Genomic DNA, 55911 nt, shown 5'->3' with positions numbered 1-55911 from the left:
CTACAACGCCGCGACCGAGTCGCAGCGCGGGGACGTCGTCCCGGTCGAGATCTCCGTGTACGAAGACCGCACGTTCGACTTCAAGCTCAAGACGCCGCCGGCCGCGAAGCTGCTGCTGAAGGCCGCGGGCGTGGAGAAGGGTTCCGGCGAGCCGCACAAGACCAAGGTCGCCAAGGTCACCTGGGACCAGGTCCGCGACATCGCGAAGACCAAGGAATCCGACCTGAACGCGCACGACATCGACCAGGCCGCGAAGATCATCGCCGGCACCGCCCGCTCGATGGGCATCACGGTCGTCGACTGAGTTCCACCCAGCACCACCGTGGGAGAGCCAGTGCTGGCTCCAACACCACACTGATCCGTTGAAGAGTTAAGGACAGAAGCAATGCCCAAGCACAGCAAGGCCTACCGTCAGGCTCTTGAGCTGGTGGACCGCGAGCGGCTCTACGCCCCGCTCGAGGCCGCGAAGCTGGCCAAGGAGACCTCTTCCAAGAAGATGGACGCCACCGTTGAGGTCGCCATGCGCCTCGGTGTCGACCCTCGGAAGGCCGACCAGATGGTCCGCGGCACCGTGAACCTGCCGCACGGCACCGGTAAGACCGCCCGCGTCATTGTTTTCGCCGTTGGTGACAAGGCCGCCGAGGCCGAGGCCGCCGGCGCGGACGTGGTCGGCACCGACGAACTGATCGAGCGCATCCAGGGTGGCTGGCTCGAGTTCGACGCCGCGATCGCGACGCCGGACCAGATGGCGAAGGTCGGCCGTATCGCCCGCATCCTCGGCCCGCGTGGCCTGATGCCGAACCCGAAGACCGGCACCGTGACCCCCGCGGTCGCGAAGGCCGTCTCGGACATCAAGGGCGGTAAGATCAACTTCCGCGTGGACAAGCAGGCCAACCTGCACTTCGTCATCGGCAAGGCCTCGTTCGACACCGAGAAGCTGGTGGAGAACTACGCGGCCGCGCTGGACGAGATCCTGCGTGCCAAGCCGTCGTCGGCGAAGGGTCGCTACCTGAAGAAGGTCACGATCTCCACGACGATGGGCCCGGGTGTCCCGGTCGACCCGGCCCGCACCCGCAACCTCCTCGCCGAGGACGCGTGAGTCTGAGTTAGACATCACTGAGAAGTGGGCGGTCCCGCTACGGCGGGGCCGCCCCTTTTTCGTGTTTGCTGGAGGGCATGCCTACCTTCGCGTCGTTCGACGGGCTTCAGCTGAGCTACACCGTCTGGGAAGGCGGTGGGCGCCCGGTACTGCTGCAGCACGGTTTCGCCGCGGACACGAACGCCAACTGGATCGCACCCGGCGTCGTCGACACCCTCCAGGACGCCGGGCTGACCGTGATCAGCCTGGACGCGCGCGGCCACGGACGGTCGGCGAAACCGCACGACGAGGCGAGCTACGGCGACGACGCGATGGTTCGCGACGTTTCGGCGCTGCTGGACACGTTGAACCTCGACGAGGTGTCGATGGTCGGCTACTCGATGGGCGCGATGATCGCGCTCGGCGCGGTGGCCGCCGACCCGCGGATCCGGTGCCTCGCGATCGGCGGGGTCGGGTCGGGGATCGTCGACTTCGGCGGCGTCGACACCCGCGTCGTCACGCCGGAGGCGATCAGTGAGGCGCTGCTCGCTTCGGACCCTTCGACGCTTCCGCCGTCTTCGGCGCCCTTCCGGGCGCTGGCCGACGCGTTGCGGGCGGACCGGATCGCGCTGGCGGCCGTCGCCCGCGGCACGGCGAATCCGAAACTGGACCTGACGGCGATCGCGGTGCCGACCCTGATCCTCGCCGGGGACACCGACCCGCTGGCCGCGGAACCCGAACGCCTGGCCGCCGCCATCGCCGGCGCCCGCCTCGTCCGCGTCCCCGGCGATCACATGGCCGCCGTCATGCACCCCGCCTTCGGCTCCGCCCTTACCGGCTTCCTGACCGCGCACGACCTCTGACGCGCGACCTGCGTTTCGCGGGCTAATCGCGACCTGGCGTGCGGACCTGCGTTTCGCGGGCTAAACGCGATCCGCGGACGACCTGCGTTTAGCCCCCTAATCGCGATCCGGGGGTGAAGACGTGCAGGTCAGTTGCCGGTGGGCGGGGCAGGGCAGGGGGCTGGAGAGTTCGCGTGCCCGGTGATCAGCCACTGGCCCATCTCGACTTCCTGCAGGGTGAAGCTGCCCAGCAGAGGGCCACCGCGGATGTTGTACCAGCACGAGTGGATCGTCAGGTTCTGCCGCGGGACCACACTCGACATCGGGCGAACCGCGTAGATGTACGGAGTGATGTCGGTGACCTTGGCGTTCAGCGCCGGGACGGCGGTCGCACAGTCCGGGTAGCCGAGGTCGCGGGCGAACTGGGCCTGCGCCTGTTCGCTCATCGACAGGCAGACCTTTTCGACGCGGGTGGCGGGCGGGTACGGCTTGCCGATCGTGTCGTAGATGGCCCGCACGGCTTCCCACGGGTTGGTCGAGAGCACCTGGTTGGTGCGGTGCTTGCCGCCGCCACCCTGGACGAACGTCGCCGTGTCTTCCCCGGCGTCGCTGGGGAAGATCTGCCGGTAGGCGATGGTCGCGCCGATGCAGATCAGCAAGATCACGATGATCCAGGCGAGGAGCTTCCCGCCCAGGCGCCGCAGCCAACGCGGCATGCGGGGGCGAGGGGCAGGCACGAGCTCGCCGGGCGGCGGTCCCGGGGGCGCCGGCGGCTGTCCTCCGTAGTACTGGGTCGCGGGCTGCGTGGTCTGTGCCGGCACGAGGCCCTGCTGCTGCGCCTCGGTGAACTTCAGATAGTCCTGGAACTGCTGAAACTGCTGGAACTGGCGCAGTTGCTCCTCATCCAGCCGGGGCGCGGGCTGACCTCCCGCCTTGGGCTCGATGTCCGTGCCGGGCTCGTTGCCCGGCTTTCCGTCATCACGCTGCTCCGCCACGTCACCATGATGCCCCGCGAGACCCCCGGCGCACTCCGCCGGTCGCGTTTAGCCCGCTAAACGCGATCTGACAGGGGGTCCGTGCGGAGGGCGAAACAGGGTCACGTACCCTTGTCAAGGTTCTACCGAAGACCGCTGGTCTTCTCCTGGTCATACGGCCTGGAGAACGAAGGCCCCGCTAGGGTGGGCGACCCGCGCAGGAGGAACGAGGCTCGCCCACGACGCACGTCGTCGTGTGCCCTGACGCCCCGCGCCTGTCTGCGCTGGGGCGTTTCGTCGTTTCAGGGCTCTCAAGGCCAGTGGACCACTAGCCAAGAGAGGAGGCGACCATGGCGAAGCCCGACAAGGAGGCGGCCGTCGCCGAGATCGCGGAGAGCTTCCGCAGCAGCTCGGCCACAGTCGTTACCCAGTACACCGGCCTCTCCGTGTCCCAGCTGTCCCAGCTGCGCCGCGCTCTCGGCACCAATGCCAAGTACCGGGTCGCGAAGAACACCCTCGTCAAGCGTGCCGCCACGGACGCCGGCATCGAGGGTCTCGAGGACCTGTTCGTCGGCCCGACCGCGATCGCCTTCGTCGAAGGTGAGCCGGTTGACGCCGCGAAGGCGCTTCGCGATTTCGCGAAGGACAACAACGCGCTTGTGATCAAGGGCGGCTACATGGACGGCAAGTCGCTGTCCGTGGACGAGATCTCCAAGATCGCCGATCTCGACAGCCGTGAGGTCCTGCTCGCCAAGGCGGCGGGCGCGTTCAAGGCGAAGCTGTCCCAGGCCGCCGCGCTGTTCCAGGCGCCGGCGTCCCAGGTCGCCCGCCTGGCTGCCGCGCTGGAGGAGAAGCAGCGCAACGCCGGTACCGAAGCAGCCGAAGCACCCGCCGAGAGCTGAACACCCCCACCCCCGAACTTTTAGTTCGTTTCAGAGAGGAAAGCCACCATGGCGAAGCTGAGCACCGCCGAGCTGATCGACGCCTTCAAGGAGCTCACCCTTCTTGAGCTGTCCGAGTTCGTGAAGGAATTCGAGGAGACCTTCGACGTCACCGCCGCCGCCCCGGCCGCCGTCGTCGCCGCGGCCCCGGCCGCCGGTGGCGCTGCCGCCGACGCGGGTGCCGAGCAGGACGAGTTCGACGTCGTCCTCGAGTCCGCCGGTGACAAGAAGATCCAGGTCATCAAGGTCGTCCGTGAGGTCGTCTCGGGTCTGGGCCTGAAGGAGGCCAAGGAGCTGGTCGAGGCCGCTCCCAAGGCCCTCCTGGAGAAGGTCGACAAGGAGGCCGCCGAGGCCGCCAAGGAGAAGCTCGAGGCCGCGGGCGCCAAGATCGCCATCAAGTGATCTCGGGCGCGTCAGCGCCTACCGCAGCACCGTCGAAGGGGCGGGCATCCACACGGGTGCCCGCCCCTTCGCTGTCTCCAGACCTCGGACCCGACCTGCGTTTAGCCCCCTAATCGCGACGCGTAGCAAGGCTAAGCATTCGGGCGCGTCCAGGGCGCCGGATCGCGTTTAGCCCGCGAAACGCGATCCGGTGCGGGAGGAGGGCGGCGTGGGGGCTGACCTGCGTTTAGCGGGCTAAACGCGATCCGGCCTGGGGCGGGGCTGGTCGTGGATCTGCGCACGGGAGTGACGTGCACTACGGTGCTGCAAGCGGTGCACGGGCAGGCGGCGGGCTGCGCGAAAAGTTACCCGCGGGTCTGGCCAGAAAAGAAAACTGGTGAGTAACCTGTTCGCACTCAGCTCGTTGCACCTGGTTGACGCGGGTATCGCTGCGCGAACGCATGCGTCCTCTCGGGCCAGTGGCACGGGAAGGCAGTGCGCGACGACGCGGAACAGCTCCTGGAGGTGCGATGGGTGCCGAGGTGGTCATCGAAGGTCTTTCCAAGTCCTTCGGTAAGCAGGCCATCTGGCGGGACGTCACGCTGACCCTGCCTCCGGGCGAGGTCTCGGCGATGCTCGGTCCGTCCGGAACCGGTAAGTCCGTCTTCTTGAAGTCGATGATCGGTCTGCTCAAGCCGGACCGCGGCCGGTGCATGATCAACGGCGTCGACATCGTGACGTGCTCCGAACACCAGCTCTACGAGGTGCGCAAGCTCTTCGGCGTCCTTTTCCAGGATGGCGCCCTCTTCGGCTCGATGAACCTCTACGACAACGTGGCCTTCCCGCTGCGGGAGCACACGAAGAAGTCGGAGACCGAGGTCCGCCGGATCGTGCTCGAGAAGCTCGAGATGACCGGTCTCAACGGCGCCGACAAGAAGCTGCCCGGCGAGATCTCCGGCGGTATGCGCAAACGCGCCGGTCTCGCCCGCGCCCTCGTGCTGGACCCCCAGATCATCCTGGTCGACGAGCCGGACTCCGGTCTCGACCCGGTCCGCACCACCTACATCTCCCAGCTCTTCCTCGACGTCAACGCGCAGATCGACGCGACGTTCCTGATCGTCACGCACAACATCAACCTCGCCCGCACCGTCCCGGACAACCTGGGCATGCTCTTCCGCAAGGAACTGGTCATGTTCGGCCCGCGCGAGGTGCTGCTGACCAGCGAGGAGCCGGTCGTCAAGCAGTTCCTCAACGGCAAGATGGACGGCCCCATCGGCATGAGCGAGGAGAAGGACTCGGCCCAGCTCGCCGCGGAGCGCGCGATGTTCGAGGCCGGTCACCACGCGGGCGGGGTCGAGGACGTCAGCGGGGTGCCGCCGCAGATGCAGCCGACGCCCGGCGTGCCGACCCGGATGGGCGCGGTCCGCCGCAAGGACCGCGTCATGCAGATCCTGCACGGCCTGCCGCCCGAGGCGCAGCAGAGCATCATCGAGTCGCTTTCCCCGGAGGAGCAGCAGCGCTACGGCGTCCGCCCGCAGCGCCTCGCGACCGCCGGTCACCGGTCGGTGCCCGCCGAGAGCTCGATCCCGAACCACCACCAGGGCCAGCTGCCCGACGACCAGGTCGCCCACATCCCGCACCCCGGGAGAGCGGGCAACCACCGCTTGCGGCCACAAGATCCGGGGTCAGGTGGCGCGTGAGCTCTTCCGCTTCATCGGCGAAGATTCCCGGGATCGGCATGTTGCGCGAGACCGGGAACCTGTTCGCTCTCGGCCTCGACATCGTTCGTGGCATTTTCCAGCGCCCGTTCCAGCTGCGGGAGTTCATCCAGCAGGCCTGGTTCATCGCGAGCGTCACGATCCTGCCGACGGCGCTCGTCGCGATCCCGTTCGGCGCGGTCATCTCGCTGCAGTTCGGTTCACTCGCCCGCCAGCTCGGCGCCCAGTCCTACACGGGCGCCGGGTCGGTGCTCGCCACCGTGCAGCAGGCCAGCCCGCTGGTCACGGCGCTCCTGGTCGCGGGCGCCGGCGGTAGCGCGGTCTGCGCGGACATCGGCGCGCGGACCATCCGCGAGGAGATCGACGCCATGGAGGTGCTCGGCGTCTCCGCGGTGCAGCGGCTGATCGTGCCGCGGGTGCTCGCGATGATGCTGGTGGCGCTCCTGCTGAACGGCATGGTCAGCGTCATCGGCGTGCTCGGCGGGTACTTCTTCAACGTCGTCCTCCAGGGCGGGACGCCGGGCGCGTACCTGGCGAGCTTCTCCGCGCTGGCCCAGCTGCCGGACCTCTGGGTCGGCGAGCTGAAGGCGCTGATCTTCGGCTTCATCGCCGCGGTCGTCGCCTCCTACCGGGGACTGAACCCGTCCGGCGGCCCGAAGGGCGTCGGCGACGCGGTGAACCAGTCGGTCGTCATCACGTTCCTCATGCTGTTCGTGGTGAACTTCGTGATCACGCTGATCTACCTGCAGATCGTGCCCGGAAAGCTGGACTGACGCATGACCTTCCTGACACGCGCCAAGGGGGTTGCCAACCGTCCTTTGCAGACTCTGGACAACCTCGGTGACCAGATGTCGTTCTACGGCCGCGCGTTGCTGTGGACGCCGAGGACGCTTCGCCGCTACATGAAAGAAGTCCTGCGGCTGCTCGCCGAAGTGAGCTTCGGTTCCGGCTCGCTCGCCGTCATCGGCGGCACGGTCGGCGTGATGGTCGGCCTGACCCTGTTCACCGGTGTCCTCGTCGGTCTCCAGGGCTACTCGGCGCTGAACTCGATCGGCACCTCGGCGTTCACCGGCTTCCTGACCGCGTTCTTCAACACCCGCGAGATCGCCCCGCTGGTCGCCGGCCTCGCGCTTTCGGCGACCGTCGGCGCGGGCTTCACCGCCCAGCTGGGCGCCATGCGGATCTCGGAGGAGATCGACGCGCTCGAGGTCATGGGCGTGCCGAGCCTGCCGTACCTGGTGACCACCCGGATCATCGCCGGTTTCGTCGCGGTCATCCCGCTGTACGTCATCGGCCTGCTGAGTTCGTATCTCGCGTCGCGGTTGGTCGTTATCTACATCTACAACCAGTCAGCGGGTACCTACGACCATTATTTCGACCTGTTCCTACCACCACAGGATGTGTTGTATTCGTTCATCAAGGTGCTGTTGTTCAGCGTCTTGATCATCCTGTCCCATTGCTATTTCGGATACCGGGCCTCCGGTGGCCCCGCCGGTGTCGGCGTGGCCGTCGGTAAAGCGGTCCGGCTGAGCATCGTCACGGTGTCCATCATGAACTTCTTCATCGGTTTCGCGATCTGGGGAACCGACGTCACGGTGAGGATCGCAGGATGATCGCGACAATCCGGCGCAGGCTGCTGGGCCTGCTTCTGGTCGCCGTGCTCATCGGCGGGGTGGCGCTGAGCATCGCGCTGTACCAAAAGGCGTTCACGCCCGTCGTCAGCGTGAAGCTCCAGTCGGGCAACATCGGGAACCAGCTGCTGAAGCAGTCCGATGTGAAGGTCCGCGGGCTCATCGTCGGCTCGGTCAAGGAGATCACCGCGACCCCGGACGGTGCCGAGCTCACGCTCGCCCTGAATCCGGAGTCGGCGAAACTGATCCCCCAGAACGTTTCGGCGCGATTCCTGCCGAAGACGTTGTTCGGTGAGCGGTTCGTTTCCCTCGAGATCCCGGACGCACCGTCGGAGAAGGCGATCGCGGAAGGCGACGTGATCACCCAGGACCGCACGTCCGGTGCGGTCGAGCTGGAGCAGGCCTTCGCCCATCTGATGCCGGTCTTGCAGGCCGTCCAGCCGCAGAAGCTGTCGAGCACGCTTTCGGCGATCTCCACCGCCCTCAACGGCCGCGGTGACCAGCTCGGCGACACCCTCGCGCAGCTCGGCACCTACGTCGGTGAACTGAACCCGCACGAGCCGAAGCTCCAGCAGAACCTCAAAGAGCTCGCGAAGTTCTCGGACAACCTCGACGCCGTCGCCCCGGACCTGGTGCAGACCTTGGACAACCTGAGCACCACCACCCGCACCGTGGTGGACCAGAAGATGAACCTGGCGAACCTCTACGGCAGCGTCACCCAGGCTTCGGTCGATCTGCAGACGTTCCTCCAGAACAACGCCGACAACCTGATCCGGCTCGCCGACACGGCCCGCCCGACGGCGGAGCTGTTGGCGAAGTACGCGCCGTCGTACCCCTGCGTGATCGGGCAGATGGCGGACAACCTGCCGAAGATCGACAAGGCGCTCGGCAAGGGCACCGACCGGCCCGGTCTGCACGCGACCATCGAGGTCACCGTCAACCGCGGACCGTACCTGCCCGGCAAGGACGAGCCGCGGTTCGAGGACAAACGCGGACCGCGCTGCTACGACCTGAAGCAGTTCCCGGACCCGTTCCCGCAGTACCCGCCGGACGGCCCGATCAAGGACGGCAGCACGGTCAAGCCGCCGGCACGCTCGGCGAACGACGGCCTCTCGCCTTCGAACGGCTTCGCGAACGTCGGCGGTTACAACGGCGGGGGAGCGCCCGGCGGGAGCCCGTCCTACAGCGCGTCCGAATCGGACTTCCTCGCGCAGCTGGTCGCCCCGCAGGTCGGCATGTCCGCCTCGGACGTGCCCGGCTGGGGCTCGCTGCTCGTCGGTCCGCTCTACCGGGGAGCGGAGGTGCACGTCCAGTGAGGGGATTGCTCGCTCCGCTGATCAAGCTCTGCGCCTTCATCGTGGTCACCGTGCTGTTCACGACCATCCTCGGGATCAGCATCGCCAACGTGAACACCACCAGCACCAACGCCTACAAGGCACGGTTCAGCGACGCCACCCTGCTGCTGCCCAACGACGACGTCCGCATCGCCGGGGTCCGGGTCGGGCAGGTCAAGGACGTCCGCATCGTCGACCGGCGCCAGGCCGAGGTCGAGTTCGAGGTGGACGCCGGTCGCAAGCTGCCCGCCGGGGTCACCGCGCAGATCAAGTTCCGGAACCTGGTCGGCCAGCGCTACGTCTCGCTCGGGCAGGGCACCGATTCCTCCGGCAAGACCCTGGAGCCGGGCGGGAACATCCCGCTGGAGCGCACCACGCCCGCGCTCGACCTGACGCAGCTGTTCAATGGGTTCAAGCCGCTGTTCACCGCGCTCAACCCGGACGACATCAACAAGCTGTCCTACGAGGTCATCCAGGTCCTGCAGGGCGAGGGCGGCACGGTCGAAAGCCTGTTGAAGCACACCGCGTCGCTGGCCACCACGATCTCCGACAAGGACAAGGTGATCGGCGAGGTCATCGACAACCTGAACTCGGTGCTCACCACGGTCAACGCGCACACGCCGCAGCTGAACGACCTGATCGTCAGGCTGCAGCAGCTGGTCTCCGGGCTGGCGGCGGACCGCGAGCCGATCGGCGACGCCATCGACTCGCTCGGCACCCTGGCCAAGACGACCTCCGGTCTGCTCGGCGAGGCCCGCGAGCCGCTCAAGCAGGACATCGCCGCGCTCGGCACGCTGTCGAAGAACCTCAACGACAACCAGCCGCTCGTCGAGCATTTCATCCAGTTCCTGCCGCAGAAGGTGACGGCGCTGACCCGCACCGCCGACTATGGCTCCTGGTTCAACTTCTTCGCCTGTGAGATGACGGGAGCCGTCGCCCTGCCTCCGCTGATCAACGAGCCGATCAACCTGCCGCTGCTGCCGGTGAACCGGGCGAGGTGCACGGCATGAAGTCGTTCCAGAAACGCAATCCGATCCCGATCGCGCTGGTCGGCATCTCGGTGCTGCTGCTCGGTTTCATCGCCGCGCTCAACTCCGACGACCTGCCGGTCATCGGCGGCGGCACGACGTACTCCGCCGATTTCAGCGAGGCATCGGGCCTGCAGGAGGACAACGACGTCCGGGTCGCCGGCGTGAAGGTCGGCAAGGTCTCCGAGATCAAGCTCGACGGCGACAAGGTCCGGATCTCGTTCAAGGTCAAGGACGCCTGGCTGGGCGACAAGACCAGCGCGGCGATCAAGATCAAGACCGTGCTCGGCCAGAAGTACCTGGCGCTCGACCCGCAGGGGCAGCGCACGCTCGACCCGAGCGCGACGATCCCGCGTGAGCGCACGATGTCGCCGTTCGACGTCCTCGACGCCTTCCGCGGTCTCTCGCAGACCGTCGACGACATCGACACGACTCAGCTGGCGAAGAGCTTCGACGTCATCACCGAGACCTTCGCGGACACCCCGGCCGACGTGAAGGGCGCGCTGACCGGCCTTTCCCGCCTCTCGGACACCATCGCCAAACGAGACTCGCAGCTGGCGAGCCTGCTCGCGAACACGCGACAGGTCTCGCAGACGCTCGTCGACCGTGACGCCGAGTTCCAGAAGCTGCTGGCCGACGGCAACAAGCTGCTCGGCGAGGTGGCCAAGCGCAAGGAGGCGATCTCCGCGCTGCTGGACGGCTCGCGCAACCTCGCCACCCAGCTCAAGGGCCTGGTCGACGACAACGACGCGCAGCTCGACCCGGTGCTCACCCAGCTCGACCAGCTGACCTCGATGCTGCAGCGCAACCAGGACGCCCTCGGCCAGGGCATCGCGCGGTTCGCGCCGTTCATCCGGGTGTTCACGAACACGATCGGCAACGGCCGCTGGTTCGACAACTACATCTGCGGACTGGTCCTGCCGTCGTTCGGCCCGATCAACGACAAGGGGTGCTACGAGAAATGAGTACCCGTCTCGGAGCCGGCCTCGCGCGTGGCTTCACCATCGCGATCGTGCTCGCGCTGGTCGTCGCCGGTGCGCTGTGGTGGACGCTCAAGGACGCGGGCCGCAACCACGTGACCGCGTACTTCGCGGGCACCGTCGGCCTCTACGAAGGCAACAGTGTCCGCATGCTCGGCGTGGACATGGGCACGGTCACCAAGATCCAGCCGATGGGCAACCAGGTCCGCGTCGAACTCGAATACGACCGTTCGGTGGCGGTGCCCGCGGACGCGAAGGCGATCATCGTGTCGCCGTCGCTGGTCAGCGACCGCTACGTGCAGCTCGCCCCGGCCTACATGGGCGGCCCGCGGATCGCCGACGGCGCCGTCATCGGGCTCGACCGCACCGAGGTGCCGCTGGAGGTCGACGAGCTCGCCGCCAGCCTGTCCCGGGTCAGCAAGTCGCTCGGGCCCAACGGTGCCAACAAGAACGGTTCGCTGTCGAACCTGCTCGACACCGCCGCGAAGAACTTCGACGGCAACGGGCAGGCGCTGCACGACACGATCACGAAACTCGGCCAGGCCGCGGGCACGTTGTCGGGCAACAAGGACGATCTGTTCAAGACAGTCGAGAACCTCGGCTCCTTCTCGCAGACGCTGGTGAACAGCGACAAGCAGGTCCGCGACTTCGAACGGCAGCTCGCCGACGTGAGCGGATTCCTCGCGGGGGAGCGGGAGAACCTCTCGGCGACGGTGAAGCAGCTGTCGGACACGCTCACCGCGGTGCAGGCGTTCATCGAGAAGAACCGCGACCGGCTCAAGTCCAATGTGGACAAGCTGGCCAGCGTGACCAAGGTGCTCGTCGACCAGCGCGGCGCGCTCGCCGAGATCCTCGACGTCGCCCCGGTCGGCCTCGGGAACCTGGTCAACACCTACAACGCCTCGTCGGGCACGCTCGACGCGCGGGCCAACCTCAACGAGCTCACCCAGCCGCCGCTGGTGATGGTGTGCAACCTGCTCAAACAGACCCCGGACGCGCTCGACGCGCTGGGCGACGCGTGCAAGGGCGTCGCCGGGCTGGTCGACGGGCTGGTGCCGTTGCCGTCCATCGCGCAGGTGATCCAGTCGTCGCAGGCGGGCCAGCTGCCGCCGCTGCCGCTCCCGATCGCGGGGCAGCTCTACGGAACGGCGGCCAAGTGATGAGGAAGTCTTTGGTTCTGGCGGCCGTCGGCACGGTCACGGCGTTGACGTTGAGCGGCTGCGGCTTCAGCGGGATCTACGACGTCCCGCTGCCCGGTGGTGCCGAACTCGGTGACCACCCGTACACGGTCAAGGTGCAGTTCCGCGACGTGCTCGACCTGACCCCGCAGGCCGGGGTGAAGGTCAACGAGGTCGCCATCGGCCGCGTCGAAGCGATCGGCCTGACCCAGGACGGCTGGAACGCCGAAGTCACCCTCCGGGTCAACGGCGACGTGAAGCTGCCGGCGAACGCGCTCGCCAACGTCAAGCAGTCGAGCCTCCTCGGCGAGAAGTACGTCGAGCTGGCCGCCCCTCCCGACGGACAGGGCAAGCTCGCCGACAACGCGGTGATCCCGCTGGCCCGCACGAACCGCAGCGTCGAGGTCGAAGAACTGCTCGGCGCGCTTTCGCTGCTGCTCAACGGTGGCGGGGTGGAACAGCTCAACACCATCACCAAGGAGCTCAACAACGCCACCACCGGCCGCTCGCCGGAGCTCAAGGCGCTGCTGAACAACACCAACGAGCTGGTCACGAACCTCGACAAGCAGTCCGCGAACATCACGCGGGCGCTCGACGGGCTGAATCGGCTCTCGCTCACGCTGAACGGCCAGAAGGACAAGCTGGTCGGCGCGGTCGACAACCTCGGCCCCGGTCTCGGCGTGCTGGAGCAGCAGCGTGGCCAGCTGGTGACCATGCTGAACGCGCTCAACCGCCTTTCCGGTGTCGCCGTCGACACGGTGAACAAGAGCAAGGAAGACCTCGTCGCCGACCTCAAGGCACTGCAGCCGACGCTGCAGAAGCTCGGCGAGGCGGGTGCGGATCTGCCGAAGGCGCTGGAGATCCTGTTGACCTTCCCGTTCAGTGACGCCGCCTACGACGGCGTCAAGGGCGACTACTTCAACCTGTTCGCGAAGATCGACCTGAACCTGAACGAGATCCTCAAGAACCTCGGCCGCAGCCGGGAGAACCCGCTCAAGGACGTCGTGCCGGTGCCGGGTCTGACCGGCGGGACCGAGGGGCCGGGGGAGAATCCGCCGCTGCCGATCCCGGACAGCGTCGGCGGTGTCGCCGGTAGCCAGGCCGGCGCGCCGCAGGGCGGCGGGCAGCCGCGACAGACCGGACCCGCCGGTATCTTCGGCGTGCTTTCGGGAGGTGCCGGCTGATGCTGGTCCGTAGGACGAAGATCCAGCTGGTCGCGTTCGCGATCATCTCCGTGGTCGCCATCGTGTACGCGCTGATCCGGTTCGCCGGGCTCGGCCAGGTCTTCGGCGACGAGGGCTACACGGTGAAGTTGCAGCTCAAGCAGTCCGGCGGCATCTTCACCAACGCCGAGGTCACGTACCGCGGCTTCAACATCGGGCGGGTCGGCGAGCTGCGCCTGACCAAGACCGGGCTGGAAGCCGACCTCAACATCTCGCCGGACGCCCCGCAGGTGCCCGCCGATCTCGACGCCGTCGTCGCGAACCGGTCGGCGGTCGGCGAACAGTTCGTCGACCTGAAGCCCAAGAGCGACAAGGGACCGTTCCTGAACGCGGGTTCGGTCATCCCGGCCGACAAGGTCAAGACGCCCGTGCCGACCGAACAGCTCATCGGCGACCTCGACAGCCTCGCCGCCTCGGTGCCGACCGACTCGCTGCGCAAGGTCGTCGACGAGTCGTACAACGCCTTCAACGGCACCGGCCCCGACCTGCAGCGGCTGCTCGACACCGCGCGGAGCTTCACCACCACCGCGCAGGAGTACCTGCCGCAGACGATCCAGCTGCTGGAAAAGGGCGGGCAGGTCCTCGAAACACAGAACGAGATGTCGAGCTCCATGAAGTCGTTCAGCGCGGACCTCAACAAGCTTTCGGGCACGCTGAAGAACTCCGACGCCGACATCCGGAAGCTGATCGGGATCACCCCGCAGGTGGCGAACCAGATCAGCTCGGTGCTCGCCGAATCCGGACCGGGGCTCGGTGCGCTGACGGCGAACCTGCTCACGACGTCGAACCTGCTGGTGACCCGGCTCGACGGGCTCGAACAGGGCCTGGTGACGTACCCGATGCTGGCCGCCGGCGCCAACACCGTCGCCAACGACGGCACCGCGCATCTGGGGCTCGCGCTCAACCTGTTCAACCCGCCGTCGTGCACCAAGGGCTACATGGGCCTGGACAAGTACCGCGAAGGCACCGACACGACGCCTCGCGCGCCGAAGGACGACGCGTACTGCGCCGAGCCGAAGGGCAGCCCGATCAACGTGCGTGGTGCGCAGAACGCGCCGTACAACGGGGTCCCGCAGATCCCGTCGGAAGGCGACGTCGCGGCGAACGCCGGCCGCTCGGCCGAGGAACTGGCCAGCCTGCGCGCGGCGCAGGGCATGCCGAGCGTCCTGCAGAGCCCCGGGGTCAGCCTGCCCACCCTCGGCACGCTGCTGGGCCTGCCCGGCTGAGCCCGAGACCGTATACCTACTCTGGAGTGTCATGAGTTCTTCTCGATCGCGGACCCTGGTGCTGGGGGCGGCGGCGTTCGCGCTGGCCGCCTTCCTCGCCGCGGCGATCTTCGGTGTCATGTGGGCCGTGGCCGCGTCGGACGACAACGCCGACCTGGCGCGCTCGCGGGACGAGGTGGTCAAGGCGGGCGGCACCGCGATCAAGGCGTACACCGAGGTCGACTTCGAGAACCTCGACGAGTTCTTCAACAGGCAGAAGGCCGTCTCCGACGAGAAGATGAGCCAGCAGCTGGCCCAGCTGGAGCCGACCTACCGCAAGGCGCTCGGTGACGCGAAGACCAAGGTCGTGACCACCATCCAGGACATCGCGGTCGAGGAACTCGACGACCACGAGGGCAAGGCGAGCTTCCTCGCCGCCATCTCCACGCAGGTCACCCAGGGCGACAAGGCGAGCTCGAAGGCGTTGCGCCTGGAGGTCTCGATGACCCGGGTCGGCGATGAGTGGAAGCTGTCCGGGATCGACAACGTGCCCCTCGTCGCGGCCGGTCAGTAAGAGCGTCACCTAGAACGGAGCCACGTAGTGCCCCCCTCCCGTCGCCAGCCCCCTCGCAGCACTCCGCCGGTGCGCCGCCCCCGGGTGGCCGGCCTGCGACGGCCCGGTGCGTCTCCTGCTCCCGCTCCCGATGCCCCTGTCTCGGAGGTCGAGGTCGAGGAGACGCCGGTGGCGAAGCCGGCGCCGGTCCGTCGTCCGTCGCCGCGGCCCGCTCCGGTTCCTGAGCCGGAGCCTGAGGTCGTCGAGTCTGCGGAGGACACTGAGGTCGCTGAAGAGCCCGACGCTCCCGAAGTCGCGAAGCCGAGCCCGCGCGCGAAGACCCGCGCGGTCGCCGAGGAGAAGCCGGACGACCTCGAAGAGGCCGAAGCCGAGGTCGACGAGTCGTCGAAGGACGAGAAGAAGCCGGGCTCGAAGCAGCTGATCTTGGCGGGCGCGCTGGTGGTCGTCGGGCTGCTGCTGGCCGCGACCGCGGTGCTCTTCAAGATCCAGGCCGACGAGGTGTCCGGCTCGACGAACAACACGGCGTTGCTGGACGTCGCGAAGACCGCGCAGGTCAAGGACCAGGTCGCGAAGGCGACCGAGGCGCTGTTCTCGTACGACTACAACAACATCGCGAAGACCGAGACCGCGGCGGCGGATCTGCTGGTCAACGACGACGTGCGGGCGAAGTACAACCTGCTGATGGGCGAGGTCAAGCGGCTGGCCCCGCAGCAGAAGATGGTCGTGACCTGCAAGGTCACCCGGAGCGCCGTCATCCGGCTGGAAGGCGACCGGGCCGACGTGATGGTGTTCGTCGACCAGAGCTCGACGCGGGCCGACACGAACAAGACCACCGCCGGGAGCGCGCAGCTGCACTTGAACGCGGAGCTGCAGGGCGACAAGTGGAAGATCACGGCGATGAACACCTACGCCGCTCCGCCGAACCCCACCGCCTCCTCGGCCCCCGCTTCGCCCCCGGCCTCCCCGGCCCCCTCGAAGTGACCCACCCCGGATCGCGTTTAGCCCGCTAAACGCGATCCGGCACTGCGGCCTGGCCTTCATTACCTACCGACGCGGCCTGGCGCGACCCCAACTGGCTTCGAGATGAGGGATCCGGACGCTCCCCGTCGCAGCACCCCGTGCCCCCAATGTGGCATCGGAGACGCTCGGTGTCCCCAATGCCACATTGGGGACACCGAGCCCCTTGCCCACGGCCGCCGCGCGAAACCGGCCTCGACTACCGACACACACCGGTGGGTAAACAAAGACGATCCCTCAAGGAGGCCTTCACGGCTTCCGGCTGCCCACCCCCGCTGACCTGCGTTTAGCGGGCTAATCGTCACGCGTCGCCGCGCTGACCAGGGCTTCGGGCGCCGCCCGACCGGAGCTTGAAGCTCGCCGTACGCGCCTTCTTGGCCATCTTCCGGTCCGGATGGCTCGCGCCGACGACGTTCAGGAGTTCGAGCCGGTCCGGATGGCCGGAGGACGTCAGCAGTTCCACGACGTCGAAGCCGTCGTCCATGTCGGCGAGCTGATGGACGAACGCGCCGAGCGCGTGCATCGCCGCGTAATGGTCGGCCATCCCGAGGACGACCTCGTCGCGAGTGATCGTTTCCCGGTCGACCGCGCCACGTTCGGACAACCACATCGCGGCGGCCGCGCCGGCCAGACCGCCTTCGGCTCGGACTCCCGTCGCGGTCTCGAGGCCGATCTCGCCGGTTTCCCCGAGCGCGATCAAGGCGAACAGTCGTTCTTCGGGAAGCCGTGCGGTACGGAGGAACTCACTCGCCTCCGCTGCCGCGTCGGAAGGCGGCCGGTGCCGCACCCAGGCCTTCAGTTCCGCGTCGATGATCCCCGGCCCGGACTCGGCGAGGCGTGGGCTCAGCTCGCCGAGACTCTTCTCCGCCGCCTCACCGATGACCGGTGCGTCCATTCCGGCCTCGCGGAGCGCCCTGTTGATCGCCCAGACGGCGATCGGGGTGAGGCTGAGGACGTACGGGGAGGGATCGGGTTTTCCGGCGATCTCGGCGATCAGCGCGAGCCCGGCCGGGTCCGCGGTGCCCTTCTCGATCGCGCCGAGCCGTTCCAGCAGATCCAGCGCGACGCTGGTCGCGTACCGCGTCGATTCGTCCGGCGCCTGCGCGAGCTCGATGGCTTCGTAAAGGAGCTCGACCGGCACAGCGACCGGACCCGACCGGTAGAGCGTGAGTGTGATCGTCGTGACCAGTCCGAGGGGCAGAGGCTCGGCCTCGCCGATCGTCGAATACAGCCGCTCCCAGAGCCGGAGAGCGTCATCGACGAGCGTCGCGTTCTCCTCGACGGGGACGTGCTTGCCGTCGACGGCGTGGACCAGCCCGGACACCTCCGCCCACCGAGGGATCAGTGGATCGCCGGCGTCCGACCCGGCGACGTAGCCTCGGACCTCGCCGAGGAGGGGGCTCCGCTCCGCGGCCTGCCGCAGCTCGGCCTCCGGCCGCAAGAGGACCGGGCGCATCTCGGTACTGACGTCCTTCTCCCACGTTTCGCGCACGCCCCCAGTCTGGCAGCGCCCGCCCGATGCGCGTCGCGTTTAGCCCGCTAAACGCAGGTGCGTCGCCATGCCTGTGCGCCGCACCAGGCGGCCCATCTGCTACAACGGTCACATCGGACAAGTCGGTCCGGGGCGTCCCGCCGGTCGCCGGGCCCGACCCGGTGACCGTTCGGGAAGCCCCGGCGGCCGGATCGCGTTTAGCCCGCTAAACGCAGGTCGGCGCGCCGGCGCCGTCACCTGCGGGTACCGGGCGGTAACCAGGATGATCGTCCTGTGAAGCGCCGGGCGCGGGGCTACTTCCACGCTGCGCCAACCGGCGGGACCACCGCGCGGCATCTTGACTCAGAGCCCCTGTGGGGTCACGCTTACTGGCAACGGTGAGAACCGGCGGTGCCCTTGCGGGAGGGACGGCCCGGGGAGGCCGAGGAGAGGCATACCTGAAGACGTTGCGATGCAGGCTGGGCCCCATCGGGAGCGCCCCCTGGACAGACCGCGACGTTCGGGCTAGACTGCTTCTTTGCGCTGCCCTCTTTCAGGCTGCCCGGAGCCGGTAGTTAGGATAGTGGGCACACGGCACCCTTGACAGACCGCATCAGCTGTTGCTGACGCGGCTGCTCACCGCTCATTGTCCCCGGAAGGACGCATCTTGGCAGTCTCTCCCGCGAACCAGGCCACTGCTGCGACCACCTCGGCTGTATCTCGCTCGGAGTCCACGGGAATCCCGGGAGCCCCCAAGCGGGTCTCCTTCGCAAAGATTCGCGAGCCGCTCAGCACCCCGAACCTGCTCGACGTGCAGATCAGGTCCTTTGAATGGTTCACCGGCGACGAGGCGTGGTTCGAACGCCGCGTCGAAGAAGGTGAAGAAAACCCGGTCGGCGGCCTGGAAGAGGTCCTCAACGAGATCTCGCCGATCGAAGACTTCTCCGGATCCATGTCGCTGTCCTTCTCCGACCCGCGCTTCGACGAGGTCAAGGCCTCCGTCGAGGAGTGCAAGGACAAGGACATGACGTACGCGGCCCCGCTGTTCGTGACCGCCGAGTTCGTGAACAACAACACCGGCGAGATCAAGAGCCAGACGGTCTTCATGGGTGACTTCCCGGTGATGACCGACAAGGGCACCTTCGTCATCAACGGCACCGAGCGTGTCGTCGTGTCCCAGCTGGTCCGTTCGCCGGGTGTGTACTTCGACACCAGCGTCGACAAGACCACCGACAAGGACGTCTTCAACGTCCGCGTCATCCCGAGCCGGGGTGCCTGGCTGGAGTTCGACGTCGACAAGCGCGACACCGTCGGCGTCCGCATCGACCGCAAGCGCCGCCAGCCGGTCACCGTGCTGCTGAAGGCGCTCGGCTGGACCACCGAGGCGATCCGCGAGCGTTTCTCCTTCTCCGAGACGCTGCTCGCCACCCTCGAGAAGGACCACACCGCCGGCACCGACGAGGCGCTGCTCGACATCTACCGCAAGCTGCGCCCGGGCGAACCGCCGACCAAGGAGAGCGCGCAGACGCTGCTGGAGAACCTGTTCTTCAAGCCGAAGCGCTACGACCTGGCCAAGGTCGGCCGGTACAAGCTGAACAAGAAGCTCGGCCTGACCACGCCGTACGACACCGGGACGCTGACCGAAGAGGACATCGTCTCGACGATCGAGTACCTGGTCCGCCTGCACGCGGGCGAGGACAAGGCGACCGTCGGCGACCAGGTCATCCCGGTCGAGACCGACGACATCGACCACTTCGGCAACCGTCGTCTCCGCACCGTCGGCGAGCTCATCCAGAACCAGATCCGCGTGGGTCTGTCCCGGATGGAGCGCGTCGTCCGCGAGCGGATGACCACCCAGGACGTCGAGGCGATCACGCCGCAGACCCTGATCAACATCCGTCCCGTCGTGGCGGCGATCAAGGAGTTCTTCGGTACTTCGCAGCTGTCGCAGTTCATGGACCAGAACAACCCGCTGTCGGGGCTGACGCACAAGCGTCGTCTGTCCGCCCTCGGCCCGGGTGGTCTGTCGCGTGAGCGCGCCGGCATGGAGGTCCGAGACGTCCACCCGTCGCACTACGGCCGCATGTGCCCGATCGAGACGCCGGAAGGCCCGAACATCGGCCTGATCGGCTCGCTCTGCTCGTACGCGCGGGTCAACCCGTTCGGTTTCATCGAGACCCCGTACCGCAAGGTCGTCGAGGGTCGCGTCACCGACCAGGTCGACTACCTCACCGCGGACGAGGAAGACCGCTACGTGAAGGCGCAGGCGAACGCGCCGATCTCGGAAGACGGCACCTTCGTCGAAGATCGCGTCCTGGTCCGTAAGAAGGGCGGCGAGGTCGAGCTGATCGACCCGCTGGACGTGGACTACATGGACGTCTCGCCGCGGCAGATGGTCTCGGTCGCGACGGCGATGATCCCGTTCCTCGAGCACGACGACGCGAACCGCGCGCTCATGGGCGCGAACATGCAGCGTCAGGCCGTTCCGCTGCTGCGCAACTCGGCCCCGCTGGTCGGCACCGGCGTGGAGCTGCGTGCCGCGGTGGACGCCGGTGACGTGCTCGTCGCCGAGCAGGCCGGTGTGGTCGAGGAGCTCTCGGCCGACCTGATCACGATCATGCACGACGACGGCACGCGGAAGAGCTACGGACTGTACAAGTTCCGTCGCTCGAACCACGGCACCTGCTTCAACCACCGCCCGATCGTCAACGAGGGCGACCGGGTCGAGCAGGGTCAGGTCATCGCCGACGGCCCGTCCACCGAGAACGGTGAGATGGCGCTCGGCAAGAACCTGCTCGTCGCGGTCATGCCGTGGGAGGGCCACAACTACGAGGACGCGATCATCCTCTCCGAGCGCCTGGTGCAGGACGACGTGCTCACGTCGATCCACATCGAGGAGCACGAGATCGACGCCCGCGACACCAAGCTGGGCGCCGAGGAGATCACCCGGGACATCCCGAACGTCTCCGAGGAGGTCCTCGCCGACCTCGACGAGCGCGGCATCATCCGCATCGGTGCCGAGGTCCGCGACGGCGACATCCTGGTCGGCAAGGTCACGCCCAAGGGTGAGACCGAGCTGACCCCGGAGGAGCGCCTGCTCCGCGCGATCTTCGGCGAGAAGGCCCGCGAGGTCCGCGACACCTCGCTGAAGGTGCCGCACGGTGAGACCGGCAAGGTCATCGGCATCCGCGTGTTCTCGCGCGAGGACGACGACGAGCTGCCCCCGGGCGTCAACGAACTGGTCCGCGTCTACGTGGCCCAGAAGCGGAAGATCCAGCCGGGCGACAAGCTCGCCGGCCGCCACGGGAACAAGGGCGTCATCGGCAAGATCCTCCCCGCCGAGGACATGCCGTTCATGGAGGACGGCACGCCCGTCGACATCATCCTGAACACCCACGGTGTCCCGCGTCGTATGAACATCGGCCAGGTCCTGGAGCTTCACCTGGGCTGGCTGGCGTCGCAGGGGTGGAAGATCGAGGGCAACCCGGAGTGGGCGAAGAACCTCAACGAGGAGCTCTACGACGTCGACCCCGGCACGAACACCGCGACCCCGGTGTTCGACGGCGCCAAGGAAGAGGAGCTCACCGGGCTGCTCGGCGCGACCAAGCCGAACCGCGACGGCGAGCGCATGGTCAAGCAGAACGGCAAGGCCACGCTGCTGGACGGCCGCTCCGGCGAGCCGTACCCGTACCCGGTCTCCGTCGGCTACATGTACATCCTGAAGCTGCACCACCTGGTCGACGACAAGATCCACGCCCGGTCCACCGGTCCGTACTCGATGATCACGCAGCAGCCGCTGGGTGGTAAGGCGCAGTTCGGTGGCCAGCGGTTCGGCGAGATGGAGTGCTGGGCGATGCAGGCGTACGGCGCCGCATACACCCTGCAGGAGCTCCTGACGATCAAGTCGGACGACGTGGTCGGCCGCGTCAAGGTGTACGAGGCCATCGTCAAGGGGGAGAACATCCCCGAGCCGGGTATCCCCGAGTCGTTCAAGGTGCTCCTGAAGGAGCTCCAGTCGCTCTGCCTCAACGTCGAGGTGCTGTCCAGCGACGGCGCCGCGATCGAGATGCGCGACTCCGACGACGAGGACCTCGAGCGTGCCGCGGCCAACCTCGGCATCAACCTGTCCCGCAACGAGTCGCCCTCGGTGGACGACGTCGTGCACTGACCCGCGATGAGGCGGGAGCCTGCCTCCCGTGGGCTCCCGCCTCCGCTCGCCAACTCCTCTAGTCGCATCAACCCCAAGGGGATGTAAAGACGTGCTGGACGTCAACTTCTTCGATGAGCTCCGCATCGGCCTCGCCACCGCCGACGACATTCGTCAGTGGTCCTTCGGCGAGGTGAAGAAGCCGGAGACCATCAACTACCGGACGCTCAAGCCCGAGAAGGACGGCCTCTTCTGCGAGAAGATCTTCGGCCCGACCCGGGACTGGGAGTGCTACTGCGGTAAGTACAAGCGGGTCCGCTTCAAGGGCATCATCTGCGAGCGCTGTGGCGTCGAGGTCACCCGCGCCAAGGTGCGCCGTGAGCGGATGGGCCACATCGAGCTGGCCGCTCCCGTCACCCACATCTGGTACTTCAAGGGTGTTCCCTCCCGCCTGGGTTACCTGCTCGACCTGGCGCCGAAGGACCTCGAGAAGATCATCTACTTCGCGGCCTACGTGATCACCGGTGTGAACACCGAGCTGCGGCACAACGACCTGCCGACCCTCGAGAACGAGATCGGCGTCGAGCGCAAGAACCTCGAGACCAAGCGTGACGCGGACATCGAGGCACGGGCGCAGAAGCTGGAAGCCGACCTGGCCGAGCTGGAGGCGGAGGGCGCCAAGTCCGACGTCCGCCGCAAGGTCAAGGAAGGCGGCGAGCGCGAGATGCGTCAGCTGCGTGACCGCGCCGGTCGCGAGCTGGACCGTCTCGAGGAGGTCTGGACGACCTTCACCAAGCTCGACACCCGCCAGCTGATCGCCGACGAGCTGCTCTACCGCGAGCTCGTCGACCGGTACGGCGAGTACTTCACCGGCGGCATGGGCGCGGAGGCCATCCAGAAGCTGGCCACCGAGTTCGACGTCGCCGCGGAGGCCGAGAGCCTGCGCGACACCATCCGCAACGGCAAGGGGCAGAAGAAGCTCCGCGCGCTGAAGCGGCTCAAGGTCGTCGCGGCCTTCCAGGCCACCGGCAACGACCCGCGCGGCATGGTGCTCGACGCCGTCCCGGTGATCCCGCCGGACCTGCGCCCGATGGTCCAGCTCGACGGTGGCCGTTTCGCCACCTCCGACCTGAACGACCTCTACCGCCGGGTCATCAACCGGAACAACCGGTTGAAGCGGCTGATCGACCTCGGCGCGCCCGAGATCATCGTGAACAACGAGAAGCGGATGCTGCAGGAGGCCGTCGACGCGCTGTTCGACAACGGCCGCCGCGGCCGCCCGGTCACCGGTCCCGGTAACCGCCCGCTGAAGTCGCTGTCCGACCTGCTCAAGGGCAAGCAGGGCCGGTTCCGTCAGAACCTGCTCGGCAAGCGTGTCGACTACTCGGGCCGTTCGGTCATCATCGTCGGTCCGCAGCTGAAGCTGCACCAGTGCGGTCTGCCGAAGGACATGGCACTCGAGCTGTTCAAGCCGTTCGTCATGAAGCGGCTGGTCGACCTGAACCACGCGCAGAACATCAAGTCCGCCAAGCGGATGGTGGAGCGGTCGCGGCCGCAGGTGTGGGACGTGCTCGAAGAGGTCATCACCGGCCACCCGGTGATGCTGAACCGTGCGCCGACCCTGCACCGCCTCGGTATCCAGGCCTTCGAGCCGCAGCTGGTCGAAGGCAAGGCCATCCAGCTGCACCCGCTGGTCTGTGAAGCCTTCAACGCGGACTTCGACGGTGACCAGATGGCCGTGCACCTCCCGCTTTCCGCGGAGGCGCAGGCCGAGGCCCGCATCCTGATGCTGTCGGCGAACAACATCCTTTCGCCGGCGTCGGGCCGTCCGCTCGCCATGCCGCGTCTGGACATGGTGACCGGTCTGTTCCACCTGACCCGGTTGAACGAGAACGCCGACGGTGCGGGCAACGCCTACTCGTCGCCCGCCGAGGCGATCATGGCGTACGACCGCAAGGCGCTGAGCCTGCACGCCCCGATCAAGATCCGCGTCACCGACCGTCAGCCCGCCAAGGCCGACGAGGCGAGGCTCGCGGAGAACGGCTGGGAGCCGGGCAAGGCGTGGCTGGCCGAGACCACCCTGGGCCGCGTGCTGTTCAACGAGCTGCTGCCGGCGGACTACCCGTTCATCAACGAGCCGATGCCGAAGAAGCGTCAGGCCGCGATCGTGAACGACCTCGCCGAGCGTTACTCGATGACCCAGGTCGCGCAGACCCTGGACCGCCTGAAGGACGCCGGTTTCTACTGGGCGACCCGTTCGGGTGTCACGGTCGCGATCTCCGACGTGCTCGTCCCGGCAGGCAAGAAGGCCATTCTGGACGAGTACGAAGGCAAGGCCGACCAGGTCGAGAAGCGGTACCAGCGTGGTCAGCTGTCGCACGCCGAGCGCAACAACGAGCTCGTCAAGGTGTGGACGCAGGCCACCGAAGAGGTCCACAAGATCATGGAGACGGCGCTGCCGGACGACAACCCGATCGCGATGATCGTGAAGTCGGGCGCGGCGGGCAACATGACGCAGGTCCGGTCGCTGGCCGGTATGCGTGGTCTGGTGTCGAACCCGAAGGGTGAGTACATCCCGCGTCCGATCAAGGCCAACTTCCGTGAAGGCCTGTCGGTGGCGGAGTACTTCATCGCGACGCACGGTGCCCGCAAGGGTCTGGCGGACACGGCGCTCCGTACCGCCGACTCGGGTTACCTGACCCGTCGTCTGGTGGACGTGTCGCAGGACGTCATCGTCCGCGAGATCGACTGTGGCACCACCCGCGGTATCAACATGCCGATCGGCGAGGACATCGGCGACGGCAAGGTCCTGCGCGACCAGCACGTCGAGACCAGCGTGTACGCGCGGAACCTGGCGACCGACGCGGTCGACGCCAAGGGCAACGTCGTGCTCAACGCCGGTGACGACATCGGTGACCCGGCGATCGACAAGCTCATCTCGAGCGGGATCTCCAAGGTCAAGGTGCGTTCGGTGCTGACCTGTGAGTCGGCCGTCGGTATCTGCGCCACCTGCTACGGCCGGTCCATGGCGACCGGTCAGCTCGTCGACGTCGGCGAGGCCGTGGGTATCGTCGCGGCCCAGTCGATCGGTGAGCCGGGTACGCAGCTGACGATGCGTACGTTCCACCAGGGTGGTGTGGCCGGTGACGACATCACGACCGGTCTGCCCCGTGTCCAGGAGCTGTTCGAGGCCCGGGTCCCGAAGGGCAAGGCGCCGATCGCCGACGTCGATGGCCGCGTGCGCATCGAGGAGAGCGAGCGGTTCTGGAAGATCACGCTGATCCCGGACGACGGCAGCGAAGAGATCGTCTTCGACAAGCTGTCCAAGCGTCAGCGGCTCGCGAACACCCCGAACGGCCCGCTGGGCGACGGTGACCGCGTCGCGGTCGGCCAGCAGCTGCTCGAAGGCACGCCGGACCCGCACGAGGTCCTGCGGGTCATGGGGCCGCGCGAGGCGCAGATGCACCTGGTGGACGAGGTCCAGAAGGTGTACCGGGCGCAGGGTGTGTCGATCCACGACAAGCACATCGAGGTCATCGTGCGGCAGATGCTGCGCCGCGTGACGATCATCGACTCCGGTGCCACGGACTTCCTGCCGGGCGAGCTGCCCGAGCGGACCAAGTTCGAGGCGAAGAACCGCGCGTCGGTCGCCGAGGGCGGCGAGCCGGCCTCGGGGCGTCCGGTGCTGATGGGGATCACGAAGGCCTCGCTGACCACGGACTCGTGGCTGTCGGCGGCCTCGTTCCAGGAGACCACGCGTGTCCTGACCGACGCGGCCATCAACGGCCGCTCGGACAAGCTCGTGGGCCTCAAGGAGAACGTGATCATCGGTAAGCTGATCCCGGCCGGTACCGGGATCAACAAGTACCGCAACATCCAGGTGCAGCCGACCGAGGAGGCGCGGGTCGCCGCTTACGCGATCCCGTCCTACGACGACGGCTACTACACCCCGGACGTGTTCGGCTCGACGCCGGGCGCCGCGGTGCCGCTGGACGACTACGACTTCGGCCGCGACTTCCGCTGACCGAAGCGAAATCCACGAGAAGGGCCCTCGCCGATCCGGCGGGGGCCCTTCCCGTTTCAGTCGCCCGAAGAGCGCACGGGCAGCGGCGGCGGGCAGGCGGCTCGGGCTGGCCAGCACCTGTGCCGACGTCATCTGACTCTGCAGCCACTACCCCAACGGAGGCCCCCGGTCCATCCCAGACCGGGGGCTTTCCCTTTGCCCGGCCCGACCTGCGTTTAGCCCCCTAATCGCGATCCGGCCGGGTGCCGCCGACGATCGGCGCGGTATCCGCCTGGATGCGCGACGGATGGCGGGCGATCGCGGGACCGCCGGTCGAAAGGATGGTCGATATGGAATCCCTTGTGACGGAAGAGAACCCGGCCACGAAGAACCTGCGGTCCGCCTTGGACGACGTCCATCGGGCGGGGGTGCCGGGGGTGTTCGCCGAGGTGCGGGCGGGTGAGCGGATCCGGCGCGGCGCCGCCGGGGTCGCCGACCTCGAAACCGGCCGTCCCGTCGAGGCCGGGATGCGGCAGCGCGTCGGCAGTATCACCAAGACCTTCGTCTCGGCCGCGGTGCTGCGGCAGGTCGAGGCGGGGCGGCTCGAGCTCGACGCGCCGATCGGCGACTTCCTGCCGCTGCTGGTCCCCGGCGAACGGGGCCGGGCGATCACGATCCGCATGCTGCTCAACCACACCAGTGGCCTCGCCGAGTACCTGCCCTACGCGTTCCCGTCGCTTCAGAAGCTCGCCCCCGAGAGCCTCGACGACAACCGGTTTCAGGAGTTCCGCCCGGCCGAGCTGATCGCGATCGGTGTCGGCGCGCCGGCCACCGGCGAGCCGGGCAGCACTCCCGGGGTCTACTCCAACACGAACTACCTGCTCCTGGGCGAACTGCTGGAGCACCTGACCGGTGTCCCGATGGAGGAGCACATCTCCCGCGCCATCATCGAACCCTCGGGCCTCACGAACACCGGCTTTCCCGCCGGCCCGCATATCGAGGAGCCGCACTCGCGGATGTACGAGGCGTTGTTCGGGGCGATCGATCCGCCGCGCGACTACAGCGTCTACGACATGTCCTGGGTGATGGCGGGCGCCGGACTGGCCTCGACCGTCGAGGATCTCAACCGCTTCTACCGCAAGCTGATGGACGGGGAGATCGTCAGCCCGTCCTCGCTGGCGGAGATGCGGCGTCTCGTCCCGGTCATCGCGCAGGACGGGCGGCTGATCGACTACGGGCTCGGCCTCTACAAGACCGAGATCCCGGGGCACGGCGTCTTCTGGGGTCACGACGGCACCGTCTGGGGAGCGATGACGATGGCGTGGGCCAGCCCCGATGGCGAACGGCAGTTCTCCGCCGCGATGAACCTGGTGCGGTGGCGCAAGCCGGACGCCGAAGGAACGCACCCCATCGACGACGCCCTGGCCGCCCTCAAGCACCAGGCCCTCTGCGGCCCCGCCTGACCACGGCGCCGACCTGCGTTTAGCCCCCTAATCGCGATCCGACGCGGGCGGGCGCAGGTCGGTGCGTGGCGAAGTTCCCCGAGATTGATAACGAAATCATAACGTCACCACGAGTGGGCGCAGGCGGGTTACTGGTCCGTTGTGACCTGCGGTAGTGCCGCCAAGTGGTCTAATTCCCACTGCTCGGAAAACCGCCACCCGTTCGGCCCAATGGCCCATCCGCATCGTGGGAAATTCACCCTGCCGTGGCATGTCTCATTCTTTGATCACGAGATTGACACCCTGGCGGGTTCACACGAGTATTTCGCCCATGCAATCCCCAGTCGCCTTGGTGTGGCGCCGGCACGTTGACTTGCGGCAGCAAGCAAGCGCGCTGTGTATGGATTCCTGACCTATTCCGGGTTTGTCGCGACGCAGGCTGATTCGCGTATCCGAAACGGATGCGCTCGTTCCCGCGCGCTGACGCTTTCCACTGTGCCGCAACGGTTTCCTGTGCGAACCGGCGGTTGATTGCTTTCCTCTTCGATTCGCGCGGTGACGTCTGCGCGAAATAGGGGAGAGGTGTGCCGATTGTCCGGCGCTTCGGTAGCGAAAACAGGGAGAAAGAATGCTATCCAGCTCGCCCAAGTGGCGAAAAGTGGTGATAGGCGCCTTGGCGGCGGCGCTCGCCGCGGGCACGGTGACCTATACCGGCTCCTCGACGAGTGCCTACGCCGATGTCCAGGTCGTCAAGGACGCGAAGAAGGCGGCCGACGGCAAGGAGTACTGGGTCCAGAACCATCTGGTGTCCAAGGACGTCGGGGCGTCCCGGAGCGCGGACGGCAAGCGCAAGAAATGGCTGCTGGTCTGGGCCGGTGACGAGAACATCGCCGACACCCTGGTCAAGGACATCAAGAACCTGCCGGGTTCGCTCGGCGGCGGGTTGAACAAGATCAAGAACGCGTTGCCCGGTCCGGACTTCCTCGCCGTGATCGACGCGACGCAGGGCTCGCCGACGTACGGCAAGGTCGTCAACACCGCCACCGTCGGCCCGCTCGTCGAGAACGAGCCGCACCACATGCAGTACGTGTGGCACAAGGGCGACACGATCTACGCCGGCGCGCTGTTCGCCGCCGCGACGTACGCCTTCGACGTCTCCGCGTTGCCGCAGCTGAAGCTCAAGGGCGTCAGCCTCCCGACCCAGACCCTCGGCGGTTCCGTGCCGGACGCGTACTGGGTGCTCAAGGACGGCACGGCGTACGGCACGTACATGGGCGGGCCGGTCGTGCCCGGCCCGCACACCTACGCCAACGGTTCCACCGTGGTGGGCAACGGTTTCGCCGGCAGCCCCGGTGAGGTCGTCCGCTTCGACCAGAACGCGCAGGTGCTTTCCGAGTCGCCGGCCGCCACACCGCAGGGCGACAACAAGAAGCTGTGCGACAACCTCCCGCAGCTGGACAAACCCACCTGCGCCAACCCGCACGGCATCCAGGCGCGCGAGGACCTCAACACTCTGGTCACCAGCGATTACGCCGAGCCGCGCAACATCATCCTCGACCCGGTGAAGCAGCCGTCGCCGTATCTGCGGCGGCCGACCGTCCGCGCGTGGGACATCTCAGACCGCAACAAGCCGAAGCTCAAGGCGGTCTCGTACCTGCCGGACGGCCCGAGGGTCGATCCCGCGGACCCGCTGCACGCGGAAAGCCGCGCGGTCATGGAGACCACGGTGACCAACCTGCCCGGCCACAAGGGCGCGTTCGCCCAGACCATGCAGGGCGGCGCGGTGTTCTACACGCCGGACATCACCGCCAAGGAGCCGCACTGGATCCAGGTGTTCGACGACGGCGCGGCGAACAAGGCGATCCACCCGAACAACGATTCCAACGGCGGCGGCTCGAACGGTGGCTGGATCCAGACCAGCCCCGACGACAAGTACCTCTACCGCGCGATCACCGGACGCTCCAAGGGCGCGCTCGGCCCGGACGACCCCGGCACCACCGGTGGCGTGTACGTCCTCGACATCCAGAAGCTGGTCGCCGCCGGCGACAAGGTCGAGAACATCAAGGGCCGGATCGACACCAAGGAGAAGTCCCAGCAGGGCGGTGGCGGCGATCTGCCGACCGTCGTCGGCGCGGCGCCGATCAACCCGGGCACGCCCGGCGGTGGCCCGCACTGGGGGGCGTACGACAACTTCGTGCTCGGTGACGACGGGTATTACCACGAAACCGACAAGCCGCAGCACCTCGCGGTGTCGAACTACTTCGTCGCACGGTCCGGTTTGGACGGTGACCACAAGGTCAACCTGCTGAACCTCGGCGAGGACGGGAAGGTCGCGGTCGACCGGAACTTCCGGGACGAGTTCACTGGACAGGTCGGGATCAACTTCAACCGGAAGACCTGGCCGCACGGGTCCTTCGGCAACGCCAAACCGCACTCCGAACTGTTCGTCGTGGCGGACGCGGATCTCAAATAACCCTGCTCGGCGCGGAAGGTCGTGGGTGGCGGGCACACTCCGCCACCCACGGCTCCGCCGATCTGCTCGGAGAAGGTCCCCATGGATCACCACGTCATCCCGGCGAGCTCGGGTTCGGCCGGAGCCGACATCGCCCTCGTCCTGCTTCGGCTCGGACTTCTGCTCGCGACCGCTTTCCTCGCGGGCACAGGGATCCTGCGCCCGCTGGTGGGTGAACTGCCCGGCCGTCTTCGTCTCGCCATCGCCGGCCTCGGCGGGATTTCCGCCGCGCTCGCCGCGGTTTCCGCCTTCGCGACCGACGTCAACGTCATCGCGCTGATCGTGCATCTCGTGCTGGCACTGGCGATTCCCGTCCTGGTCCGATGGCCGTCGGCAGGCCGCTGGGCCTCGCTCGCGCTCGCCGCGTTGGTGGTACTCGAAACCTCGCTCGGGCGGACAGGTGTCGAATTCGCCATCGACACCGTCTACGTCGCGGCCGCGGCCTTGTGGTTCGGTGTCACCGTCCTTTCCGTCTGGGTGCCTGCCGCGCAGTGGCGCCAGACGAACTTCCGGCTCGGCCCGCTTTCCCTGACACTGGGCGGACTTCTCGTCGTCGCGGGCGCAGTTCAGTTGTTCTCCTCCGGGCTCGGGTTCGACCGCCGGATCTACGGCACGCTCTTCGGGCTGACGTTGCTGGTGATCGCGCTGCTGCCGATCGCCGCCACCGTCGTCGCGGGTTTCTTCCTCTCGGACAAGGAATCCACGCGTGCCTATCGGTTCGGCGCGGCGGCCGTGGCGGTCGGATTCGTCGCCTGGAGCGCCCTCGCGGCCATTCCCGAACCGCCCAAGCTGCCGACGCCCGGTGTCGCGCTGCTCGCGGACGCCGCCCTCGGTGAGCAGCGGTTCCCCGTGCTCGTGAGCCCACAGCGGCCAGGCAAGAACCTCGTCCATTTCCCCGCCAGCGCAGGAGAAGGCCTGTCCGCCGGGCTCGAAGGCGGCCTGATCGGCAAGGCCATCGTGCGCCCCGGCGCCGAGGGCACCTGGGCCGAGGTCGACCTGCCGAAGGGGCGCAGCGACCTGATCATCAGCCGCGGCGGGGAGAAGACGACGATCGAGGTCGACGCGGGCGAGGAGCCGGGCCTCACTATCGAGGACGCGGACGCGCCCGAGTGCGCTTCGGCCGCGTTGGGCGGCTTGATCGCCGACCGCCGCGAAGTCTTCACGTCCTGCCCCGCGGACGCGCTTTCCGGTGAGGACAGCGGTTCTCTCGTCAAACTCGTCGAATTCCTCGCCGGGCGCAAGCCTTCCGCGCTCACCCTCGTCGAGGACGCGTCGCCGCGCAGTGTGGCCGCCGCGAAGCTGGTCCGCGAAACCGCCGCGCGATCCGGCTTGCCCGTGCAGGCCGAAGCGGGGCCGAACACCGCGCTGCTCGTCGTGTCCGGTTGGGCGGGTGGCTACACGGCGATGACCCGCGCGGCCGAGTCCCAGCCGCTCAAACCGACCCACCAATACGGCCTGTACCTGGCGCCCTGGCTGCTGAACGGGCCGATCGTCAACTCCGTCGCGAGTTCCTCGGTGCCGCTGAGGTTCGACCCGCGTGAGCAGGTCGCCGTCAGCTTCGCCGTCGCCGCGGGCAACGCCTTCGGCGGCGAAAGTCCCACGCTCGGCGGGTTCCGGAGCTGGCTGGGCGACCAGTGGCGGTCGATCAACGGGGACGTCCAGATCTTCGCGGCGGCACAGGTCAACGCCATGCCGATGTACCCCGGCGAACCGCACGCCGTCGGGATGATCGCCGACCGGAACTACGCGGGGCAATGGATCCCCGACGGAACGATCGTGCCGATCAGTTCGGTACTGCGGTGATTTCAACGAAAGAATGGGAGAAGAAATGAAGCGAATCGCGGCCCGTGTGCTGCTGCCGCTCGCCGTCGCGGGGGCGCTGTCCGGACTCGCCGGAGGCGTCGCCTCCGCCGACCCGCTGCCGGGTCTGCCCACCGGCGGCCCCGGGGTCTGGCTGATCCCGGGGCTGGACCTCGGCGGTCTGCTCGGACCGACCGTCCCCGTGCCGACCGACGTCCTCGCCCCGATCTACGGGATCATCACGCCCATTTCGTAAAACCGTTACCAGCAAAGGAGAATCTCATGAAGAAGGCCTTCGTCCGCGCGGTCACCGGCGCCGCGCTCGCCGGTCTCGTCGCACTCGGCTCGGCCGCTCCCGCGCTCGCCGCGCAGGACACCCCGAACGATGTCGTGGTCGTCGACGAGCCCGACACGAGCGATCTCAACAACATTTGGACGTTCGCGCCGCTCGGCGTCCCGGTGCTGGGGCTGATCCAGTCGCTCAACGGCGTTCCCGGCCGGCTGCTGCCGTCCTGACTTCCGTGGCGGCGCGGCTCACGGGCCGCGCCGCCGCTTTCGGCGAGGAGGACCGATGGCCGACAGACAACTGATCGGGCGCATCGCCATCGCGGGGATCGTGGTGGCCGCGCTCGCGACCTGTGTGGTGCTGCTCAACGGCGGCGAGGAACCGCAGGCCGAGACCGTGGCCGTGGTCGGCGAACCGACCGAGGCCGCGCCGTCGCGCGGACCGGACCGCACGATCACGCGGACGCTCAGCCAGGCGCAGCCGCAGCCGGCATCGAACGACTGGCGGATCGCGTACGAGCTCGCCGGGACGGGGACCGCGACCGTGGTCTACGACTCGAACGGGCTGGGGCTCGTGCACCAGGAGCTGCAGGTGACGCTGCCGTGGCGCAAGGAGCTCACGTGGAAGAACACCGGCACCCCGCCGACCGTCCAGCTGATGGGGCAGGGCGAGGGGGCCGTCGAATGCCGGGTGGCCGTGGGCGGCGCCGTGGTCACCTCCGAGAAGTCCGCCCCCGGCGAGGTCGCCACCTGCGCCGGCCGCCTGGCCCCCTCCTGACCTGCGTTTAGCCCCCTAATCGCGATCCGGAGGCGGGGAAAACCGGTGGCCAGGGTCGGCAGAATGTAGCCATGACCTGGAGCTTCGAAGTCACCCCCGTCGATCACCCCGACGCCGCTCAGCTGCTGCGCGAGTACCTGGACGAAATCGCGTCCCGCTTCTACGAGCGCCAGGTCAGCGAAGAGGAACTCGACGACCTGCTCGAGAAGAACCACAGCCGGGATCTGACCCCGCCGACCGGCACCTTCCTCCTCGCGCGGCGCGACGGGGTGCTCGCCGGGTGCGCCGGGCTGCGGGTCGCCTCACCCGACATCACCGAGCTCACCCGCGTCTTCCTGCGGAAGTCCGAACGCGGCAAGGGCGGTGCCGCGCTGCTCGTGGCCGCCGCCGAAGACGTCGCCCGCGGCCTCGGCGCCTCGTTGATCCGTCTCGACACCCGTCGCGACCTGGTCGAGGCCAGGGCCCTGTACGCGCGCCTCGGCTACGAAGAGGTCGAGCGCTTCAACGACGAACCCTTCGCGCACCACTTCTTCGCGAAGTCCCTGGAAGTCCCGGATCGCGTTTAGCCCGCTAAACGCGATCGGCGCGGCGCGGACGGCGGTGGGAGGCCTGACCTGCGTTTAGCGGGCTAAACGCGATCCGTGGCGGTGAGCGGGGCCCGGTCCGCGACGTCGGCCAGGTAGTCCAAGGTGCGCAGCAGTTGCTTCCCGCTCGGCAGCGTCTTCGGCACCACCGCCACCGTCCGCCCGGACGTGTGGAACTCGCGGCACCGGCCCGCGTTCGCCGTCAGCCAGTCACGGACCTCGGGACGCGGGACGAACGCGGGATTCGAGCAGTCCACTTCGGATCCGCTGATCGAGAGCGTGCAGTCCGGCATGGCCGTGCCCGTCTCGACGTGCACGACCGTCCGCAGCGAACCGGACTCGCGGGTGCCGTCCTGACGGAATCCGGCACCCGGCCGGTGATACCGGTAGACACCGAACGGCTTCCCCCGGTGCGTGCCGACCACCGCCTGGTCGATCGACTCGCCGGCCCGCCGCAACGGGGCGGGCGCCCGGCCGGTCGCGGGCTGCTCGTGCCTCCCGCCCGCGGCACCGAGCCGGGCACCGCTGTAGAAGTCCCAGCCCCGCTCCCGCGCCAACGTGGCCAGCCCGCGTTTCTTCGCCGCCCCGGCGAGGATCCACCAGGCGGCGAGCACGACCGGCAACGCCACCGCGGCGATGGCGATGATCCACGCGGTCACGGCTCAGAAGTCCAGATTGTCGGAGGCTTCCTCGGGCGTCTGTTCGTCGTCACCCACCGAACCGTACTGGCCGGCCTTGATCCCTCCCGACGTGTACGTGCCGGCCTTCCCGGCGACACCCGCCGCGACCTCGCCCTTCTCGCGGCCCGTCTCCGGCGTCTTCCAGCTGCCGTCCGGGTTGGTGGCCTTGCCGAGGCCGACGGTGTTCAACGCGGCCTTCTTCGTGGCCGACGTCATCCGCTCACCGAAACCGTCCGCGAGTCTGCCGCCCATGGCGCCGTCCTTCGAGGCGAACTTGCCCCACGCGGACGCGCCCGGCCCGGCCGCCAGCTGCGCGGTGGACTTGTTGTGGGCCATCAGCTCCTTGTAGTTGCCCTTCCACTTGCCGAAGAACTCCTTGAGCTTGCCAAGGAACTGCTTGATCTTGTCGAGCAGCTGGCGGAGCTTGTTCAGGAACTTCTGAACCTTCGACGTGGTGGAGACCGCGCGGGTGGCCGTCAGCCCGCCCGCCGTCGCCGTCGAACCGCCACAGGTCGGGACGGCCGCGGCCAGCGCCGGGATCCAGATCATGATCAGCCAGGTGATGAACTCGGTGAGGATCGCCTTGATGAACTCCTCGATCACCGTCATCACCATGCTGGAGATCTGCAGCAGCTGGGCGATGTCCCCGGCCTGCGCGGCGATCCCGTCGATGCCCTGCGCGAACTTCGCCAGCTTCTCGCCCGCCGCGTTCGCCGCGTCACCGGTCCACTGCGACAGCGACGTCTTCGCGTCTTCGCCGAACTTCTTGCTGTAGTCCTGCAGATAGACACCGATGTTGTTGAAGTTGCCCGCCGCGTTCGACAACGCCGGGCCGTCGCCGCTCACCATGTGGATGGCGTCCTGGATCGGCTGGCACACGTTCATCAGGAAGCTGAGACCCTGGCCGACCAGCCAGCCGATCGGGTCGCTGGCGATGTCCGCCACGCCCATGCACGAGCTGACGAAGCCGGCGCCGCTGGCCGCGATGGTCCCGATGTCGCTCGCCTGGAACCCGTCCGCGGTCGCCTTCTTGACGGTGTCGAACGTGCTGAAGCCACTGCCGATCGGCCCCGGCAGCGAGGTCAGCATCTTGTCCGTGCGGATGGTGTCCGGGTTGTAGTCGTTGATCTGGATCTTGGTGTGTTCGCCGGTGATCTTCTGATCGGCCACGATCAGTCCCCCTCGCTACTTGGCCGGCCCCATCTTCGGTGTCCTCGACTGCGCCGGCTGCTCCAGCAGCTTGAGGATTTCGTTGAGCGCCTTGACGTTGTCGTCTTCGTTCCGCTCGTAGGCGGTGGCGGCGTTGCCGAGCTTCTCCGAGGCCGCGGTCAGCCCCGCGGACATCTCGATCAGCAGATCCTGCAGATCGGTGAGCATCGACGTGTACTCGTGCTTCACGAACAGGCCGACGACTCCCCATGACTCGTCGCCGACGTCGGACTGCTGCGTCAGCCGTCCGACCTCGTTCGGGATCCGGACGTCCTGCCCGAGCTTGCCCGAGTAGGTGCGCAGCGCGCTGATCACCACCTCATGCCCTCCGGCCATCGGCGGTCCCTCCCTTCGCGCACCTTCCGATGCGGCTCGTCGTGATCGGCGCCTTGGACCCGGCTGCCCCGCCTGCGGTTCCAAGAGCCTCGGATCGCGTTTAGCCCGCTAAACGCGATCCTGCCCGGGGGTCAGTGGTCGTCGTCGAAGAGGTTCTTCAGGAAACGGTCGCCGTCCGAGCCGCTCGACGCCGGGGGCGGCGACGGCTGCGGCCGCTGCGGCTCGTCGGCGGACTTGAGCAAGGAACGCTCGGAGTAGTCGTCGGACGGCTGCTCGGCGGCCGGCCGCGACGGCGACTCTTCGTCCATCCGCGCCCGCATCTCCTCGACGGTGGTGCCGAACAGGTCCGCCTGGGTCTCCAGCACCTGGTCCACCAGGTTGAGGTCGTCGCCCATGTGCTCTTCGACGATCGTCGCCTGTTTGCGGGCCGATTCGGCCACGGCCTGCTGGATGGTCGACATCAGCGCCGCGGAAAGCGCGTCCGGCCGCAGGCGAAGGGCGTCTTCGGTGAACTTGACGTCCATGATCGCGCCGCCGGGCCCCGCGACCACGGTCACCGAACGGTCCGAAGAGGACGCCGTCGCCTCGATCCTGCTGAGCTCGTCCTGCATGCCGCCGATGCTCGCGAGCCGATCGTCGACGTTCCGGAGCTGGGACTGGAACTGGTCGAATTGCGCGACCAGCTGCTCGAACTCGGCGGACATGGAGCCTCCCCATAGTGCGGTGCGACGGCCGGGCCGACGCTGTGACCAGTCTCATCGTGACTCATTCACCGGTTCGACGCGACGGGGTGGTTATCGGATCCATCCGGCTCACCCGATAGGGGAATAGGTAGCGTGGTCCGCCGAGCAGGGCGGTATCAGTACGAACGAGGGGAGGCGTCGTGGACGCCGAGAAGCAGGAAAGCACCGAGGAACCCAGGCGGGGGAGTCACGCGGCGCCGGAGGGGGCTCCCGTGCATCCGCTGATCGATCTTTCCCGTGACCCGCATCCGGGCCGGGCGGATCACGCCAAGCCCGAAGAGGAATAGCGGGGCCCGAAACGCCGTTCCATCAGGGTGGCCGCGGGGTGCCGCCCGGCACGATATAGTTATCGACCCCCCGATTTGGCCGGTCCGGAAGTGGCCGGGTATCTTTGGAGACCGTGCCCGGCAGGCGTCGGGCCGTCCCGTGTGCCGTGCGGCACGGACGGGGTGCTCAGGCATCCGGTCCGAAGGCTTCGCCCACGCGGGATCCGACGGAAAATCCCTACGGGAAGTTACCGGTCGCAAGACCGTGACGCGGGCCGACACGCCCGACCGCGGGGGCCGGAGACAACACGTAGTAGCAAGATCGCGAACAGAAAGCTGGTCCATTGCCCACGATCCAGCAGCTGGTCCGTAAGGGCCGCCAGGACAAGGCTGCCAAGCAGAAGACCGCGGCCCTCAAGGGGAGCCCGCAGCGGCGTGGCGTGTGCACTCGCGTGTACACCACAACCCCCAAGAAGCCGAACTCGGCGCTTCGCAAGGTCGCTCGTGTGAAGCTGACCAGCGGCATCGAGGTCACCGCCTACATTCCCGGTGAAGGCCACAACCTGCAGGAGCACTCGATGGTGCTCGTGCGCGGTGGTCGTGTGAAGGACCTGCCGGGTGTCCGCTACAAGATCATCCGCGGTTCGCTCGACACCCAGGGTGTCAAGAACCGTAAGCAGGCGCGCAGCCGGTACGGCGCGAAGAAGGAGAAGAGCTAATGCCCCGCAAGGGTCCGGCCCCGAAGCGGCCGCTGATCTCTGACCCCGTCTACGCATCCCCGCTGGTCACCCAGCTGGTGAACAAGGTGCTGAAGGACGGCAAGCGGTCCCTGGCCGAGCGCATCGTGTACGGCGCCCTCGAAGGCGCTCGCGAGAAGACCGGCACCGACCCGGTCGTCACGCTGAAGCGCGCCCTCGACAACGTGAAGCCCACCATCGAGGTGAAGAGCCGCCGCGTCGGTGGTGCCACCTACCAGGTGCCGATCGAGGTCAAGCCGGGCCGCTCCACCACCCTCGCGCTCCGCTGGCTGGTCTCCTTCTCGCAGGCTCGTCGTGAGAAGACCATGATCGAGCGTCTGCAGAACGAACTGCTCGACGCGAGCAACGGCCTCGGCGCCAGCGTGAAGCGGCGTGAGGACACCCACAAGATGGCCGAGTCCAACAAGGCCTTCGCGCACTACCGCTGGTGATATCCGCCCGGCTGCCGATCAAAGCCTTGCCGGGCCCCAATTTTGAGACAGGGGAACACTCTCGTGGCACGTGACGTGCTGACCGACCTGAACAAGGTCCGCAACATCGGCATCATGGCCCACATCGACGCCGGTAAGACCACCACCACCGAGCGGATCCTGTTCTACACCGGGATCAACTACAAGATCGGCGAGGTGCACGACGGCGCCGCGACGATGGACTGGATGGAGGAGGAGCAGAAGCGGGGTATCACCATCACCTCGGCTGCCACCACCACCTTCTGGGCCGACCACCAGATCAACATCATCGACACCCCGGGTCACGTCGACTTCACCGTCGAGGTGGAGCGTTCGCTGCGGGTGCTCGACGGTGCCGTCGCCGTCTTCGACGGCAAGGAAGGTGTCGAGCCGCAGTCCGAGCAGGTCTGGCGTCAGGCGGACAAGTACGAGGTTCCTCGTATCTGCTTCGTCAACAAGATGGACAAGCTCGGCGCGGACTTCTACTTCACCGTCCGCACCATCGAGGAGCGCCTCGGCGCCCGCCCGCTGGTCATCCAGCTGCCGATCGGCGCCGAGAACGAGTTCGAAGGCGTCATCGACCTGGTCCGCATGAAGGCGCTGACCTGGCGCGGCGAGGTCCAGAAGGGCGAGGACTACTCGGTCGAGGACATTCCCGCGGAGCTGGCCGACAAGGCCGCCGAGTACCGCGAGAAGCTCGTCGAGACCGTCGCCGAGACCGACGACGCGCTCATGGAGAAGTTCCTCGAGGGCGAGGAGCTGACCGAGGCCGAGATCAAGGCCGGCATCCGGAAGCTCACCGTCGCCCGCGAGGCGTACCCGGTGCTCACCGGTTCCGCGTTCAAGAACAAGGGCGTCCAGCCCATGCTCGACGCGGTCATCGACTACCTTCCGTCGCCGCTGGACGTCCCGGCCGTCGAGGGCACGCTGCCCGACGGCGAGACCCCGGTCAGCCGGAAGCCGTCCGTCGACGAGCCGTTCTCCGCACTGGCGTTCAAGATCGCCGCGCACCCGTTCTTCGGCAAGCTGACCTACATCCGGGTGTACTCGGGCAAGATCGCTTCCGGCGCGCAGCTGATCAACGCGACCAAGGAGCGCAAGGAGCGCATCGGGAAGCTCTTCCAGATGCACTCCAACAAGGAGAACCCGGTCGACGAGGCCCAGGCCGGCCACATCTACGCGGTCATCGGCCTGAAGGACACCACCACCGGTGACACCCTCGCCGACCCGCAGAACCCGGTCGTCCTCGAGTCGATGACGTTCCCGGCGCCGGTCATCCGCGTCGCGATCGAGCCGAAGACCAAGGCCGACCAGGAGAAGCTGTCCCTGGCGATCCAGAAGCTGGCCGAAGAGGACCCGACGTTCCAGGTCAACCTGGACGAGGACACCGGCCAGACGATCATCGCCGGTATGGGCGAGCTGCACCTCGAGGTGCTGGTCAACCGCATGAAGTCCGACTACAAGGTCGAGGCGAACATCGGTAAGCCGCAGGTCGCCTACCGCGAGACGGTGCGCAAGACGGTCGAGAAGCTCGACTACGTGCACAAGAAGCAGACCGGTGGTTCCGGTCAGTTCGCGAAGGTCATCGTCAAGCTCGAGCCGCTCGAGTCCACCGACGGTGCCCTCTACGAGTTCGACAACAAGGTCACCGGTGGCCGCGTGCCGCGGGAGTACATCCCGTCGGTCGACGCGGGCGCGCAGGACGCCATGCAGTACGGCGTGCTGGCCGGCTACCCGCTCGTCGGGTTGAAGTTCACCTTGTTGGACGGCGCGTACCACGAGGTCGACTCTTCGGAAATGGCCTTCAAGATCGCCGGCTCCATGGCGATGAAGGAAGCCGCGAAGAAGGCCGGTCCGGTCATCCTCGAGCCGCTGATGGCCGTCGAGGTCACCACGCCCGAGGACTACATGGGCGATGTGATCGGCGACCTCAACTCCCGCCGTGGCCAGATCCAGGCCATGGAGGAGCGCGCCGGTACCCGTGTCGTCAAGGCACTGGTCCCGCTGTCGGAGATGTTCGGTTACGTCGGCGACCTGCGTTCGCGTACGCAGGGACGTGCCAACTACTCCATGGTGTTCGACTCCTACGCCGAGGTTCCCGCGAACGTCGCGAAGGAAATCATCGCGAAGGCGACGGGGGAGTAGTTCCCGTCCGCTCGCGGGCATAAGGAACACTCCTGAACGTCCGCAGCATCCGTCAAGAAACGAATCCCCGTCCGACAGCCACGTTGGCCGGTGAGTAAGCAAAACAGTCCAGGAGGACATTCCAGTGGCGAAGGCGAAATTCGAGCGGACCAAGCCGCACGTCAACATCGGGACCATCGGTCACGTCGACCACGGTAAGACCACTCTGACCGCGGCGATCACCAAGGTTCTGCACGACAAGTACCCCGAGCTGAACACCGCTTCGGCGTTCGACCAGATCGACAACGCGCCGGAAGAGAAGCAGCGCGGTATCACGATCAACATCTCGCACGTCGAGTACCAGACCGAGAAGCGTCACTACGCCCACGTGGACGCCCCCGGTCACGCGGACTACATCAAGAACATGATCACCGGTGCGGCGCAGATGGACGGCGCGATCCTCGTGGTCGCGGCGACCGACGGCCCGATGCCGCAGACCCGTGAGCACGTGCTGCTCGCGAAGCAGGTCGGCGTGCCCTACATCGTGGTCGCGCTGAACAAGGCCGACATGGTCGACGACGAGGAGATCCTGGAGCTCGTCGAGCTCGAGGTCCGCGAGCTGCTGTCCTCCCAGGACTTCCCGGGTGACGACGCTCCGGTCATCAAGGTCTCCGGCCTGAAGGCCCTCGAGGGCGACGCCAAGTGGGGCGAGAGCGTTCTCGAGCTGATGGAAGCCGTCGACGAGAACGTGCCGGACCCGGTCCGCGAGCTCGACAAGCCGTTCCTCATGCCGATCGAGGACGTCTTCACCATCACCGGCCGTGGCACGGTCGTGACCGGTCGCATCGAGCGCGGCCGCGTCAACGTGAACGAAGAGGTCGAGATCGTCGGCATCAAGGAGAAGTCGACCAAGACCACCGTCACCGGTGTCGAGATGTTCCGCAAGCTGCTGGACACCGGCGAGGCCGGCGACAACGTCGGTCTGCTGGTCCGCGGTATCAAGCGCGAGGACGTCGAGCGCGGCCAGGTCGTCGTGAAGCCGGGTACCACCACCCCGCACACGGAGTTCGAGGGCTCGGTCTACATCCTGTCGAAGGACGAGGGTGGCCGTCACACCCCGTTCTTCAACAACTACCGCCCGCAGTTCTACTTCCGTACCACGGACGTGACCGGCGTCGTCACCCTCAAGGAGGGTGTCGAGATGGTCATGCCGGGCGACAACACGGACATCAGCGTCGTGCTGATCCAGCCGGTCGCCATGGACGAGGGTCTGCGTTTCGCCATCCGCGAGGGTGGTCGGACCGTCGGCGCCGGCCAGGTCACCAAGATCATCAAGTGATTTAGGCGCCCCGCCCGGGGGTAATACACCCCCGGGTTAGGGGCGTCAAATCACGTGTGCGACACTATTCAGGTTGCTCGTCCTGGGGCGGCCGAACTCGTTCTTCTTTCCGAAGACAGGTTCCGGCCGCCCTGGTATGAGCGGCCACGGTCCGCGGAGCACTTCCTTCGGGTGAGGCTAGCGGGCAAGGGCGTTTGAGACGGCGACCAAGCATTTCCGCCGGCTCGATGCCTCCTCACGTTGAGGAAGACCAGGCAAGACGAAGATCCCGCGGGATCCGTCTGTGCGTCGGGCACGACACGCCCGACCGCGTGGACCGGGGACAGGGCCGTTGAACTGGGAAAACCTCAGCCAGGCTGAGGTTTGAAAAGACAAAAGCGGCACGAGACGACAAGGAACGAGCAGCCACCATGGCGGGACAGAAGATCCGCATCCGGCTCAAGGCCTACGACCACGAGGCGATCGACACCTCGGCACGCAAGATCGTCGAGACGGTCACGCGTACCGGCGCCCGTGTTGTCGGGCCGGTGCCGCTGCCCACCGAGAAGAACGTTTACTGCGTCATCCGCTCGCCGCACAAGTACAAGGACTCGCGCGAGCACTTCGAGATGCGCACGCACAAGCGTCTGATCGACATCCTCGACCCGACGCCGAAGACGGTCGACGCGCTCATGCGCATCGACCTGCCGGCGAGCGTCGACGTCAACATCCAGTAGCAGCGGCTGGCGAGCGGCGGAGAGTAAGAGACTCATGTCTGACAGGCAAGTGAAGGGCATCCTGGGCACCAAGCTCGGCATGACCCAGGTCTTCGACGAGAACAACCGGGTCGTCCCGGTGACCGTCGTGCAGGCCGGGCCGAACGTGGTCACCCAGGTTCGGACCCAGGAGAACGACGGCTACAAGGCCGTGCAGCTGGCTTTCGGCGCGGTCGACCCGCGTCGCGTGAACAAGCCGCGCACCGGCCACTTCGACAAGGCGAGCGTGACCCCGCGTCGTTACCTTGCGGAGCTGCGTACCACCGACGCCGAGACCTACGAGGTCGGCCAGGAGATCACCGCCGAGGTGTTCGAGGCCGGTATCGAGGTCGACGTGACCGGTACCAGCAAGGGCAAGGGCTACGCCGGTGTCATGAAGCGTCACGGCTTCAAGGGCCAGGGCGCGAGCCACGGTGCCCAGGCCGTGCACCGCAAGCCCGGCTCGATCGGTGGCTGCGCCACCCCGGGCCGCGTCTTCAAGGGCCTGCGCATGGCGGGCCGGATGGGCAACGACCGGGTCACCACGCAGAACCTGACCGTGCACGCGGTGCGTGCCGAGGACGGCCTGCTGCTGATCAAGGGCGCCGTGCCCGGTCCCAAGGGCGGCCTGCTGTTCGTTCGCAGCGCCGCGAAGGGTGGTAACTGAACATGACCAGCGTCGAGCTGAAGACCCCGGCCGGTAAAGCCGACGGCACGGTCGAGCTCCCCTCGGAGATCTTCGACGTGCAGGCCAACGTGCCCCTCATGCACCAGGTCGTGGTGGCCCAGCTGGCCGCCGCCCGCCAGGGCACGCATGACACCAAGACCCGCGGTGAAGTCCGCGGTGGTGGCAAGAAGCCGTACCGCCAGAAGGGCACCGGCCGCGCCCGCCAGGGTTCGACCCGTGCGCCGCAGTTCACCGGTGGTGGCGTCGTCCACGGCCCCACGCCGCGTGACTACACCCAGCGGACCCCGAAGAAGATGAAGGCCGCCGCTCTGCGTGGCGCCCTCTCCGACCGGGCCCGTGCCGGACAGCTGCACGTCATCACCGAACTGGTGACCGGCGAGAAGCCGTCCACCAAGTCCGCCAAGGCCGCCATCGCCGCGGTGACCCAGGCCAAGCGCGTTCTCGTGGTCCTGCACCGCGACGACGAGCTGAGCTGGAACTCCGTGCGCAACCTGGCCGAGGTCCACATCATCACGCCCGACCAGCTCAACACCTACGACGTGTTGGTCAACGACGACGTGGTGTTCACCAAGGCCGCTTACGACGTGTTCGTCGCCGGCCCCGTCCGGGGCAAGGGCGCGAAGGCTTCGGCTCGGTCGAGCGAGGTTGAAGGGAGTGACGAGCAGTGAGTGCGATCGCCATCCCCGATCCCCGCGACATCTTGCTCGCGCCGGTGATCTCCGAGAAGTCCTACGGGCTGCTCGAGGACCACAAGTACACGTTCATCGTCCGCCCGGACGCCAACAAGACCCAGATCAAGATCGCGGTCGAGAAGGTGTTCGGCGTCAAGGTGGTCAGCGTCAACACGGCCAACCGCCAGGGCAAGCGTAAGCGGACTCGCGCCGGCTTCGGCAAGCGCAAGGACACCAAGCGCGCCATCGTGACTCTTTCGGCTGAGAGCAAGCCGATCGAGATCTTCGGCGGACCCACCGCGTAAAGGACTGAGCTGACACATGGGCATCCGCAAGTACAAGCCGACGACCCCGGGTCGTCGCGGTTCCAGCGTCTCCGACTTCGCCGAGATCACTCGGTCCACCCCGGAGAAGTCGCTGCTGCGTCCGCTGAGCAAGTCCGGCGGCCGTAACTCCAGCGGCAAGATCACCACCCGGCACAAGGGTGGTGGCCACAAGCGTGCGTACCGGCTGATCGACTTCCGCCGGAACGACAAGGACGGCGTTCCCGCCAAGGTCGCGCACATCGAGTACGACCCCAACCGGTCCGCTCGGATCGCGCTGCTGCACTACGCCGACGGCGAGAAGCGCTACATCATCGCCCCGGAGAAGCTCAAGCAGGGTGACACGGTCGAGAACGGCCCCCGTGCCGACATCAAGCCGGGTAACAACCTGCCGCTGCGCAACATCCCGGTCGGCACCGTGATCCACGCGATCGAGCTCCGCCCCGGTGGCGGCGCGAAGATGGCGCGGTCCGCCGGTGCCAAGGTGCAGCTGGTGGCGAAGGACGGGCCGTACGCCCAGCTTCGTCTCCCCTCGGGCGAGATCCGCAACGTCGACGTGCGCAACCGCGCCACCATCGGCGAGGTCGGCAACTCCGAGCACTCGAACATCAACTGGGGCAAGGCGGGCCGTAACCGCTGGCGCGGCAAGCGCCCCACCGTCCGTGGTGTCGTCATGAACCCGGTCGACCACCCGCACGGTGGTGGTGAGGGTAAGACCTCCGGTGGCCGCCACCCGGTGAACCCGAACGGTAAGCCCGAAGGCCGCACCCGCCGCCGCAAGGCTTCCGACGCCATGATCGTCCGCCGCCGGCGTACCGGCAAGAAGCGCTGAGCAGGGAGGTAGAAGAACATGCCACGTAGCCTCAAAAAGGGCCCCTTCGTGGACGACCACCTGCTCAAGAAGGTGGACGCTCTCAACGAGTCGGGCAAGAAGACCGTGATCAAGACGTGGTCGCGTCGCTCCACGATCATCCCGGACTTCCTGGGTCACACGATCGCTGTGCACGACGGCCGCAAGCACGTCCCGGTGTTCGTCACCGAGGCGATGGTGGGTCACAAGTTGGGCGAATTCGCGCCGACTCGGACCTTCAAGGGCCACATCAAGGACGACCGCAAGTCGCGCCGCCGCTGAGCGGGCACGAGAGAACAAGGAAGCTAGCGATGAACGCCCAGAACGACGTGGCCGAGGCTTTGCCGACGGCTTACGCGCGGGCTCGCTTCGTCCGGGACTCGCCTACCAAGGTGCGCCGGGTGATCGAGCTGATCAAGGGACGTAGCGCCGCCGACGCCTTGGCCGTGCTCCAGTTCGCCCCGCAGGCGGCAAGCGAGCCGGTCGCGAAGGTGCTCGCCAGCGCCGTGGCCAACGCCGAGAACAACCTCGATCTCGACCCGGACACCCTCTGGGTCAAGAACGCCTACGCCGACGAGGGCCCGACCCTCAAGCGCATCCGTCCGCGGGCCCAGGGCCGCGCGTACCGGATCCGCAAGCGGACCAGCCACATCACCGTCGAGGTGGAGTCGCGTCCCAAGGCCGAGGCCAAGAAGGCACAGGGCAAGAAGAAGGCAGGTGGCCGGTAGTGGGCCAGAAGATCAACCCGCACGGCTTCCGCCTGGGTATCACCACGGACTGGAAGTCGCGTTGGTACGCCGACAAGCAGTACGCGGAGTACGTGGCCGAGGACGTCAAGATCCGGAAGCTGCTGTCCACGGGCATGGAGCGCGCCGGGATCTCCAAGGTCGAGATCGAGCGCACCCGTGACCGGGTCCGCGTCGACATCCACACCGCCCGGCCGGGCATCGTCATCGGCCGTCGCGGCGCGGAGGCCGACCGCATCCGCGGCGCGCTGGAGAAGCTGACCGCCAAGCAGGTCCAGCTGAACATCCTCGAGGTCAAGAACCCCGAGGCCGACGCCCAGCTCGTCGCGCAGGGTGTCGCGGAGCAGCTGAGCAACCGTGTGGCGTTCCGCCGCGCGATGCGCAAGGCGATCCAGACCTCCATGCGCTCGCCGCAGGTCAAGGGCATCCGCGTGCAGTGCGGCGGTCGTCTCGGCGGTGCCGAGATGTCCCGCTCCGAGCACTACCGCGATGGCCGTGTCCCGCTGCACACGCTGCGCGCCGACATCGACTACGGCTTCTTCGAGGCCAAGACGACGTTCGGTCGCATCGGCGTGAAGGTGTGGATCTACAAGGGCGAGCTCGTGGGTGGCCTCAAGGCCAAGGAGGCGCGTGACGCCGCCGCGGCCGCCGAGCGCGCCCCGCGCCGTGACCGTGGTGACCGCCCGTCCCGACCGCGCCGTTCCGGCTCGTCGGGCACGACGCCGACCTCGACCGAAGCCGGCCGGGCGGCCGCCGCCGCGAAGAGCGACGACGCCCCCAAGGGTGGCACCGCCACCGAGGCCCCGGCTGCTGAGACTGCAGAAAAGACGGAGGGCTGACACGTGCTCATCCCGCGCAGGGTCAAGCACCGGAAGCAGCACTCCCCGAAGCGCCACGGTGCCGCCAAGGGCGGTACGAAGGTGAACTTCGGCGAGTACGGCATCCAGGCGCTTGAGCACAGCTACGTGACCAACCGGCAGATCGAGTCCGCTCGTATCGCCATGACGCGTCACATCAAGCGTGGCGGCAAGGTGTGGACGACCATCTACCCGGACCGCCCGCTGACCAAGAAGCCGGCGGAAACCCGCATGGGTTCCGGTAAGGGTTCGCCCGAGTGGTGGATCGCCAACGTGAAGCCGGGCCGCGTGATGTTCGAGATCTCGTTCCCGAACGAGGAGACCGCCCGCGAGGCGCTCCGTCGCGCGATCCACAAGCTGCCCATGAAGTGCCGCATCGTGACCCGTGAAGGTGGTGAGTTCTGATGGCGAAGGCAGGTGCCGCCCAGGCATCGGAGCTGCGTGAGCTCACCGCGGAAGAGCTCGTTCTGCGTCTGAAGGAATACAAGGAGGAGCTCTTCAACCTCCGCTTCCAGATGGCGACCGGACAGCTCGACAACAACCGCCGTCTGCGCACCGTCCGCACGGACATCGCGCGGATCTACACGGTCATGCGCGAGCGTGAACTCGGCCTGTCCGTTTCCCCTGACGCCGAGAGTGAAGGTGCCGCATGAGCGAGCAGCCCAACGCTGAGGCGGCCCCCCGCAACGACCGCAAGGTCCGTGAGGGTTACGTCGTCTCGGACAAGATGAACAAGACGATCGTGGTCGAGCTCGAAGACCGCAAGAAGCACCGTCGTTACGCCAAGGTTCTCCGCAGCACCAGCAAGGTCAAGGTGCACGACGAGAACAACGAGGCGGGCGTGGGCGACCGGGTCACCCTGATGGAGACCCGCCCGCTGTCGGCGACCAAGCGCTGGCGTCTGGTGCAGATCGTGGAGAAGGCCAAGTAAGTAGGGCTCTCTGAGTCCCTTAGTTCCGCAAGGCTCGCGGTTCAACGCGAGAACCAGCGCGACATACAGGAGTAGACGTGATCCAGCAGGAGTCGCGGCTTCGGGTTGCCGACAACACGGGCGCGAAGGAGATCCTTTGCATCCGCGTTCTCGGTGGCTCGGGGCGGCGCTACGCGGGCATCGGCGACATCATCGTCGCCACCGTGAAGGACGCCATGCCGGCCGCCGGCGTGAAGAAGGGTGACGTCGTCAAGGCGGTCATCGTTCGCACGCGCAAGGAGCGCCGTCGTCCGGACGGTTCTTACATCCGCTTCGACGAGAACGCTGCTGTGCTCATCAAGAACGACAATGAGCCCCGCGGCACCCGCATCTTCGGGCCGGTCGGCCGCGAGCTGCGCGACCGAAAGTTCATGAAGATCATTTCGCTCGCGCCGGAGGTGTTGTAGAGCATGAAGGTGAAGAAGGGCGACACGGTCGTCGTCATCGCCGGCAAGGACAAGGGTGCCAAGGGCAAGGTCATCCAGGCCTACCCCGAGCGCGAGCGCGTGCTGGTCGAGGGCGTCAACCGGATCAAGAAGCACACGCGGATCTCCCAGACCCAGCGCGGCGCGCAGTCCGGCGGCATCGTCACGCAGGAGGCGCCCATCCACGTCTCGAACGTGATGGTCGTCGACTCCGACGGCAAGCCGACCCGGGTGGGCTACCGCATCGGCGAGGACGGCAAGAAGGTCCGGGTCTCGCGCCGGAACGGTAAGGACATCTGATCATGACCACCGCAGAGAAGATCGCCCCGCGCCTCAAGGTGCGGTACCGCGAGGAGATCAAGGGACAGCTCCAGGAGGAGTTCTCCTTCGAGAACGTCCACCAGATCCCGGGCGTCGTCAAGGTCGTCGTGAACATGGGTGTCGGTGACGCCGCCCGTGACAGCAAGCTGATCGAAGGCGCCATCCGTGACCTGGCCGCGATCACCGGGCAGAAGCCCGAGGTTCGCAAGGCTCGCAAGTCCATCGCGCAGTTCAAGCTGCGTGAGGGCCAGCCGATCGGTGCGCGCGTCACGCTGCGCAACGACCGCATGTGGGAGTTCCTCGACCGGCTGCTGACCATCGCGCTGCCGCGTATCCGTGACTTCCGCGGGCTTTCGCCGAAGCAGTTCGACGGCAACGGCAACTACACGTTCGGTCTCAACGAGCAGTCCATGTTCCACGAGATCGACCCGGACGCCATCGACCGCCCGCGCGGTATGGACGTCACTGTCGTCACCACCGCCAACACCGACGACGAGGGCCGCGCGCTGCTTCGCAAGCTCGGCTTCCCGTTCAAGGAGAACTGAGTCGATGGCCAAGAAAGCACTGGTCCACAAGGCCGCGAAGACGCCGAAGTTCAAGGTTCGCGGTTACACGCGCTGCCAGCGGTGCGGTCGCCCGCACTCGGTGTTCCGCAAGTTCGGGCTCTGCCGGATCTGCCTTCGCGAGATGGCACACGCGGGCGAGCTGCCCGGCGTCCGCAAGTCCAGCTGGTAAGAGTCTTTTTTAACTCCCACTTCGCCACAGGCCCTGCAGTGAAATCGCAGGGAACCAGGGCGAGAAAGGTTGACAGGTCACCATGACGATGACCGACCCCATCGCAGACTTCTTGACCCGTCTGCGTAACGCGAACTCGGCTTACCACGACGAGGTCGTGCTTCCCCACTCGAAGATCAAGGCGAACATCGCCGAGATCCTCAAGCGCGAGGGTTACATCTCGGGCTACCGCGACGAGCCGGGCGAGAAGCACAAGAACCTCGTCGTGGAGCTGAAGTACGGCCCCAACCGTGAGCGCAGCATCGCCGGCCTCCGCCGCGTGTCCAAGCCCGGCCTGCGGGTCTACGCAAAATCGACCGAACTGCCGTCGGTTCTCGGTGGCCTCGGCGTCGCGATCATCTCGACGTCGTCCGGCCTCCAGACCGACCGTCAGGCCAAGCGCAACAGCGTGGGCGGCGAAGTCCTCGCCTACGTCTGGTAAGGAAGGGGGCAAAGACATGTCACGCATTGGAAAGCTGCCGGTCGCCGTCCCCTCCGGGGTCAAGGTGACCATCGACGGTCAGCAGATCAAGGTCGAGGGGCCCAAGGGCACCCTCGAGCACACCATCGCCGAGCCCATCACCGTCGAGCAGGCCGAGAACGGCACGCTCGAGGTCAAGCGGCCCGACGAGGAGCGCACCAGCCGTGCCCTGCACGGTCTCACCCGGACGCTGGTCAACAACCTCGTCGTCGGTGTGACCGAGGGCTACGAGAAGAAGCTCGAGATCCACGGTGTCGGTTACCGTGTGCAGGCCAAGGGCTCGGACCTCGAGTTCGCCCTCGGCTACAGCCACCCGGTGAAGATCGAGGCTCCGGAAGGCATCACCTTCAAGGTCGAGAGCCCCACCCGGTTCTCGGTCTCGGGCATCGACAAGCAGAAGGTCGGCCAGATCGCCGCGGTCATCCGCAAGCTGCGCCGCCCGGACCCGTACAAGGGCAAGGGCCTGCGCTACGAGGGTGAGAAGATCCGCCGCAAGGTCGGAAAGACGGGTAAGTGATCATGAGCGACACGACTACGAAGCGCAAGCCGGTCGGCAAGGACATCTCGACCCGCCGCCGCGTCGCGAAGGCCCGTCGGCACTTCCGCCTTCGCAAGAAGATCAACGGCACGGACCAGCGTCCGCGCCTGGTCGTCAAGCGTTCGTCGCGGCACATCGCCGTGCAGCTGATCGACGACCTCGCCGGCAAGACCCTGGCGTCGGCGTCCACCCTCGAGGCGGACGTCCGCGCGCTGGAAGGCGACAAGAAGGCCAAGGCCGCCAAGGTCGGGGAACTCGTCGCCGCCCGCGCCAAGAACGCCGGTGTCTCGACCGTGGTGTTCGACCGTGGTGGCAACGCCTACCACGGCCGCATCGCGGCGCTCGCCGACGCTGCCCGCGAGGCGGGGTTGGAGTTCTGATGCAGATGCTCGTGAATGGAAGGAAAGCCTGATGCCGGGACGTACACGGCAATTCGGCGGCGGCCAGGGCGGACCCGGCGGGCAGGGCGGCAACGACCGCAATGACCGTCGCGACCGCCGGGACCGGCGCGACAGCGGCCGTGGCGGGGCCGGCCAGGAGAAGACCCCGCACCTCGAGAAGGTCGTGACGATCAACCGCGTCGCCAAGGTCGTCAAGGGTGGTCGTCGCTTCAGCTTCACCGCCCTGGTGGTCGTCGGTGACGGCGACGGTCAGGTCGGCGTCGGCTACGGCAAGGCCAAGGAAGTTCCCGCGGCCATCGCCAAGGGCGTCGAGGAAGCGAAGAAGAACTTCTTCCGCGTTCCCCGCGTCGCCGGCACCATCCCCCACCCGATCCAGGGTGAGGAAGCCGCCGGTGTCGTGCTGCTCCGTCCGGCCTCGGCCGGTACCGGTGTCATCGCCGGTGGCCCGGTGCGCGCGGTGCTGGAGTGCGCGGGTGTCCACGACGTGCTGTCGAAGTCGCTCGGCTCCGACAACGCGATCAACATCGTGCACGCGACCGTGGCGGCCCTGAAGGGCCTGCAGCGTCCCGAAGAGGTCGCGGCCCGCCGCGGTCTCCCGCTCGAGGACGTCGCTCCGGCTCGCATGCTGCGTCAGCGCGCGGGGCAGGGGGTCTGACCATGACTCAGCTCAAGGTGACCCAGGTCAAGAGCAAGATCGGCACGAAGCACGCTCACCGCGAGTCGCTGCGCACCCTCGGGCTGCGCAAGATCCGCCAGAGCGTCGTGCGTGATGACACTCCCGAGGTGCGCGGCCTTATCCACACCGTCCGCCACCTGGTGGAGGTCGAGGAGGTCAAGGCATGACTGCCATCAAGATCCACCACCTTCGTCCGGCTCCGGGCGCGAAGCGCGACAAGATCCGCGTCGGCCGTGGTGAGGGCTCGAAGGGCAAGACCGCCGGTCGCGGTACCAAGGGCACCAAGGCCCGGAAGAACGTGCCCGCCGGTTTCGAGGGTGGGCAGATGCCCATCCACATGCGGCTCCCGAAGCTTCGCGGCTTCAAGAACCGCTTCCGCACCGAGTACCAGCCGGTGAACCTGGGCGACATCGCCCGCGTGTTCCCGGAGGGTGGCAAGGTCGGCAACGAGGAGCTCGTCGCGAAGGGTCTTGTTCGCAAGAACAAGCTCGTGAAGGTGCTCGGCAACGGTGACCTGAACGGCGTCAAGCTGGACATCACCGCCGACGCTTTCTCCGGCTCCGCCAAGGAGAAGCTCTCCGCCGCCGGTGGCTCCGCCACCACGCTCTGAGCTTTCTTCGCTCGCTTCACCGAAAGGCCCGCCAGGCTCCGCCAGGCGGGCCTTTCGCTTGCGCTCCCTCCGGCGCCCCCGACCTGCGTTTCGCGGGCTAAACGCNNGCGTTTAGCCCGCTAAACGCAAGTCGGCCACGGCGGCCGCGATCGTGGCGGAGGGGTGCCTGAGCTGGAAGGATCGTGAGGTGGCCATACCTCCCGGGCAGGATCCGCAGCCCTTTCAGCAGCAGCCGGACGCACCGCCGATGGTCGTGTCGGTTTCCGGCCCGATGGATCCCGTTGACGAGCCGGCCCGGCCTGGCCGGGTCGAGCCCCGCAGACTGGTCGCGGCGGGATTGGCCGCACTGGCCCTGGTGCTCACCCTCGTGGGCTGCTTCTTCCCGTTGTTCAGCACCGAGCATCGGCTGACCTTCGATACCAACGAGCCGGTCGTGCTTGTGTTCGTCCAAGGCGCGTGGGATCTGACGGTGGATCAGGTCGACCGACCGGCCACCACCACCTCGTCGGCGCCCCTCGGTATCCCGCTCCTGATCGCCGCGACGATCCTCCTGGTGACCACTGTCGTCAGTGCGCGCGCAGCCGGTCTCCGACGTCCGGGCGCTTTGGACAAATGGCTCACCACCATCGCGGCGGTTTTCCTCGCCGGAGTCGTCGTCAGTGTCGTCACGATGGGATACGGACGTGACATGGGAGACGACATCAAGGTGACGCAGACCCTTGGGGCAGGTCTGTGGGCGCTCTTCGCCGCGGTCGTCGCCGCGGCGGGGGCAGCGGTCATGAGCCACCGTGTCCAGGACGAAGAGGTCCCGATGAGCGGCGACTCGGCTCTCGCGGAAATGCTCACACCGAAGGACGGCATCTCCATCACGGTGCTCCCGCCGGAGCCGCAGCCGGAGGTCCCGGACTATTCAGCCTTCGCGCCGCCGCCGGATCCCGGGGCGAAAGAGCGCGATTAGCCCGCTAAACGCGCTCGCGGTCGCCGATACGGTGGGGGAGGAGGTGGCCGATGACTTGGGTGGTGGTCTTTTTCGGTGCGGCGGTGCTCGTGGCTTTTACGCCAGGGGCGAACAATCTGCTCGGCCTGCACCACGGAATGACGCAGGGGGCGTGGAAGGGGCTCGCCGGCCTGTTAGGCCGATTGGCCGCATTCACAGTGCTCATCGCGGCTGTCGCGGCGGGCCTCGGTCAGCTTCTCGCGGCATCCGAGCTTGCACTCACGGTGATCAAATGGGCGGGCGTCGCCTACCTGGCCTGGATCGGCGGACGTCTGCTGTGGTCGACGTTCCGCGCCGGTCGCACCACCCTCATCCAGCCGCCGCGAGGCGCTGAATCCGTACCGGCGTCGAGGATCGCGAGGAAGGAATTCGTCGTCGCGATCACGAATCCGAAGGCGCTCCTCATCTTCACCGCGTTCGTGCCCCAGTTCATCGACGCAGCTCACGGCTCCTTTTCCGCTCAGATCGCGATCCTCGGCGCCGTCTATCTGCTCGCCGAGTTCGTCGCGGGCGCGACCTACATCGGTGTGGGCGCGCTCGTGAAGACGCTCAGGCTGTCCCGCCGGGCGACTCGCAACGTGGACCGCGGCACCGGTGTCGTCCTCCTCGGCATGGCGGGAGCCCTGGCGACTTCGAGCTCCTGAACGCCCTCCCTGATCACCGTGCGTTTAGCGGGCTAAACGCGATCCGGCAGGGCTAGGAAAGTGGGGAACGGTAAGGCGATCTGTCAAGGTTCCGGAGCGAGAAGCACAAGTCGATCAACCCCGCGGACCAACCTTCGTCCGGAAAACCCACACGCACTGCGGACACGCCCTGTGAAGCTGTTAGAGTCGGCGGCACGCTTCGGGACGAGTGTGCCCCGAAGCGTTCCTGGCTTGTGCCAGAAAGCTGTGTGTTCCCGCCGGCCCCAGGCCGGCCAAGCCGATCGTCGGTAAGACAGCCGACGACGCCGAGGAGGTTCCCCGCGTGCTCAGCGCCTTCCGCTCGGCTCTAGCGACGCCGGATCTACGTAAGAAGATCCTGTTCACGCTAGCCATCGTCGCGGTCTACCGAATCGGTGCCACCATTCCGGCCCCGGGTATCTCCTATTCCGCAGTGCAGCAATGTACGGAGACCGGGTCGCAGGAGGGCGTCTATCAGCTGCTGAACCTGTTCAGTGGCGGTGCACTGCTGCAGCTGTCGCTGTTCTCGACCGGCATCATGCCGTACATCACGGCGAGCATCATCGTCCAGCTCCTCACCGTGGTCATCCCGCGGTTCGAGGAACTGAAGAAGGAAGGCCAGGCCGGCCAGGGCAAGCTGACCCAGTACACCCGGTACCTGACGATCGCCCTCGCGGTCCTGCAGGCGACCGGTGTGGTGGCGCTCGCCGACCGCAAGCAGCTCTTCCCGCAGTGCGACACCGCGATCATCCCGGACAACAGCGTCTACACGCTGGCCATCATCGTCATCACGATGACCGCCGGTACCGCCGTCATGATGTGGCTGGGTGAGCTGATCACCGAGCGCGGCGTCGGCAACGGCATGTCCGTCCTCATCTTCCTGAACATCGCGGCCCGGATCCCGATCGAGGGTGGCAACATCCTCAGCAGCGCGGGTGGCGTCGTCTTCGCCCTGATCTGTGTGTTCGGCCTGGTGATCATCGCCAGCGTCATCTTCGTCGAGCAGGGCCAGCGCCGGATCCCGGTGCAGTACGCCAAGCGCATGATCGGCCGCCGCATGTACGGCGGGACCTCGACCTACCTGCCGATCAAGGTGAACCAGGCCGGTGTCATCCCGGTCATCTTCGCCTCGTCGCTGCTCTACCTGCCGGACCTGATCAGCCGCCTCGTCGGCGACGCCAACAGCAACGCGGGCTGGCAGGTCTTCATCCAGAACTACATCGTCAACCAGTCCAGCTGGGCGCACGTCCTGCTGTACTTCGCGTTGATCATCTTCTTCACGTACTTCTACATCACGATCACGTTCAACGTGGACGAGCGTGCGGAAGAAATGAAGAAGTTCGGTGGCTTCATCCCGGGTATCCGACCGGGCCGACCCACCGCGGAGTACCTCAGCTACGTCCTCGGCCGCATCACCCTGCCGGGCTCGCTGTACCTGGGCATCATCGCGATCCTTCCGAACTTCTTCCTGTCCGTCACCGGCAGCGGGAACAACCAGAACTTCCCGTTCGGTGGCACGGCTGTGCTGATCATGGTCGGTGTCGGTCTCGACACCGTGAAGCAGATCGAAAGCCAGCTGATGCAACGTAACTACGAAGGGTTCTTGAAGTGACGCGCCTGGTTCTCGTTGGCCCTCCTGGCGCGGGCAAAGGTACTCAGGCGGTAGCACTGTCGGAGAAGCTCCGGATCCCGCACATCTCGACCGGCGACCTGTTCCGCGCCCACGTGGGCGAGCAGACGCCGCTGGGCCAGGAAGCCAAGCGCTACCTGGACTCCGGTGAACTCGTGCCCGACTCGGTCACGAACGAGATGGTGCGTGAGCGTCTCGCCGAACCCGACGCCAAGGTCGGTTTCCTGCTCGACGGGTTCCCCCGGAACACGAAGCAGGCCGACGTCCTCGGCGAGATCCTCGGCGAGGTCGACACCAAGCTCAACGCGGTCATCCAGCTCCAGGTCTCGGAAGACGTCGTGGTCGAGCGGCTGCTGTCCCGCGGCCGCTCGGACGACACCGAAGAGGTCATCCGTCGCCGCCAGCAGATCTATGTGTCCGAGACGGCTCCGCTGCTCGAGTACTACGCGGACATCCTGGTCACGGTCGATGGCGTCGGCTCGGTCGACGAGATCTCCGCCCGCGTGCTGGAAGCGCTGCGCGACCGCACGTGAATCTCGGAGGACTGCGTGTACTGCAACGGCTTCGTCGTGGGCGCATGATCGAAATCAAGACCCCTGGCGAGCTCCAGGCGATGCGGGCCGCCGGGCTGGTCGTCTGGCGCACCCTCACCGCGGTGCGCGAGATCGCCAAGCCGGGGGTGACCACGGCCGATCTCGACGAGCTCGCCGAGCAGACGATCCGCGACGCCGGCGCGGTGCCCTCGTTCAAGGGCTACCACGGCTTCCCGGCGTCGATCTGCGCGTCGGTGAACGAGCAGATCGTCCACGGCATCCCGTCGAAGACGCAGGTCCTGAACGACGGCGACATCATCTCGGTGGACTGTGGCGCCATCCTCGACGGCTGGCACGGCGACTCGGCGGTCACCCTCGCGATCGGTGAGGTGTCGAAGGCGGATCTCGCGCTCTCGGCCGCCACCGAGGCGGCGATGTGGGCGGGGATCGCCGCGGTGTCGTCGGGCGGCAGGCTCACGGACATCTCACACGCGGTGCAGACCGCCGCCGAGAAGGCCGGCCGGGAAGACGGCGTCGAGTACGGGATGATCGTCGAGTACGGCGGTCACGGGATCGGGCGCCAGATGCACATGGACCCGTTCCTGCCGAACCTGGGCAAACCGGGCAAGGGGCCGCGGCTCAAGACCGGTATGGCGCTCGCGATCGAGCCCATGCTGACCGGTGGCGGCGGGGAGACGGTCGAGCTCGAAGACGGGTGGACCGTCGTGACCGCGGACGGCTCGCGGGCCTCGCACTGGGAGCACACGGTCGCCATCACCGATGATGGCCCGTGGGTGCTGACCGCCCCCGAAGACGCCTGACCTGCCTCCGTGCCCGCCGGATCGCGTTTAGCCCGGCTAAACGCAGGTCGGCCCGCTGGTCGGCACAGCGCTCGGGCCAGTCGTTGAGGTATGCGCCGGCTGCCCCCATCGGGTGTACCTTGGCCGCCGAGCGCCCCAGGTCGCGGCCCCATCGGATCGCGATTAGCCCGCTA

62 protein-coding genes (1 of these 62 running past the window's edge) are annotated in these 55911 nt (G+C 67.2%); 56 read left to right on the top strand and 6 right to left on the bottom strand.

From position 1 onward, the window contains the following. From rplK to AVR91_RS24600, 3 genes are all read left to right on the top strand, one after another. Positions 1-304, top strand: partial view of a 50S ribosomal protein L11 gene (gene rplK / locus AVR91_RS24610; RefSeq protein ID WP_005152062.1) — the 3' portion only. The gene continues 131 nt to the left of window position 1, outside the view; 304 of the gene's 435 nt are visible here — the last part of the coding sequence; its start codon lies beyond the left edge, outside the window; it ends in the stop codon at positions 302-304. Positions 305-385: 81 nt separating this feature from the next. After that, the gene (gene rplA / locus AVR91_RS24605) at positions 386-1099 is read left to right on the top strand and encodes a 50S ribosomal protein L1 (protein ID WP_063274316.1); all 714 of its coding nucleotides are present in this window, start codon (positions 386-388) and stop codon (positions 1097-1099) included. Between the two features lie 77 nt (positions 1100-1176). Further along, positions 1177-1941 (top strand): alpha/beta fold hydrolase, encoded by a 765-nt coding sequence (locus AVR91_RS24600; protein ID WP_063274317.1) that lies wholly within the window; start codon positions 1177-1179, stop codon positions 1939-1941. Positions 1942-2069: 128 nt separating this feature from the next. Here the strand turns inward: AVR91_RS24600 and AVR91_RS24595 are convergent, their stop codons facing one another. Next, positions 2070-2915 (bottom strand): hypothetical protein, encoded by an 846-nt coding sequence (locus AVR91_RS24595; protein WP_063274318.1) that lies wholly within the window; start codon positions 2913-2915, stop codon positions 2070-2072. Between the two features lie 329 nt (positions 2916-3244). Between AVR91_RS24595 and rplJ the strand changes: the two genes are divergently transcribed. From rplJ to AVR91_RS24530, 13 genes are all read left to right on the top strand, one after another. Beyond that, complete coding sequence (gene rplJ / locus AVR91_RS24590) at positions 3245-3796, top strand: 50S ribosomal protein L10 (protein ID WP_016331060.1); 552 nt, start codon at positions 3245-3247, stop codon at positions 3794-3796. A 48-nt stretch (positions 3797-3844) separates the two neighbouring features. Next, entirely contained in the window at positions 3845-4237 is a 393-nt protein-coding gene (rplL, locus tag AVR91_RS24585) for a 50S ribosomal protein L7/L12 (RefSeq protein WP_016331061.1), read from the top strand. 509 nt (positions 4238-4746) lie between these two features. Beyond that, the gene (locus tag AVR91_RS24580) at positions 4747-5916 is read left to right on the top strand and encodes an ABC transporter ATP-binding protein (protein ID WP_016331062.1); all 1170 of its coding nucleotides are present in this window, start codon (positions 4747-4749) and stop codon (positions 5914-5916) included. A gap of 38 nt (positions 5917-5954) precedes the next feature. Next, positions 5955-6707, top strand: a complete 753-nt coding sequence (locus AVR91_RS24575; RefSeq protein WP_020633292.1) for an MlaE family ABC transporter permease — start codon at positions 5955-5957, stop codon at positions 6705-6707. Between the two features lie 3 nt (positions 6708-6710). Then, entirely contained in the window at positions 6711-7547 is an 837-nt protein-coding gene (locus tag AVR91_RS24570) for an MlaE family ABC transporter permease (RefSeq protein WP_063274319.1), read from the top strand. Next, positions 7544-8881 carry an MCE family protein gene (locus AVR91_RS24565; RefSeq protein ID WP_083737721.1) on the top strand — a complete coding sequence of 446 codons (1338 nt, stop codon included), beginning with the start codon at positions 7544-7546 and terminating at the stop codon, positions 8879-8881. Before AVR91_RS24570 ends, AVR91_RS24565 begins: the two co-directional genes overlap by 4 nt. Then, positions 8878-9909: an MCE family protein gene (locus tag AVR91_RS24560; protein WP_063274320.1), complete on the top strand. Its 1032-nt coding sequence runs from the start codon at positions 8878-8880 to the stop codon at positions 9907-9909. The genes AVR91_RS24565 and AVR91_RS24560 overlap by 4 nt, the downstream gene beginning before the upstream one ends. Next, positions 9906-10892, top strand: coding sequence for an MCE family protein (locus AVR91_RS24555; protein ID WP_063274338.1), 987 nt, complete (start codon positions 9906-9908; stop codon positions 10890-10892). Before AVR91_RS24560 ends, AVR91_RS24555 begins: the two co-directional genes overlap by 4 nt. Beyond that, positions 10889-12067, top strand: a complete 1179-nt coding sequence (locus AVR91_RS24550; RefSeq protein WP_063274321.1) for an MCE family protein — start codon at positions 10889-10891, stop codon at positions 12065-12067. Before AVR91_RS24555 ends, AVR91_RS24550 begins: the two co-directional genes overlap by 4 nt. After that, positions 12067-13269 carry an MCE family protein gene (locus AVR91_RS24545; protein WP_063274322.1) on the top strand — a complete coding sequence of 401 codons (1203 nt, stop codon included), beginning with the start codon at positions 12067-12069 and terminating at the stop codon, positions 13267-13269. The genes AVR91_RS24550 and AVR91_RS24545 overlap by 1 nt, the downstream gene beginning before the upstream one ends. Further along, on the top strand, positions 13269-14534 hold the full coding sequence (locus AVR91_RS24540) for an MCE family protein (protein ID WP_063274323.1): 1266 nt from the start codon (positions 13269-13271) through the stop codon (positions 14532-14534). Before AVR91_RS24545 ends, AVR91_RS24540 begins: the two co-directional genes overlap by 1 nt. A 31-nt stretch (positions 14535-14565) precedes the next feature. Then, positions 14566-15087 carry a hypothetical protein gene (locus AVR91_RS24535; RefSeq protein ID WP_063274324.1) on the top strand — a complete coding sequence of 174 codons (522 nt, stop codon included), beginning with the start codon at positions 14566-14568 and terminating at the stop codon, positions 15085-15087. Between the two features lie 84 nt (positions 15088-15171). Next, a complete protein-coding gene (locus AVR91_RS24530; protein ID WP_063274325.1) occupies positions 15172-16068 on the top strand; it encodes a hypothetical protein in 897 nt (298 codons plus the stop codon). 337 nt (positions 16069-16405) lie between these two features. Here the strand turns inward: AVR91_RS24530 and AVR91_RS24525 are convergent, their stop codons facing one another. Next, a complete protein-coding gene (locus AVR91_RS24525) occupies positions 16406-17596 on the bottom strand; it encodes a hypothetical protein (RefSeq protein WP_228709323.1) in 1191 nt (396 codons plus the stop codon). A gap of 646 nt (positions 17597-18242) precedes the next feature. Between AVR91_RS24525 and rpoB the strand changes: the two genes are divergently transcribed. From rpoB to AVR91_RS24480, 9 genes are all read left to right on the top strand, one after another. Next, entirely contained in the window at positions 18243-21743 is a 3501-nt protein-coding gene (gene rpoB, locus AVR91_RS24520; RefSeq protein ID WP_063274326.1) for a DNA-directed RNA polymerase subunit beta, read from the top strand. Between the two features lie 91 nt (positions 21744-21834). Next, positions 21835-25746 carry a DNA-directed RNA polymerase subunit beta' gene (locus AVR91_RS24515; RefSeq protein ID WP_037332715.1) on the top strand — a complete coding sequence of 1304 codons (3912 nt, stop codon included), beginning with the start codon at positions 21835-21837 and terminating at the stop codon, positions 25744-25746. Between the two features lie 329 nt (positions 25747-26075). Then, entirely contained in the window at positions 26076-27188 is a 1113-nt protein-coding gene (locus AVR91_RS24510) for a serine hydrolase domain-containing protein (RefSeq protein WP_063274341.1), read from the top strand. Positions 27189-27795: 607 nt separating this feature from the next. Further along, complete coding sequence (locus AVR91_RS24505) at positions 27796-29640, top strand: selenium-binding family protein (RefSeq protein ID WP_228709321.1); 1845 nt, start codon at positions 27796-27798, stop codon at positions 29638-29640. An 81-nt stretch (positions 29641-29721) separates the two neighbouring features. Then, complete coding sequence (locus AVR91_RS24500) at positions 29722-31482, top strand: hypothetical protein (protein WP_063274328.1); 1761 nt, start codon at positions 29722-29724, stop codon at positions 31480-31482. A 25-nt stretch (positions 31483-31507) separates the two neighbouring features. Further along, complete coding sequence (locus AVR91_RS24495; protein WP_063274329.1) at positions 31508-31735, top strand: hypothetical protein; 228 nt, start codon at positions 31508-31510, stop codon at positions 31733-31735. Positions 31736-31761: 26 nt separating this feature from the next. Then, on the top strand, positions 31762-31995 hold the full coding sequence (locus tag AVR91_RS24490; RefSeq protein ID WP_063274330.1) for a hypothetical protein: 234 nt from the start codon (positions 31762-31764) through the stop codon (positions 31993-31995). Positions 31996-32050: 55 nt separating this feature from the next. Next, on the top strand, positions 32051-32542 hold the full coding sequence (locus AVR91_RS24485) for an MmpS family transport accessory protein (RefSeq protein ID WP_063274331.1): 492 nt from the start codon (positions 32051-32053) through the stop codon (positions 32540-32542). Between the two features lie 71 nt (positions 32543-32613). Then, positions 32614-33108, top strand: coding sequence for a GNAT family N-acetyltransferase (locus tag AVR91_RS24480; protein WP_063274332.1), 495 nt, complete (start codon positions 32614-32616; stop codon positions 33106-33108). 62 nt (positions 33109-33170) lie between these two features. Here the strand turns inward: AVR91_RS24480 and AVR91_RS24475 are convergent, their stop codons facing one another. From AVR91_RS24475 to AVR91_RS24460, 4 genes are all read right to left on the bottom strand, one after another. Beyond that, positions 33171-33785, bottom strand: a complete 615-nt coding sequence (locus AVR91_RS24475; protein ID WP_063274333.1) for a hypothetical protein — start codon at positions 33783-33785, stop codon at positions 33171-33173. Positions 33786-33788: 3 nt separating this feature from the next. After that, on the bottom strand, positions 33789-34976 hold the full coding sequence (locus tag AVR91_RS24470; RefSeq protein ID WP_016331083.1) for a hypothetical protein: 1188 nt from the start codon (positions 34974-34976) through the stop codon (positions 33789-33791). Positions 34977-34991: 15 nt separating this feature from the next. Beyond that, a complete protein-coding gene (locus AVR91_RS24465; protein ID WP_063274334.1) occupies positions 34992-35351 on the bottom strand; it encodes a hypothetical protein in 360 nt (119 codons plus the stop codon). Positions 35352-35482: 131 nt separating this feature from the next. After that, positions 35483-36055, bottom strand: a complete 573-nt coding sequence (locus AVR91_RS24460; protein ID WP_063274335.1) for a YbaB/EbfC family nucleoid-associated protein — start codon at positions 36053-36055, stop codon at positions 35483-35485. Positions 36056-36234: 179 nt separating this feature from the next. Between AVR91_RS24460 and AVR91_RS42880 the strand changes: the two genes are divergently transcribed. The 31 genes from AVR91_RS42880 to map all read left to right on the top strand — a co-directional run bounded on the left by AVR91_RS42880 (position 36235) and on the right by map (position 55738). Beyond that, a complete protein-coding gene (locus AVR91_RS42880) occupies positions 36235-36381 on the top strand; it encodes a hypothetical protein (protein ID WP_016331086.1) in 147 nt (48 codons plus the stop codon). A gap of 323 nt (positions 36382-36704) precedes the next feature. Next, positions 36705-37079, top strand: a complete 375-nt coding sequence (gene rpsL, locus AVR91_RS24455) for a 30S ribosomal protein S12 (RefSeq protein ID WP_003102113.1) — start codon at positions 36705-36707, stop codon at positions 37077-37079. Then, positions 37079-37549, top strand: a complete 471-nt coding sequence (rpsG, locus tag AVR91_RS24450) for a 30S ribosomal protein S7 (protein ID WP_007031033.1) — start codon at positions 37079-37081, stop codon at positions 37547-37549. Before rpsL ends, rpsG begins: the two co-directional genes overlap by 1 nt. A gap of 63 nt (positions 37550-37612) precedes the next feature. Beyond that, on the top strand, positions 37613-39712 hold the full coding sequence (gene fusA / locus AVR91_RS24445; protein ID WP_016331087.1) for an elongation factor G: 2100 nt from the start codon (positions 37613-37615) through the stop codon (positions 39710-39712). Positions 39713-39836: 124 nt separating this feature from the next. Further along, on the top strand, positions 39837-41030 hold the full coding sequence (gene tuf / locus AVR91_RS24440) for an elongation factor Tu (protein ID WP_016331088.1): 1194 nt from the start codon (positions 39837-39839) through the stop codon (positions 41028-41030). Between the two features lie 410 nt (positions 41031-41440). Beyond that, entirely contained in the window at positions 41441-41746 is a 306-nt protein-coding gene (gene rpsJ, locus AVR91_RS24435) for a 30S ribosomal protein S10 (RefSeq protein ID WP_003102098.1), read from the top strand. Between the two features lie 34 nt (positions 41747-41780). After that, positions 41781-42431: a 50S ribosomal protein L3 gene (gene rplC / locus AVR91_RS24430; protein WP_007031036.1), complete on the top strand. Its 651-nt coding sequence runs from the start codon at positions 41781-41783 to the stop codon at positions 42429-42431. A 2-nt stretch (positions 42432-42433) separates the two neighbouring features. Next, positions 42434-43120, top strand: coding sequence for a 50S ribosomal protein L4 (gene rplD / locus AVR91_RS24425; RefSeq protein ID WP_016331090.1), 687 nt, complete (start codon positions 42434-42436; stop codon positions 43118-43120). Continuing rightward, positions 43117-43428, top strand: a complete 312-nt coding sequence (rplW, locus tag AVR91_RS24420; protein ID WP_005166778.1) for a 50S ribosomal protein L23 — start codon at positions 43117-43119, stop codon at positions 43426-43428. The genes rplD and rplW overlap by 4 nt, the downstream gene beginning before the upstream one ends. A gap of 16 nt (positions 43429-43444) precedes the next feature. Further along, positions 43445-44278: a 50S ribosomal protein L2 gene (gene rplB, locus AVR91_RS24415; protein WP_005166779.1), complete on the top strand. Its 834-nt coding sequence runs from the start codon at positions 43445-43447 to the stop codon at positions 44276-44278. A gap of 18 nt (positions 44279-44296) precedes the next feature. Then, positions 44297-44578 (top strand): 30S ribosomal protein S19, encoded by a 282-nt coding sequence (gene rpsS, locus AVR91_RS24410; protein WP_003102083.1) that lies wholly within the window; start codon positions 44297-44299, stop codon positions 44576-44578. Between the two features lie 29 nt (positions 44579-44607). Then, entirely contained in the window at positions 44608-45024 is a 417-nt protein-coding gene (rplV, locus tag AVR91_RS24405; RefSeq protein ID WP_005166780.1) for a 50S ribosomal protein L22, read from the top strand. Beyond that, a complete protein-coding gene (gene rpsC, locus AVR91_RS24400) occupies positions 45024-45881 on the top strand; it encodes a 30S ribosomal protein S3 (protein WP_016331091.1) in 858 nt (285 codons plus the stop codon). The genes rplV and rpsC overlap by 1 nt, the downstream gene beginning before the upstream one ends. A gap of 3 nt (positions 45882-45884) precedes the next feature. Beyond that, a complete protein-coding gene (rplP, locus tag AVR91_RS24395) occupies positions 45885-46304 on the top strand; it encodes a 50S ribosomal protein L16 (protein WP_005166782.1) in 420 nt (139 codons plus the stop codon). Next, a complete protein-coding gene (gene rpmC / locus AVR91_RS24390) occupies positions 46304-46552 on the top strand; it encodes a 50S ribosomal protein L29 (RefSeq protein WP_007031040.1) in 249 nt (82 codons plus the stop codon). Before rplP ends, rpmC begins: the two co-directional genes overlap by 1 nt. Continuing rightward, positions 46549-46830: a 30S ribosomal protein S17 gene (gene rpsQ, locus AVR91_RS24385; RefSeq protein ID WP_007031041.1), complete on the top strand. Its 282-nt coding sequence runs from the start codon at positions 46549-46551 to the stop codon at positions 46828-46830. Before rpmC ends, rpsQ begins: the two co-directional genes overlap by 4 nt. Positions 46831-46907: 77 nt before the next feature. Further along, positions 46908-47276: a 50S ribosomal protein L14 gene (gene rplN / locus AVR91_RS24380; protein ID WP_005166785.1), complete on the top strand. Its 369-nt coding sequence runs from the start codon at positions 46908-46910 to the stop codon at positions 47274-47276. Between the two features lie 3 nt (positions 47277-47279). Then, positions 47280-47594 carry a 50S ribosomal protein L24 gene (gene rplX / locus AVR91_RS24375; RefSeq protein WP_005166786.1) on the top strand — a complete coding sequence of 105 codons (315 nt, stop codon included), beginning with the start codon at positions 47280-47282 and terminating at the stop codon, positions 47592-47594. A 2-nt stretch (positions 47595-47596) separates the two neighbouring features. Further along, complete coding sequence (rplE, locus tag AVR91_RS24370) at positions 47597-48160, top strand: 50S ribosomal protein L5 (protein WP_016331092.1); 564 nt, start codon at positions 47597-47599, stop codon at positions 48158-48160. 4 nt (positions 48161-48164) lie between these two features. Beyond that, the gene (locus AVR91_RS24365; protein ID WP_005166789.1) at positions 48165-48350 is read left to right on the top strand and encodes a type Z 30S ribosomal protein S14; all 186 of its coding nucleotides are present in this window, start codon (positions 48165-48167) and stop codon (positions 48348-48350) included. An 82-nt stretch (positions 48351-48432) separates the two neighbouring features. Continuing rightward, positions 48433-48831, top strand: coding sequence for a 30S ribosomal protein S8 (gene rpsH / locus AVR91_RS24360; RefSeq protein WP_007031043.1), 399 nt, complete (start codon positions 48433-48435; stop codon positions 48829-48831). Positions 48832-48847: 16 nt separating this feature from the next. Beyond that, positions 48848-49387: a 50S ribosomal protein L6 gene (rplF, locus tag AVR91_RS24355; protein WP_016331093.1), complete on the top strand. Its 540-nt coding sequence runs from the start codon at positions 48848-48850 to the stop codon at positions 49385-49387. Positions 49388-49389: 2 nt separating this feature from the next. Continuing rightward, complete coding sequence (rplR, locus tag AVR91_RS24350) at positions 49390-49788, top strand: 50S ribosomal protein L18 (RefSeq protein WP_007031045.1); 399 nt, start codon at positions 49390-49392, stop codon at positions 49786-49788. A gap of 31 nt (positions 49789-49819) precedes the next feature. Next, the gene (gene rpsE, locus AVR91_RS24345) at positions 49820-50464 is read left to right on the top strand and encodes a 30S ribosomal protein S5 (protein ID WP_007031046.1); all 645 of its coding nucleotides are present in this window, start codon (positions 49820-49822) and stop codon (positions 50462-50464) included. A 2-nt stretch (positions 50465-50466) separates the two neighbouring features. After that, positions 50467-50652, top strand: a complete 186-nt coding sequence (gene rpmD, locus AVR91_RS24340) for a 50S ribosomal protein L30 (protein ID WP_007031047.1) — start codon at positions 50467-50469, stop codon at positions 50650-50652. Next, entirely contained in the window at positions 50649-51095 is a 447-nt protein-coding gene (rplO, locus tag AVR91_RS24335; protein WP_016331095.1) for a 50S ribosomal protein L15, read from the top strand. The genes rpmD and rplO overlap by 4 nt, the downstream gene beginning before the upstream one ends. A 187-nt stretch (positions 51096-51282) precedes the next feature. After that, positions 51283-52053 (top strand): hypothetical protein, encoded by a 771-nt coding sequence (locus AVR91_RS24330; protein ID WP_228709319.1) that lies wholly within the window; start codon positions 51283-51285, stop codon positions 52051-52053. 50 nt (positions 52054-52103) lie between these two features. Next, positions 52104-52736: a LysE family translocator gene (locus AVR91_RS24325; protein ID WP_063274336.1), complete on the top strand. Its 633-nt coding sequence runs from the start codon at positions 52104-52106 to the stop codon at positions 52734-52736. A gap of 322 nt (positions 52737-53058) precedes the next feature. Next, positions 53059-54366: a preprotein translocase subunit SecY gene (gene secY, locus AVR91_RS24320; protein ID WP_007031051.1), complete on the top strand. Its 1308-nt coding sequence runs from the start codon at positions 53059-53061 to the stop codon at positions 54364-54366. Further along, positions 54363-54917 carry an adenylate kinase gene (locus AVR91_RS24315; RefSeq protein WP_007031052.1) on the top strand — a complete coding sequence of 185 codons (555 nt, stop codon included), beginning with the start codon at positions 54363-54365 and terminating at the stop codon, positions 54915-54917. Before secY ends, AVR91_RS24315 begins: the two co-directional genes overlap by 4 nt. Before the next feature lie 44 nt (positions 54918-54961). Continuing rightward, positions 54962-55738: a type I methionyl aminopeptidase gene (map, locus tag AVR91_RS24310; protein WP_016331098.1), complete on the top strand. Its 777-nt coding sequence runs from the start codon at positions 54962-54964 to the stop codon at positions 55736-55738. The last annotated feature ends 173 nt before the right edge of the window (positions 55739-55911 follow it).

The organism is Amycolatopsis keratiniphila subsp. keratiniphila (assembly GCF_001620365.2).
Lineage (GTDB): Bacteria > Actinomycetota > Actinomycetes > Mycobacteriales > Pseudonocardiaceae > Amycolatopsis > Amycolatopsis keratiniphila.
This window is presented reverse-complemented; position numbering and strand designations above follow the sequence as displayed.

Coding starts and splice junctions, on each gene's coding strand:
- rplA (WP_063274316.1), top strand. CDS start 386: ATGCCCAAGCACAGCAAGGCCTACCGTCAGGCTCTTGAGCTGGTGGAC.
- AVR91_RS24600 (WP_063274317.1), top strand. CDS start 1,177: ATGCCTACCTTCGCGTCGTTCGACGGGCTTCAGCTGAGCTACACCGTC.
- rplJ (WP_016331060.1), top strand. CDS start 3,245: ATGGCGAAGCCCGACAAGGAGGCGGCCGTCGCCGAGATCGCGGAGAGC.
- rplL (WP_016331061.1), top strand. CDS start 3,845: ATGGCGAAGCTGAGCACCGCCGAGCTGATCGACGCCTTCAAGGAGCTC.
- AVR91_RS24580 (WP_016331062.1), top strand. CDS start 4,747: ATGGGTGCCGAGGTGGTCATCGAAGGTCTTTCCAAGTCCTTCGGTAAG.
- AVR91_RS24575 (WP_020633292.1), top strand. CDS start 5,955: ATGTTGCGCGAGACCGGGAACCTGTTCGCTCTCGGCCTCGACATCGTT.
- AVR91_RS24570 (WP_063274319.1), top strand. CDS start 6,711: ATGACCTTCCTGACACGCGCCAAGGGGGTTGCCAACCGTCCTTTGCAG.
- AVR91_RS24565 (WP_083737721.1), top strand. CDS start 7,544: ATGATCGCGACAATCCGGCGCAGGCTGCTGGGCCTGCTTCTGGTCGCC.
- AVR91_RS24555 (WP_063274338.1), top strand. CDS start 9,906: ATGAAGTCGTTCCAGAAACGCAATCCGATCCCGATCGCGCTGGTCGGC.
- AVR91_RS24550 (WP_063274321.1), top strand. CDS start 10,889: ATGAGTACCCGTCTCGGAGCCGGCCTCGCGCGTGGCTTCACCATCGCG.
- AVR91_RS24545 (WP_063274322.1), top strand. CDS start 12,067: ATGAGGAAGTCTTTGGTTCTGGCGGCCGTCGGCACGGTCACGGCGTTG.
- AVR91_RS24540 (WP_063274323.1), top strand. CDS start 13,269: ATGCTGGTCCGTAGGACGAAGATCCAGCTGGTCGCGTTCGCGATCATC.
- AVR91_RS24535 (WP_063274324.1), top strand. CDS start 14,566: ATGAGTTCTTCTCGATCGCGGACCCTGGTGCTGGGGGCGGCGGCGTTC.
- AVR91_RS24510 (WP_063274341.1), top strand. CDS start 26,076: ATGGAATCCCTTGTGACGGAAGAGAACCCGGCCACGAAGAACCTGCGG.
- AVR91_RS24505 (WP_228709321.1), top strand. CDS start 27,796: ATGCTATCCAGCTCGCCCAAGTGGCGAAAAGTGGTGATAGGCGCCTTG.
- AVR91_RS24500 (WP_063274328.1), top strand. CDS start 29,722: ATGGATCACCACGTCATCCCGGCGAGCTCGGGTTCGGCCGGAGCCGAC.
- AVR91_RS24495 (WP_063274329.1), top strand. CDS start 31,508: ATGAAGCGAATCGCGGCCCGTGTGCTGCTGCCGCTCGCCGTCGCGGGG.
- AVR91_RS24490 (WP_063274330.1), top strand. CDS start 31,762: ATGAAGAAGGCCTTCGTCCGCGCGGTCACCGGCGCCGCGCTCGCCGGT.
- AVR91_RS24485 (WP_063274331.1), top strand. CDS start 32,051: ATGGCCGACAGACAACTGATCGGGCGCATCGCCATCGCGGGGATCGTG.
- AVR91_RS24480 (WP_063274332.1), top strand. CDS start 32,614: ATGACCTGGAGCTTCGAAGTCACCCCCGTCGATCACCCCGACGCCGCT.
- AVR91_RS24465 (WP_063274334.1), bottom strand. CDS start 35,351: ATGGCCGGAGGGCATGAGGTGGTGATCAGCGCGCTGCGCACCTACTCG.
- AVR91_RS24460 (WP_063274335.1), bottom strand. CDS start 36,055: ATGTCCGCCGAGTTCGAGCAGCTGGTCGCGCAATTCGACCAGTTCCAG.
- rpsG (WP_007031033.1), top strand. CDS start 37,079: ATGCCCCGCAAGGGTCCGGCCCCGAAGCGGCCGCTGATCTCTGACCCC.
- rpsJ (WP_003102098.1), top strand. CDS start 41,441: ATGGCGGGACAGAAGATCCGCATCCGGCTCAAGGCCTACGACCACGAG.
- rplC (WP_007031036.1), top strand. CDS start 41,781: ATGTCTGACAGGCAAGTGAAGGGCATCCTGGGCACCAAGCTCGGCATG.
- rplD (WP_016331090.1), top strand. CDS start 42,434: ATGACCAGCGTCGAGCTGAAGACCCCGGCCGGTAAAGCCGACGGCACG.
- rplB (WP_005166779.1), top strand. CDS start 43,445: ATGGGCATCCGCAAGTACAAGCCGACGACCCCGGGTCGTCGCGGTTCC.
- rpsS (WP_003102083.1), top strand. CDS start 44,297: ATGCCACGTAGCCTCAAAAAGGGCCCCTTCGTGGACGACCACCTGCTC.
- rplV (WP_005166780.1), top strand. CDS start 44,608: ATGAACGCCCAGAACGACGTGGCCGAGGCTTTGCCGACGGCTTACGCG.
- rpmC (WP_007031040.1), top strand. CDS start 46,304: ATGGCGAAGGCAGGTGCCGCCCAGGCATCGGAGCTGCGTGAGCTCACC.
- rpsQ (WP_007031041.1), top strand. CDS start 46,549: ATGAGCGAGCAGCCCAACGCTGAGGCGGCCCCCCGCAACGACCGCAAG.
- rplX (WP_005166786.1), top strand. CDS start 47,280: ATGAAGGTGAAGAAGGGCGACACGGTCGTCGTCATCGCCGGCAAGGAC.
- rplE (WP_016331092.1), top strand. CDS start 47,597: ATGACCACCGCAGAGAAGATCGCCCCGCGCCTCAAGGTGCGGTACCGC.
- AVR91_RS24365 (WP_005166789.1), top strand. CDS start 48,165: ATGGCCAAGAAAGCACTGGTCCACAAGGCCGCGAAGACGCCGAAGTTC.
- rpsH (WP_007031043.1), top strand. CDS start 48,433: ATGACGATGACCGACCCCATCGCAGACTTCTTGACCCGTCTGCGTAAC.
- rplF (WP_016331093.1), top strand. CDS start 48,848: ATGTCACGCATTGGAAAGCTGCCGGTCGCCGTCCCCTCCGGGGTCAAG.
- rplR (WP_007031045.1), top strand. CDS start 49,390: ATGAGCGACACGACTACGAAGCGCAAGCCGGTCGGCAAGGACATCTCG.
- rpsE (WP_007031046.1), top strand. CDS start 49,820: ATGCCGGGACGTACACGGCAATTCGGCGGCGGCCAGGGCGGACCCGGC.
- rpmD (WP_007031047.1), top strand. CDS start 50,467: ATGACTCAGCTCAAGGTGACCCAGGTCAAGAGCAAGATCGGCACGAAG.
- rplO (WP_016331095.1), top strand. CDS start 50,649: ATGACTGCCATCAAGATCCACCACCTTCGTCCGGCTCCGGGCGCGAAG.
- AVR91_RS24325 (WP_063274336.1), top strand. CDS start 52,104: ATGACTTGGGTGGTGGTCTTTTTCGGTGCGGCGGTGCTCGTGGCTTTT.
- map (WP_016331098.1), top strand. CDS start 54,962: ATGATCGAAATCAAGACCCCTGGCGAGCTCCAGGCGATGCGGGCCGCC.